This is a genomic window from Wolbachia endosymbiont (group A) of Opomyza germinationis (genome assembly GCF_964264765.1).
GTDB classification, from domain to species: domain Bacteria; phylum Pseudomonadota; class Alphaproteobacteria; order Rickettsiales; family Anaplasmataceae; genus Wolbachia; species Wolbachia pipientis.
The window spans coordinates 403,700-461,370 of sequence record NZ_OZ183482.1 but is presented as its reverse complement, the minus strand read 5'-3'; the positions used below and the strand labels follow the sequence as shown (position 1 = coordinate 461,370).

Annotated in this window: 54 protein-coding genes, 2 tRNA genes and 2 pseudogenes (1 of these 58 cut by a window edge); 40 read left to right on the top strand and 18 right to left on the bottom strand. The window is 35.9% G+C overall.

Going from position 1 to position 57,671, the window contains the following annotated elements; translation table 11 throughout:
• On the bottom strand, positions 1 to 239 hold the beginning of the coding sequence (gene ccmC / locus ACFEL3_RS02240; RefSeq protein WP_010962525.1) for a heme ABC transporter permease CcmC. It extends 472 nt beyond the left edge of the window; only the first 239 of its 711 coding nucleotides appear in the window; the start codon lies at positions 237 to 239; its stop codon lies off the left edge, out of view.
• A 135-nt stretch (positions 240 to 374) separates the two neighbouring features.
• Here ccmC and ACFEL3_RS02235 point away from each other — a divergent pair, with 135 nt between their 5' ends.
• The 7 genes from ACFEL3_RS02235 to ACFEL3_RS02205 all read left to right on the top strand — a co-directional run bounded on the left by ACFEL3_RS02235 (position 375) and on the right by ACFEL3_RS02205 (position 2,861).
• Entirely contained in the window at positions 375 to 1,205 is an 831-nt protein-coding gene (locus tag ACFEL3_RS02235; RefSeq protein ID WP_006280267.1) for a pyruvate, water dikinase regulatory protein, read from the top strand.
• A gap of 49 nt (positions 1,206 to 1,254) precedes the next feature.
• On the top strand, positions 1,255 to 1,383 hold the full coding sequence (gene ykgO, locus ACFEL3_RS02230) for a type B 50S ribosomal protein L36 (protein ID WP_006279631.1): 129 nt from the start codon (positions 1,255 to 1,257) through the stop codon (positions 1,381 to 1,383).
• Between the two features lie 49 nt (positions 1,384 to 1,432).
• Positions 1,433 to 1,747: an FtsB family cell division protein gene (locus tag ACFEL3_RS02225; protein ID WP_010962526.1), complete on the top strand. Its 315-nt coding sequence runs from the start codon at positions 1,433 to 1,435 to the stop codon at positions 1,745 to 1,747.
• A 79-nt stretch (positions 1,748 to 1,826) separates the two neighbouring features.
• The gene (locus ACFEL3_RS02220; protein WP_007548709.1) at positions 1,827 to 2,120 is read left to right on the top strand and encodes a transposase; all 294 of its coding nucleotides are present in this window, start codon (positions 1,827 to 1,829) and stop codon (positions 2,118 to 2,120) included.
• Positions 2,105 to 2,539, top strand: coding sequence for an IS3 family transposase (locus tag ACFEL3_RS02215; protein WP_144078574.1), 435 nt, complete (start codon positions 2,105 to 2,107; stop codon positions 2,537 to 2,539). Before ACFEL3_RS02220 ends, ACFEL3_RS02215 begins: the two co-directional genes overlap by 16 nt.
• Before the next feature lie 33 nt (positions 2,540 to 2,572).
• Positions 2,573 to 2,704, top strand: a complete 132-nt coding sequence (locus ACFEL3_RS02210; protein WP_167347065.1) for a transposase family protein — start codon at positions 2,573 to 2,575, stop codon at positions 2,702 to 2,704.
• Positions 2,697 to 2,861 (top strand): IS3 family transposase, encoded by a 165-nt coding sequence (locus ACFEL3_RS02205; protein ID WP_010082072.1) that lies wholly within the window; start codon positions 2,697 to 2,699, stop codon positions 2,859 to 2,861. Before ACFEL3_RS02210 ends, ACFEL3_RS02205 begins: the two co-directional genes overlap by 8 nt.
• 100 nt (positions 2,862 to 2,961) lie before the next feature.
• Here the strand turns inward: ACFEL3_RS02205 and ACFEL3_RS02200 are convergent, their stop codons facing one another.
• From ACFEL3_RS02200 to ACFEL3_RS02185, 4 genes and pseudogenes are all read right to left on the bottom strand, one after another.
• Entirely contained in the window at positions 2,962 to 4,044 is a 1,083-nt protein-coding gene (locus ACFEL3_RS02200) for an efflux RND transporter periplasmic adaptor subunit (protein WP_010962527.1), read from the bottom strand.
• 201 nt (positions 4,045 to 4,245) lie between these two features.
• A complete protein-coding gene (locus ACFEL3_RS02195; RefSeq protein WP_010082532.1) occupies positions 4,246 to 5,328 on the bottom strand; it encodes a Fic family protein in 1,083 nt (360 codons plus the stop codon).
• Between the two features lie 237 nt (positions 5,329 to 5,565).
• The gene (gene dnaG / locus ACFEL3_RS02190) at positions 5,566 to 7,314 is read right to left on the bottom strand and encodes a DNA primase (RefSeq protein ID WP_010082533.1); all 1,749 of its coding nucleotides are present in this window, start codon (positions 7,312 to 7,314) and stop codon (positions 5,566 to 5,568) included.
• A 618-nt stretch (positions 7,315 to 7,932) separates the two neighbouring features.
• Positions 7,933 to 8,019: pseudogene (locus ACFEL3_RS02185) on the bottom strand (WPE palindromic element domain-containing protein); the annotation flags it as partial.
• Between the two features lie 195 nt (positions 8,020 to 8,214).
• On the opposite strand from ACFEL3_RS02185, the gene ubiG reads away from it, so the two are divergent.
• On the top strand, positions 8,215 to 9,390 hold the full coding sequence (ubiG, locus tag ACFEL3_RS02180) for a bifunctional 2-polyprenyl-6-hydroxyphenol methylase/3-demethylubiquinol 3-O-methyltransferase UbiG (protein ID WP_010962529.1): 1,176 nt from the start codon (positions 8,215 to 8,217) through the stop codon (positions 9,388 to 9,390).
• Between the two features lie 11 nt (positions 9,391 to 9,401).
• On the opposite strand, the gene ACFEL3_RS02175 is transcribed toward ubiG, so the two are convergent.
• Positions 9,402 to 9,842 (bottom strand): TrbC/VirB2 family protein, encoded by a 441-nt coding sequence (locus ACFEL3_RS02175; RefSeq protein WP_010082521.1) that lies wholly within the window; start codon positions 9,840 to 9,842, stop codon positions 9,402 to 9,404.
• 139 nt (positions 9,843 to 9,981) lie between these two features.
• On the opposite strand from ACFEL3_RS02175, the gene metG reads away from it, so the two are divergent.
• Positions 9,982 to 11,619: a methionine--tRNA ligase gene (gene metG / locus ACFEL3_RS02170; protein WP_038228048.1), complete on the top strand. Its 1,638-nt coding sequence runs from the start codon at positions 9,982 to 9,984 to the stop codon at positions 11,617 to 11,619.
• A 73-nt stretch (positions 11,620 to 11,692) separates the two neighbouring features.
• Here the strand turns inward: metG and ACFEL3_RS02165 are convergent, their stop codons facing one another.
• Both ACFEL3_RS02165 and ACFEL3_RS02160 read right to left on the bottom strand, forming a co-directional pair.
• A complete protein-coding gene (locus tag ACFEL3_RS02165) occupies positions 11,693 to 12,877 on the bottom strand; it encodes a hypothetical protein (RefSeq protein WP_265041286.1) in 1,185 nt (394 codons plus the stop codon).
• A gap of 87 nt (positions 12,878 to 12,964) precedes the next feature.
• Complete coding sequence (locus ACFEL3_RS02160; protein ID WP_010962532.1) at positions 12,965 to 14,416, bottom strand: replicative DNA helicase; 1,452 nt, start codon at positions 14,414 to 14,416, stop codon at positions 12,965 to 12,967.
• A 114-nt stretch (positions 14,417 to 14,530) separates the two neighbouring features.
• On the opposite strand from ACFEL3_RS02160, the gene ACFEL3_RS02155 reads away from it, so the two are divergent.
• The 4 genes from ACFEL3_RS02155 (at position 14,531) to ACFEL3_RS02140 (ending at position 17,305) form a co-directional block, all read left to right on the top strand.
• A tRNA-Leu gene (locus ACFEL3_RS02155) sits at positions 14,531 to 14,613 on the top strand.
• 24 nt (positions 14,614 to 14,637) lie between these two features.
• Positions 14,638 to 15,234, top strand: a complete 597-nt coding sequence (locus tag ACFEL3_RS02150; RefSeq protein ID WP_190321214.1) for an RDD family protein — start codon at positions 14,638 to 14,640, stop codon at positions 15,232 to 15,234.
• 828 nt (positions 15,235 to 16,062) lie between these two features.
• Positions 16,063 to 16,737, top strand: a complete 675-nt coding sequence (gene radC, locus ACFEL3_RS02145) for a RadC family protein (protein ID WP_010962534.1) — start codon at positions 16,063 to 16,065, stop codon at positions 16,735 to 16,737.
• 277 nt (positions 16,738 to 17,014) lie between these two features.
• The gene (locus ACFEL3_RS02140; RefSeq protein WP_010082530.1) at positions 17,015 to 17,305 is read left to right on the top strand and encodes a GIY-YIG nuclease family protein; all 291 of its coding nucleotides are present in this window, start codon (positions 17,015 to 17,017) and stop codon (positions 17,303 to 17,305) included.
• A 324-nt stretch (positions 17,306 to 17,629) separates the two neighbouring features.
• Here the strand turns inward: ACFEL3_RS02140 and ACFEL3_RS02135 are convergent, their stop codons facing one another.
• Positions 17,630 to 20,851, bottom strand: a complete 3,222-nt coding sequence (locus ACFEL3_RS02135; protein ID WP_022626255.1) for a UvrD-helicase domain-containing protein — start codon at positions 20,849 to 20,851, stop codon at positions 17,630 to 17,632.
• Positions 20,852 to 20,932: 81 nt separating this feature from the next.
• On the opposite strand from ACFEL3_RS02135, the gene ACFEL3_RS02130 reads away from it, so the two are divergent.
• The 12 genes from ACFEL3_RS02130 (at position 20,933) to ACFEL3_RS02075 (ending at position 28,782) form a co-directional block, all read left to right on the top strand.
• The gene (locus tag ACFEL3_RS02130; RefSeq protein ID WP_265017927.1) at positions 20,933 to 21,799 is read left to right on the top strand and encodes a 4-(cytidine 5'-diphospho)-2-C-methyl-D-erythritol kinase; all 867 of its coding nucleotides are present in this window, start codon (positions 20,933 to 20,935) and stop codon (positions 21,797 to 21,799) included.
• Positions 21,800 to 21,802: 3 nt separating this feature from the next.
• Positions 21,803 to 22,168, top strand: a complete 366-nt coding sequence (locus ACFEL3_RS02125; RefSeq protein WP_265017926.1) for an Mth938-like domain-containing protein — start codon at positions 21,803 to 21,805, stop codon at positions 22,166 to 22,168.
• 1 nt (position 22,169) lies between these two features.
• Positions 22,170 to 22,970, top strand: coding sequence for a metal ABC transporter permease (locus ACFEL3_RS02120; protein WP_010962536.1), 801 nt, complete (start codon positions 22,170 to 22,172; stop codon positions 22,968 to 22,970).
• 131 nt (positions 22,971 to 23,101) lie between these two features.
• Complete coding sequence (locus tag ACFEL3_RS02115) at positions 23,102 to 23,281, top strand: hypothetical protein (RefSeq protein ID WP_010082539.1); 180 nt, start codon at positions 23,102 to 23,104, stop codon at positions 23,279 to 23,281.
• A gap of 5 nt (positions 23,282 to 23,286) precedes the next feature.
• The gene (holA, locus tag ACFEL3_RS02110) at positions 23,287 to 24,279 is read left to right on the top strand and encodes a DNA polymerase III subunit delta (protein WP_010962537.1); all 993 of its coding nucleotides are present in this window, start codon (positions 23,287 to 23,289) and stop codon (positions 24,277 to 24,279) included.
• A gap of 169 nt (positions 24,280 to 24,448) precedes the next feature.
• Positions 24,449 to 25,495: a Fic family protein gene (locus ACFEL3_RS02105; protein WP_010082541.1), complete on the top strand. Its 1,047-nt coding sequence runs from the start codon at positions 24,449 to 24,451 to the stop codon at positions 25,493 to 25,495.
• A 624-nt stretch (positions 25,496 to 26,119) separates the two neighbouring features.
• Positions 26,120 to 26,905 (top strand): 4-hydroxy-tetrahydrodipicolinate reductase, encoded by a 786-nt coding sequence (dapB, locus tag ACFEL3_RS02100; RefSeq protein ID WP_010962542.1) that lies wholly within the window; start codon positions 26,120 to 26,122, stop codon positions 26,903 to 26,905.
• Positions 26,902 to 27,660, top strand: a complete 759-nt coding sequence (pstB, locus tag ACFEL3_RS02095; protein ID WP_006280935.1) for a phosphate ABC transporter ATP-binding protein PstB — start codon at positions 26,902 to 26,904, stop codon at positions 27,658 to 27,660. Before dapB ends, pstB begins: the two co-directional genes overlap by 4 nt.
• Positions 27,661 to 27,738: 78 nt before the next feature.
• Positions 27,739 to 28,041: a transposase gene (locus tag ACFEL3_RS02090; RefSeq protein WP_151807816.1), complete on the top strand. Its 303-nt coding sequence runs from the start codon at positions 27,739 to 27,741 to the stop codon at positions 28,039 to 28,041.
• Positions 28,026 to 28,460, top strand: a complete 435-nt coding sequence (locus ACFEL3_RS02085) for an IS3 family transposase (protein ID WP_144078574.1) — start codon at positions 28,026 to 28,028, stop codon at positions 28,458 to 28,460. The genes ACFEL3_RS02090 and ACFEL3_RS02085 overlap by 16 nt, the downstream gene beginning before the upstream one ends.
• Positions 28,461 to 28,493: 33 nt before the next feature.
• On the top strand, positions 28,494 to 28,625 hold the full coding sequence (locus ACFEL3_RS02080) for a transposase family protein (protein WP_167347065.1): 132 nt from the start codon (positions 28,494 to 28,496) through the stop codon (positions 28,623 to 28,625).
• Complete coding sequence (locus ACFEL3_RS02075) at positions 28,618 to 28,782, top strand: IS3 family transposase (protein ID WP_010082072.1); 165 nt, start codon at positions 28,618 to 28,620, stop codon at positions 28,780 to 28,782. Before ACFEL3_RS02080 ends, ACFEL3_RS02075 begins: the two co-directional genes overlap by 8 nt.
• A 179-nt stretch (positions 28,783 to 28,961) precedes the next feature.
• On the opposite strand, the gene prfB is transcribed toward ACFEL3_RS02075, so the two are convergent.
• Positions 28,962 to 30,066 (bottom strand): peptide chain release factor 2 gene (gene prfB / locus ACFEL3_RS02070; RefSeq protein ID WP_141456981.1). Its coding sequence is split into 2 segments (ribosomal slippage): positions 28,962 to 29,990 and positions 29,992 to 30,066, totalling 1,104 coding nucleotides; the frame shifts between segments, so codons are not numbered across the junction.
• A 153-nt stretch (positions 30,067 to 30,219) separates the two neighbouring features.
• Here prfB and mgtE point away from each other — a divergent pair.
• A complete protein-coding gene (gene mgtE, locus ACFEL3_RS02065) occupies positions 30,220 to 31,590 on the top strand; it encodes a magnesium transporter (RefSeq protein WP_006280192.1) in 1,371 nt (456 codons plus the stop codon).
• 255 nt (positions 31,591 to 31,845) lie between these two features.
• On the opposite strand, the gene ACFEL3_RS02060 is transcribed toward mgtE, so the two are convergent.
• Entirely contained in the window at positions 31,846 to 33,306 is a 1,461-nt protein-coding gene (locus tag ACFEL3_RS02060; protein ID WP_095742676.1) for a TrkH family potassium uptake protein, read from the bottom strand.
• Between the two features lie 141 nt (positions 33,307 to 33,447).
• On the opposite strand from ACFEL3_RS02060, the gene ACFEL3_RS02055 reads away from it, so the two are divergent.
• Positions 33,448 to 34,506: a hypothetical protein gene (locus ACFEL3_RS02055; protein WP_244226868.1), complete on the top strand. Its 1,059-nt coding sequence runs from the start codon at positions 33,448 to 33,450 to the stop codon at positions 34,504 to 34,506.
• A gap of 72 nt (positions 34,507 to 34,578) precedes the next feature.
• Here the strand turns inward: ACFEL3_RS02055 and ACFEL3_RS02050 are convergent, their stop codons facing one another.
• Positions 34,579 to 35,595: a substrate-binding domain-containing protein gene (locus ACFEL3_RS02050; protein ID WP_265039627.1), complete on the bottom strand. Its 1,017-nt coding sequence runs from the start codon at positions 35,593 to 35,595 to the stop codon at positions 34,579 to 34,581.
• Positions 35,596 to 35,736: 141 nt separating this feature from the next.
• On the opposite strand from ACFEL3_RS02050, the gene dcd reads away from it, so the two are divergent.
• Complete coding sequence (gene dcd / locus ACFEL3_RS02045; protein WP_006280485.1) at positions 35,737 to 36,294, top strand: dCTP deaminase; 558 nt, start codon at positions 35,737 to 35,739, stop codon at positions 36,292 to 36,294.
• Here dcd and ACFEL3_RS02040 read toward each other — a convergent pair whose 3' ends face one another.
• On the bottom strand, positions 36,295 to 37,305 hold the full coding sequence (locus ACFEL3_RS02040) for a hypothetical protein (protein ID WP_244226867.1): 1,011 nt from the start codon (positions 37,303 to 37,305) through the stop codon (positions 36,295 to 36,297). It abuts the gene before it with no gap.
• A gap of 281 nt (positions 37,306 to 37,586) precedes the next feature.
• Here ACFEL3_RS02040 and ACFEL3_RS02035 point away from each other — a divergent pair, with 281 nt between their 5' ends.
• The 4 genes from ACFEL3_RS02035 to ACFEL3_RS02020 all read left to right on the top strand — a co-directional run bounded on the left by ACFEL3_RS02035 (position 37,587) and on the right by ACFEL3_RS02020 (position 45,946).
• Positions 37,587 to 40,922, top strand: coding sequence for a glycoside hydrolase TIM-barrel-like domain-containing protein (locus ACFEL3_RS02035; protein ID WP_264374385.1), 3,336 nt, complete (start codon positions 37,587 to 37,589; stop codon positions 40,920 to 40,922).
• Positions 40,923 to 40,979: 57 nt separating this feature from the next.
• Positions 40,980 to 41,795, top strand: a complete 816-nt coding sequence (locus tag ACFEL3_RS02030; protein WP_022626257.1) for a hypothetical protein — start codon at positions 40,980 to 40,982, stop codon at positions 41,793 to 41,795.
• Between the two features lie 394 nt (positions 41,796 to 42,189).
• Positions 42,190 to 43,353, top strand: coding sequence for a multidrug effflux MFS transporter (locus ACFEL3_RS02025; protein WP_010082551.1), 1,164 nt, complete (start codon positions 42,190 to 42,192; stop codon positions 43,351 to 43,353).
• A gap of 133 nt (positions 43,354 to 43,486) precedes the next feature.
• Positions 43,487 to 45,946 carry an ankyrin repeat domain-containing protein gene (locus ACFEL3_RS02020; protein WP_375316774.1) on the top strand — a complete coding sequence of 820 codons (2,460 nt, stop codon included), beginning with the start codon at positions 43,487 to 43,489 and terminating at the stop codon, positions 45,944 to 45,946.
• A 120-nt stretch (positions 45,947 to 46,066) separates the two neighbouring features.
• Here ACFEL3_RS02020 and tkt read toward each other — a convergent pair whose 3' ends face one another.
• Entirely contained in the window at positions 46,067 to 48,139 is a 2,073-nt protein-coding gene (gene tkt, locus ACFEL3_RS02015; protein ID WP_138264941.1) for a transketolase, read from the bottom strand.
• Positions 48,140 to 48,252: 113 nt separating this feature from the next.
• On the opposite strand from tkt, the gene rpsD reads away from it, so the two are divergent.
• From rpsD to ACFEL3_RS01975, 8 genes are all read left to right on the top strand, one after another.
• Positions 48,253 to 48,867, top strand: a complete 615-nt coding sequence (gene rpsD, locus ACFEL3_RS02010; protein ID WP_010962555.1) for a 30S ribosomal protein S4 — start codon at positions 48,253 to 48,255, stop codon at positions 48,865 to 48,867.
• Positions 48,868 to 48,876: 9 nt separating this feature from the next.
• Positions 48,877 to 48,963 (top strand) — tRNA-Leu (locus ACFEL3_RS02005).
• Positions 48,964 to 48,993: 30 nt separating this feature from the next.
• Positions 48,994 to 49,194 (top strand): Fe-S cluster assembly protein IscX, encoded by a 201-nt coding sequence (iscX, locus tag ACFEL3_RS02000; RefSeq protein ID WP_010962556.1) that lies wholly within the window; start codon positions 48,994 to 48,996, stop codon positions 49,192 to 49,194.
• A 446-nt stretch (positions 49,195 to 49,640) separates the two neighbouring features.
• Positions 49,641 to 49,982 carry a DUF721 domain-containing protein gene (locus tag ACFEL3_RS01995; protein ID WP_010082513.1) on the top strand — a complete coding sequence of 114 codons (342 nt, stop codon included), beginning with the start codon at positions 49,641 to 49,643 and terminating at the stop codon, positions 49,980 to 49,982.
• 37 nt (positions 49,983 to 50,019) lie between these two features.
• Entirely contained in the window at positions 50,020 to 50,334 is a 315-nt protein-coding gene (rpmB, locus tag ACFEL3_RS01990) for a 50S ribosomal protein L28 (protein ID WP_006279619.1), read from the top strand.
• Positions 50,327 to 51,190, top strand: a complete 864-nt coding sequence (lipA, locus tag ACFEL3_RS01985) for a lipoyl synthase (RefSeq protein WP_265017922.1) — start codon at positions 50,327 to 50,329, stop codon at positions 51,188 to 51,190. Before rpmB ends, lipA begins: the two co-directional genes overlap by 8 nt.
• A 53-nt stretch (positions 51,191 to 51,243) precedes the next feature.
• Positions 51,244 to 51,960, top strand: a complete 717-nt coding sequence (gene ubiE, locus ACFEL3_RS01980; RefSeq protein ID WP_265017921.1) for a bifunctional demethylmenaquinone methyltransferase/2-methoxy-6-polyprenyl-1,4-benzoquinol methylase UbiE — start codon at positions 51,244 to 51,246, stop codon at positions 51,958 to 51,960.
• The gene (locus ACFEL3_RS01975; RefSeq protein ID WP_265039500.1) at positions 51,957 to 53,072 is read left to right on the top strand and encodes an FtsW/RodA/SpoVE family cell cycle protein; all 1,116 of its coding nucleotides are present in this window, start codon (positions 51,957 to 51,959) and stop codon (positions 53,070 to 53,072) included. Before ubiE ends, ACFEL3_RS01975 begins: the two co-directional genes overlap by 4 nt.
• A gap of 370 nt (positions 53,073 to 53,442) precedes the next feature.
• On the opposite strand, the gene ACFEL3_RS01965 is transcribed toward ACFEL3_RS01975, so the two are convergent.
• From ACFEL3_RS01965 to ACFEL3_RS01950, 4 genes and pseudogenes are all read right to left on the bottom strand, one after another.
• The gene (locus ACFEL3_RS01965) at positions 53,443 to 54,183 is read right to left on the bottom strand and encodes an Rpn family recombination-promoting nuclease/putative transposase (RefSeq protein ID WP_070356808.1); all 741 of its coding nucleotides are present in this window, start codon (positions 54,181 to 54,183) and stop codon (positions 53,443 to 53,445) included.
• Positions 54,180 to 55,727, bottom strand: coding sequence for a group II intron reverse transcriptase/maturase (ltrA, locus tag ACFEL3_RS01960; protein WP_006280223.1), 1,548 nt, complete (start codon positions 55,725 to 55,727; stop codon positions 54,180 to 54,182). The genes ACFEL3_RS01965 and ltrA overlap by 4 nt, the downstream gene beginning before the upstream one ends.
• 37 nt (positions 55,728 to 55,764) lie before the next feature.
• Positions 55,765 to 55,908 (bottom strand): hypothetical protein, encoded by a 144-nt coding sequence (locus ACFEL3_RS01955; RefSeq protein ID WP_173862902.1) that lies wholly within the window; start codon positions 55,906 to 55,908, stop codon positions 55,765 to 55,767.
• Between the two features lie 454 nt (positions 55,909 to 56,362).
• Positions 56,363 to 56,608 (bottom strand): annotated as a pseudogene (locus tag ACFEL3_RS01950) (PD-(D/E)XK nuclease family transposase); the annotation flags it as partial.
• Between the last annotated feature and the right edge of the window lie 1,063 nt (positions 56,609 to 57,671).

Genomic DNA, 57,671 nt, shown 5'->3' with positions numbered 1-57,671 from the left:
TTCCATACCAATGAAATGAAACCAAGTGATGCAATTAATCCATATATTCCAAGAGCAAGCCATGCAGAAGGCACATGAATGTACATGATTCGTACAATTTCTCCTTGTTTATAATCTTCTGGAGAGAAGAATAACGCCAAAGACATTCCAATTAAAAAACATGCGAAACAAATAACCCCAAGCCAAGGTAGAGCTTTCTTAGAAAAATAAGAGAAATTTGTAGGCTTTAATAAAAACATTCGTTTTGAGAATAATTGTGTTAAGAATTTACCAATTAGTTTGAGTTTTATCAACAGGATAGTTTTTCTATATTTACGTAGGTCAACAAATTAGCATAATTTCAGTAGCAGATTGCTAGCTATTATTTTTAGTATATGACCCTTAAAAAGCTTAATCTACACTTAGTATCAGATTCAAGTGGTGAAACTGTTATATCAGTTGCAAAATCAGCTCTGAAACACTTTCGTTCTGTAGAAACGATCGAATATGTTTGGTCTTTTGTAAAAGGAGAAGAGCAGATTGACAAAATTCTGGAGGAAATTAATAGGAAAAGTGATGAGCATAATTTTGTTATATGCACTATTACTGATGATGAGCTAAGAAAATATCTAAAAGATAACTGTATAAAGTTGAAAATTCCCTATAGAGCAATATTATCACATATTATTAGAGAAATTTCGTCTTATCTTGAAATTGAAAAAGACGAAAAGCTTGACTTGCATACTGAGATAAATAACGAATATTTTCAGCGCATTGAGGCAATAAACTACACTATTAATCATGATGATGGACAAAATATTCAAGATATTGATAAAGCAGATATAATTTTGGTTGGAGTTTCACGTACATCAAAATCTCCCACCAGTACGTATTTAGCTTACCGAGGCTATAAAGTTGCAAATATTCCTTTTGTTAGTGGAGTACCCTTTTATGTTGACTTGGCAAAATTAAAAAATAAACTAACGATAGGGGTAACAATAGACGTAAGTAGGCTAATAGAAATACGCAAAAATAGACTTACTTCAATTAACAACGAAGATAATAATATATATGCTAACCCTGAGAAAGTAGAAAAGGAAATTAAAGAAGCAGAGGAGCTCTTTAAACAGAATAACTGGCCAATTATCGATGTCACGCAAAAGTCGATCGAAGAAGTATCAGCAACAATTATACAATATTTTAATAAAATGTTATCAATTGACTAACTCTTGATAAGTGATTATAATGTAAAGTAATTTAATTCTTACTATAGATATGAAAGTCAAAGGGTCGCTAAAATCTCATCGTAACAGAGATAAAAATTGTAAAGTTGTGAAAAGGGGTGGTAAGATTTACATTATAAATAAGGTAAAGCCAAGGTGTAAAGCGCGTCAAGGTTCTTAGCTTTTTGTTCACCTTTTCATGTTATATATTTTTTATATGTGAAAGTACGGTGCTTATATCTAAAAAGAAGCAAAAATTACTGTGTTTAAGCGCAGCCTTACTCATTTCTTCCCTTACATTATATTTCAGCATTAGCACAATTACAGGTAAACGTGGCTTATTGACGTTAATCGATTTAAAAAAAGAAATCGAGTACAATAAACTTTTGCTAAAGGATGTCTCTTCTGAAAAGGAAAAGTTGGACAACAAAGTATTTGGCTTATATGAAAAAAGCTTAGATTTAGATCTGCTTGATGAGCAAGCAAAAAATGCTTTAGGTTATGTGAACCCTAATGAACTTATGGTTGTTCTTGACGTGGAATAGCAGTAGTGACCTTACCCAGAAAAAGTGGAGAGAAAGAAAAGAGTTTTTTTGGGTAAAATAAAATTTTGGAGGATTAGAAATGGTAAGAGAATATACAGCAGAATTCAAATTGGAAGCTGTTAAACTGGCAAATGAACAAAGAAAGGTAGGTCAACCAGTTGCAAAAGTAGCAAGAGATCTAGGAATAAGGGATAGTGTATTAGGAAAATGGATGAAGAAATATAACGAAAAAAAGTCAGCGGCAAATGCATTTCCAGATGTAGCACCTTATGACAAAGAGAGGTTTGATTTACAAAGCAAGAGTAACAAGGGAAAGAGACATTTAAAAAAAAGCCCTGGCCAGTCAAAAAGAGTAAAATATTTTTTTATATAGTAACTGCTATAAAGTACAGGAATTATGTAGGATTTTCTGCTAGTGGCTACTATAAGTGGACCACAAGAAAAATAAGCAGTAGAGAATCAGCAAATAAAGAGCTACTCGAAGCTATTCAAAAAATATATCAAGTTTCTAAATGTAGATATGGAGCTCCTAAAATTCATGCTGAATTGAAGGCTTTGGGTAAAAGTTGCAATTTGAAAACGGTGCAAAGTATTATGCAGAAAAATGACATCAGGGCTATACTGAGAAGAAAGTTTAAAATTAAAAAACAACAAACAGATAATAGAGCTGTAGCTCCCAATATACTAGATCAAAACTTTATTGTTGATCAACCAAATAAAGTATGGGATTACTTACATCAAAACCAAGGAGGGATGGCTATATTTGGCAGCAATAATTCTCACGTATGGTAGTTAATGAGTAGTGCAATAAATAAACAATTGGTTATGAACTCTTTATTAATGGCCATTAATAGGCGTAAACCTGTTAAAAATCTACTGCTGCACAGTGACCAAGGTTCACAATATACTGCGCAAGGGTATCAATATCTCTTAGCTGTAAAGAATATAGATGAGTAATAAAGGCTGTTGTTACGACAATTCTGTTGCAGAAAGCTTCTTTAGCTCATTGAAAAGAGAAATACTTATTGATACTTCACAACACTCTGCTCAACAAACTAGAACTGCAATATTTGAATACATAGAAATTTTTTATAACAAACAACGTCACTATTAACTATTGCATTCCAGAACAATTTGATGCATCATTCTTTTTGTAAAAAACATTCCACACTTTCTCTCCACTTTTTCTGGGTAAGGTCAAAGGATCTTATGTCTTAAACCTTATCACCAGGCTTAACAAATAGGTGGCCCAATACTATTAACTTTATGGGTTTATCTTCGTTATTTGCTACTATCCAAACCCCATCGCTCTCATGATCAACAATTTCTATTGGTGCAAATACTACATAATTATTGTCATCAACAATCTTTATTCCAAGAGCACCCTCGTCACTTAAGCTCAGGGCTGAAGAAGGAACTTTATATGCAAATCTTTCGCCTGAAGGTAGCCTTACGTTGGCAGTTAGTCCCTGCAAGGATATCATTTTATTATTAGTTACCTTTACTTCTACCCTATAAGACCCAGTTTTAGGCTCAGCAATTTTACTAATAAAACTTACTTCACCTGCCAATTCTTTTCCGTCCAGCAAATTAATTTGAGCTGTGCTGCCTAGCTCTATTTTATTTACTTCATTTTCCGAAACGTATAACACTACAAGAATTTGATCGAAATTAACCACGTCAGCTATTTTTTGCCCAGCATTAACAAAATCCCCTTCGTTTGCATTGATTTTATCAATATAACCATCTATAGGAGATGTGACTGCAGTATTTTCTAAATCCAATTCTAGCCTTTTTAGGTCAGCTTTTGCACTTTGTAACGCAGTAAAAGCTGCTTCTACTTGTATTTGTGCCCCATAGCCTTTTTTATTCAGTTTGTGAGAGGAATCATACTCAATTTCACGCTGCTTTAATAAAGCTTTGGCTTTCTGAGCTTGCTCAATCCTGTCATAATCTTCTATCTTTAACACTACATCATCTCTTTTTACCTTTTCACCATCAGGTAAATAAATAGCAATAATCTTACCACTTATTTTTGAGACAAGGCTAGCTCTATGTAAGGGATTTACTGTACCAGAAAAATTTAAATATATAGTGCGGTTTTGCGGCGCACATTCTTGAGTTTTTACTGAAAAGCTACTAGTTGCATTATCGCTATGAACCGCCTGATCTTTTTTTAAAAATGCACTGCTGATAAAAAACAGTAGAATAAAAGCAATACTGGAAATGATGATTACTTTATTTCTCATCTTTAAACAATAGAATTTGTTGATCAATCTTGTTAGAAACAACTGCATAAATTTTCGAATCAGAAATGTAAGTATAATACATGTACCATTGTCACTCCATAAATAGTTTTATATGAGAACAAACACAAGATTTTCCTACAATAAGTAAGTTTTTTATTGCTAAAATGCAATTTTTAATCGAATAAAATTGCAAACAAAGTTGTGCATAAGACTGGATTTAAAAAAATCTCGAAAAACATACTAAAACTTTTAAATAATAACTTTATATCTAGTGGCTTTGCCTTCTCCAAGACGCTGTAAGTATTTCATCCCTAGCAGTTTCTTTGTAATTGCCTCTACTGTTCTTGGAGGAAATCCTAGAGCTTCTATAGCATCTTTTCTACTAAATTCTTTATCTGCAAGGCTAAGTGCCCATTCCCAGAAGAACAATTGTTTTCTTGATAATAAATATTCAGTATTCTCCCTCTCAAGAATATAATGCGCCTCATTTGCTTGCGTTTTGAGTACATTAAGAAAAAATATTAACCACGGGGAAATATCTTCTTTGCCACTTTTCCAGCTACTTTGTGTTTTATTAAGCGCTAAATAGTAATCAAGTTTGTTAGTTTCAATTATCTTTTCATGTGATACAATAGATACAAAATCATAACCCTGCTGCAACAGCATTAAATTAGTCATCAATCTACTAGTTCTGCCATTCCCATCTTGAAAAGGGTGTATTGCCAGATACTCAAAAACAAAGTTAGCAATAATAATAAGAGGATGCTTAAATTTATTATTTAAGGACCAGTGATACCAATCAATAAGCTCTTGTACTTCCTTTCTAACAAGGTAAGGTGGTGTGGGATCAAAAATTATACCAACAACTTTTCCATTCTGATCTTTTGCCTCAACTCTATTAGAACTTGCTTTGTATTTTCCTCTATGATACAAATCTTTTTCACTATAAAGTAGCATCTGGTTGTTAATGTGCAATATTGATGACTCACTAATTGGAATATCCGTATAATCATGAAATATTAGTGTAAGCATTTCTAAGTAGCCAGCAATTTCTTGCTCATCTCTATTTTTAAATTTTTTGACACGTAGGTTTTTATATAGATCCTCAACTTCTTTATCGGTTAGACGATTTCCTTCAATACGGTTAGAAGCGCCAGAAGATGTAACAATAACTGAATGAGTTAATCTTTCAATTGTTTGTGGTAGTAGTTTTTTCGTTATCTGCCAGCTATTTTTAACACTATCAACTGCAGTAATTAACTCGTACACTTGCTCAATTACAGGCCCTTCTAGGTTGAGACGCGTACTAAGACGAAAATTCTTCCAGTTCATATTCTTCTCACATGCATATTATGTGAGATAATGTGAGATAATGTGATAAAAGTCAATAGTAAACTTTATATGCACAGCAGAGCTAACTACAAAAATTATACATTTTCAAGTGATCCTAACCATATCAAAAACTACAGGGCAAAGCTGTTAGAGGAAGGCTTAATTAGTTAAAAATTTCAATCTTATGTAAAATATTGTCTTATTTTGTAATTTTCTTGTTGACTAACGAGACGATATCTACTTTTCAATAAACTCCATTTGCATTTCTTGTATACTGCTTTCTATTTGCTTTATTTGTTCTATCAACCTTTCCTCTAAGTCAAGATTACCGCTCAGCCTCGCTTCGGTTCTTTCTTTTCGTAATGCATTTAACTCTTTTAGTAACACTATATTATTCCACACAATTTCTGCAGATTTTCTCTCGTTCAGTTGGCTATTTAGTACACTAGTTTTTTCAAATACATACTTTATAACGTTAAACTGTTTCAATTCTTGTAACAAAGCCTCTTTATCGAGGTTGCTTTTGTTACTTATTACATCAATTATACGCTGTTGTAATCTTTTCATCTCATTAGTAAATTCAAAATGAGAAAATTGCTCAAAAAATATAGGACGGTTCAAGATTTCAGGAAATTCTACGGCTATACGCAAAATTACGGCCTGATTTTGCTCTGCTTCAATTAGCTCTGGAGACTTGTTATGAAGATACTCACCTTTTGTTGCTCTAGTTTTACTATTAAAAATCTGTTTTTTGAAGCTACTTCTTAGTTCACTAGCCTTATTGTAAAAATAATCTCTGTAATACCTTCTAATACTGCTGTTGCTAATAGTATTTACATATTCCATGAACTTGTGCTCAAGAATTGAATATTTTTCCGGAGCAAGTTTTTCATAATTTTGCAAATTGCTATCGATTATGTGATGCCATAAATATTCAGAATGCAGTTTTGTTGAATGGTCAAGAGCAGTCAACACGTCTTCTTTCTTGTATTCCAGTTCGTTACATATATCGTATGGATCTTTATTACTCGGCAAAGTCACAAACTTTAACGTGTATCCAGGCTCTAATATTAGCAGAGCAAGTTCTGCAACTCGAGTAGCAGCATGACGTCCAGCACTATCGCCATCCATACAGATGGAGATTTCTTTAGCAAATCTCCATAGATTTTTTATCTGTTCTGCAGAAATTGCGGTACCAAGCGGAGCAACTGCATTACTAATTCCCGCTTGATGTAGCGCTATAGCGTCCATATATCCTTCAACAACGAGTATGTGCTGTTTTTTACGTATTTCGCTTAAAGCAAAGTTTAATCCGTATAAATTCTCCCTCTTCTTGAAGAGCTGACTCTCTGGACTGTTTAAATATTTCGGCTGTTGCTCAGAACTTAGCGCACGTCCGCCAAAACCAATAACTCTCCCTGCAATGCTCTGTATAGGAAATATCAGCCGGTCATAAAAATAATCATGAAAATTTTTGTTTACTAATCCAATATCAATTAAAATTTTGTCTTCAATACCTGAAGAGTTTAAATACTCTTTCAAACCAGAGCTTGGTGCATAACCTATCTTAAATTTATCTATGATTTTAGGTAAAATCTTACGCTGCTTTAAATAATCTACAACACCTTGATTTTTTTGTGCAAACCAATTTGCAGCTAAATCAAGCGCTAAAAATAGTTTATTGTCCTCTTTTGTAATACTAAGATTTTTGGGCAGTTCAACACCTGTAACCGATGCTAATTTTTCCAATGCTTCTTTAAAGCTTAATCCTTCAGTTTGTGAAATAAATTCAAATGCATCACCACTAGCCAAGCAACCAAAACAGTAATATAACCCCTTAGTATTGCTCACCGAAAAAGATGGGGTTTTTTCGTTATGAAATGGACAGAGCCCAACAAAACTATCTCCTCTTTTTATTAATCTGACTTTTTTACCTACTAGGTCGGATAATAATAATTTTGATTTTATAATATCTATATGATCCATCTTGTTAAATTAGTAGTAGGATAAAAATTATATAGAATTTATACACATCTGACTCGAAATTTATTTCTATAACTAAAGCAATTTGGATTTACCGACAATGTAGCTATACAAATTCAAGAGCAATCCTGTCATCCAGGTAGCCCACAGAAACAAAAAACTTCCTTGACAAACCTCGCCAGCGCCCTTATCATGAAACTGAAGCTATTTATTTATCTTCTCTGCACAGATTAAATGACAAAAAAACTCAACGTATCTGGCGTCTCATGTTTAATTTTTTGCACTATGTGCACCTTATGTCTTTATCAAATTTCCGGGTTTTGACCTACACAAGCTGAAATACGCTTATAAAGCATTTAAAACATTAAAAAACGCCAACTTAAAAAATGGATAGTGAATAACTAGCTACCCTAGGGTTTCTTTTGCCTTTTTTTCTGTTTAGTAAATTTCTTAACGTTTATAATTTAGATTAGTTGCGGCTTAAAAGCAGCTAAATCGCGGTTATTAAGTGTTTAGAATAAAAAAACGCCATACTTGAAAGTATAATGTAAGTAATTAGCCAACCACGGGGCTTCTTTTGCCTTTTTTTTCGTTTGGTAAATTTCTTAATATTTATACAGAAGGTGTCATTCCAGTGCTTGACACTGGAATCCAGTTCTTATTATACAGCTATCTGGTGTACTTATTTAAAATTAAGTTTTCTGGATCTCAGTGCCAAAGCACTGGGATGACACCCTTCCTGGCGGAGATTATTCTCAAATCACAATGTTCGTACAGTTGTGGAATGAATTGCGGTATGACGTAGGAAAACCTTAGCTATAGCTTTAGAACTCCCAAAAGGTCAGAAGCATTGAATGACTTGACAGAAAGTTCAAACCCATATAAAATGTCCTTATTTCTTATATGTTAGGTATAGTATCAATTGCCTCAGATCATGCTGGTTATGAATTAAAATCAGAAATAAAACCTTACCTGGAAGCCCTAGGTTACAGAGTAGTAGATCAAGGCTGCACTGCTAAGCAAAAGTGTGTAGATTACCCAAACTATGCTGTTAAAGTTGTAGAAGATATAACAAGCAAAAAAGCAAATTATGGGATATTAATTTGTGGTACAGGTTTGGGCATGAGTACTGTGGCAAATCGTTTTGAAGGAATCTACGCTGCTTTATGTAACAGTGTTGAGATCGCAAAATTAGCTCGCGAGCATGGCAACGCAAATGTACTGTGTCTTGGTGCAGGATTTACTGCGAGTGGATTAGCAAAAGACATAGTCAAACAATTCCTCGAAACAGAATTTTCAAAAGAAAGCAGACATAAAAAACGCCTTGATAAACTCAGCAATATAACCTCTAAGAAAAAAAAAACAAAAACTTATAACGAAGATGAAATATCAAAATTCGCTAAAATGGCAGGCCAGTGGTGGGATGAGAACGGCAAATTCAAACCATTGCACATAATGAATCCTGTTAGAGTATCTTACATTATTGAGAAAATAAAAGAGTTAAAAAAATGCAATTTGAAAGAATTATCATTGCTTGATGTTGGATGCGGTGGTGGCATTTTGTCAGAGTCAATGGCACGCGTTGGCATTAACGTTGTGGGAATAGATGTATGTGAAGAAAACATAAAAGTAGCGCATTCACATGCAAAAAAAGTAGGGTTAAATATAGAATATATACACACCAGCATTGAAGAGCTAAGCAATGACAAGAAGTACGACGTGGTTCTGCTGATGGAAGTAGTTGAACATGTGGATAATTTAGAGCTTTTCATGAAAAAAGCGATAGAACTGCTAAAACCGGAGGGGTTAATCTTTATATCCACAATAAATAGAACTATTAAATCCTTTTGTCTTGCAATAATTGGTGCAGAGTACATATTAAATTGGCTGCCAAAAGGTACACATAACTGGAATAAATTTCTCAAGCCGTCAGAAATTGCAAATCACTTAAGAGAAAATAATGTAACGCTGCAAAACATGGCTGGCATGGAGTACAACGTAATAAAGCGTGAGTGGAATCTAACTAAAGGCGTGGATGTTAATTATATACTCTGCGGTTTGTTAGATTTAACTCTATAAAAGCACCATTTTCACTTCCAATACTTTGAAGGATCTTGGCCAGCTTTTATACAGTAGCCTTTATTAGTTAGCGCCCAACCGGAACGACAAGCATAACCTGTACCTACACGTTCATATCCAGGAGCAGCAACACACTTTCCATTCTCCAAGGTTTGACCTTTAAAAAGACAACAAACTTCTTTTTCTGTTACCTTTGTTACAATTTGAGGAGCACCAAAAAACACAGCAACAAACATACCCAGTGCGAAAAGTGCAGGCCAAGGCATTCTGCCAAATATTGCAAGTAAGCTTGAACCAATTATTACCACTGTAATCATTGGTCCACCTATTCCATGAACGTAACCTATTACATTACACATTACATCTGTTGCTCCATCAGCGTGTGCATCAAATGCATAGAAAACTATAAATAGAATTACAAGAAAATTTCTCATTGTTCTTTCAATAATCATGCCTGATTGTTTCTTATTTTAATAAAATTTCAGTAAATAGCTTTTTTCAAAAATTATGCTTAACCCAATCAATATTTATTTATTACTGCCTTTTTAATACTATAATTAACTCAGTTGATTTTTATCAAAATGCTAAACCATGGAACAATTCGAGAACTTTTACATCACCACGCCAGTATATTACGTAAACGATAAGCCGCATATTGGTCATGCATACACTTCTCTCTTGTGTGACGTGGTGGCAAGGTTCATGAAACTAGCTGGGAAAAATGTCAAATTTACCACTGGTACAGATGAACATGGACAAAAAATAGAAAAAGCAGCTAAAGCAAAGGAAATGCAGCCAAAAGAATTTACAGATGAAGTGAGCGTTTCATTTAAAGAATTGGCTAAGTTCATGAATTTTGAGTATGACGATTTTATTCGCACTACGGAGGAACGTCACAAAAAAGCAGTTATAGCTTTATGGAATAGACTTGAAGAGAGAGGGCAAATATATTTGGATTCCTATTCGGGTTGGTATTCAGTTCGTGATGAAGCATTTTATCAGGAGTCAGAGCTGATAGATGGCAAAGCACCAACAGGTGCTGAGGTCCAGTGGATAAAAGAAGAGAGTTACTTTTTTCGCTTATCAAACTGGCAAGAAAAATTACTGGAACTCTATAAAAATCAGCCAAGTTTTATCTTTCCTGAGAGCAGAAGAAATGAAGTGATATCGTTTGTAAGATCAGGGCTCATTGACCTCTCAATCTCTCGCACTAGTTTTAACTGGGGAATAAAAGTACCAGGTAATGACAAACACGTAATCTATGTCTGGATAGATGCATTAACCAATTATCTTACATCAATAGGTTTCCCTAGTACTGAAGGTGAGGAATATAAGAGGTTTTGGGCAGAACCAGAAACACAGATTCCAGTGTCAAGCACTGGAATGACACCAAACCAAGGGAAAACGCAGATTCCAGTGTCAAGCGCTGCAAACCTAGCTGACAACTCTTTCAACGTTCATGTAATCGGTAAAGACATATTGCGCTTTCATGCTGTATATTGGCCAGCGATTCTCCTTGCAGCAGACCTGCCACTGCCAAAACAAATTGCAGTTCATGGTTGGTGGTTGAACGAGGGAGAGAAAATATCCAAGTCCCTTGGTAATGTCATAGATCCAATTGGCCTCGCTCAAGAGTTTGGTGTTGATCAGCTACGCTATTTTCTCCTCAGGGAAGCAAGCTTCGGCCAAGATGGCAACTTTAGTAAGAAAAATATGATCAGCCGGATAAATTCAGAACTGGCAAACAACATAGGCAATTTAGTACAAAGAACAATTTCATTTTTACACAAGCAATGTTCTGGAATTGTACCAACAATCGATCAAAGCCTACTTAAAGGTGAAGAAAGTCTTCCAGGTTGCAAAGCTATACTCGATCAAGTGATGAATCACCTATCAAAGTATGAATTTAACCATATCATACTTCTAATCATCAACATCTCTTCTGAAGCAAATGCCTACATAGACAAAAGTGCACCCTGGACACTAAGCAAAACTGACAGAGAGCGCATGAATTTAGTAATTTACAAGTTACTGGAATATATCAGGATAATAGGCATTTTATTGCAGCCAATCGTTCCCAAGTCAGCAGAGATGATACTAAATCAACTGCAAATTCCGAAAGAACAACGAGATTTAAAATCTTTGTGCGACGCGTGCGTAAGTTCAGGCATAACATTGCCTAAACCTACGCCGGTTTTTTTGAGGGTTGATGCTAAAGAGGAGAAATAGTGTAAAAACTATTTCTCCTGGATGGGATTATCTTTAGTTAACGACGGTGCACACCGCTGTCTACATATTCAAGTTAGGTGGCAAGTGCCTTAGTTACTTTAGCACAATATGGTTTAGTAACATCAGCACCTATCACTACTACTTCAGTAATTGCCGACTTAACCTTTCCTAGGCTCCATGCAAACCAGCCTTGACCATTTTCTTCTTTAGTTGGCTGACTTTCTGGGCTAGAAATCTCAGTACCTTTTTCATCACCAGATTCTGCATCATAAAATACATCCTGATCCTCAGAAAGACTCATTAAATAACTTTTAGCAGCATCAACATTTAAATAATCAGGTTGCTTAGGAACGTTATCAATATTTAAATAATCCAAACTATTAGCTCGTTGCTTTTGCTCACTGGAAAGAACCTCAAGATTTAAATAATCCAAACGAGTTAGTTCTTGCATGCTAGGTTTAGATCCATCTTCACGCTTAAACTGCTCTTCCGGACTAGAAACCTTAGTACCATAAATCCTACTGTACAAGCTGCTTCCAACGCTGTTAAGTGCTCCTCTTACAGATGCAATTGACGCATCATAAGTATTTTTCAAGCCACCTCCAATACCACTAAGTGTTCCTTTTGTAGACTCAGTTGATGGCACATAATTATCGTAAGCATATTTGCCAGAATACAAGACACCATTAACTGCTTCTTTTGCAAACCAAACAGCGCTATTAACTGTTCCTTTTGCAAGCTGAACAGTGCCATCAGCAATTGCCACTTTTAATTTGTCTTCTTCTATCTTTTTATTTTTTTCAGCTAGTTGAGTTTTTTGCTCAGAACTTTTCTGCTTTTGAGTGCGTACTTGATCTTTTAACTTAGAATTTTCTTCCTCTTGAGCTTCTACTTTATTTTTTAACTTAGAATTTTCTTCCTCTTTAGCTTTTACTTCCGCTTCTTTTTTAGCTAGTTGAGTTTTTTGCCCAGAAATTGTTTGCTCTTGAGCTTTCATTTTATTTTTTAACTCAGAATTTGTTTTGTTCTCACTAATTGCTTGATACGAAAGTGCAATAGCTACAGCAGAAAATACAGCACCACCAATAATAAATGGAAGGCCAACACTTAATGCTGCAACTGGAGCTAAGAAACCAATATAAGGAGCTGCAGCAAACACTCCAGATGCTAATAAAGTTAAAGCAGCCAGAGTTCCAGCTATATAATAGGGTACATTGTTTTTATTCATCATCTCACGTATTATAAAATATAATACCATTATAAAAGGATTTTTAAGAAGTTGTCAAGCTATCTTTACATAAAAAAAATAATTGATAAACTTGGGAACAAGAAGATTGCTGTCAAGCTATGAACTATGCCTTTCCGTGTAATCTTTAAATGCACCTCTGTTAGAGTCAAAATATAGCTTCACACTGCCAATTGGCCCGTTCCTCTGCTTTGCAATAACAAGCTCTGCAATATTTCTAATTTTCTCCATTTTCTCTTGCCATTCCCGATGTTTATTGTTTCCTTCACTTGGTTGCTTTCTCAATTCGTAGTATTCTTCTCTATAGAGAAACATTACTATATCTGCGTCTTGCTCTATGCTCCCTGAATCACGTAAATCAGAAAGTTGTGGTTTTTTATCATCCCTCTGCTCAACAGAACGAGAGAGCTGAGATAGTGCAACAATGGGAATATTTAGCTCCTTTGCAATTGCTTTCAAACCCTGCGTCACTTCCGAGATTTCTTGCACTCTATTTTCATTACTCCTTTTTGTTGTTCCTCTGATTAGCTGCAAATAATCAATGAATACCACTTCTACATTATATAATTGATACAGCAAGCGTATTCTGGTGCGAAGGGCACTAATTGATAGCGCAGGGGTGTCATCTATGATGAAAGGCAGTTCAGATAATTCTGTACTAGTATTGATAAATTCATGCAATTCAAAATCACTAATTCTCCCGGTTAATGCCTTATAATAACTAATCCCTGAATCTATAGTGATCAGCCTTGCAGTTAATTGCTCTGCTGACATTTCAAGCGAGAAAAACGCTACATAGTGTTGCTTATCTGCTCTTTTTTGCAACATCTTACAAGCATTAAGTGCGATGTTTAGCGCCAATGCTGTTTTACCCATAGAAGGCCTTGCAGCTAAAATTAATAAATCAGATTTTTGTAGACCACCAAGAAGCTGATTTAGATCTTGAAGTCCGGTTGTAACGCCTAGCGCTTCTGGATTATTTTTCAGTGTGCTGATCTTCTCAACTACATCTTTAATTGAACTTGCAAGTTTTATATATGTTTTCTCACCTTGTTTTTTTACTGCCAAATTGAACAATTTTGTCATTGCTTGTTCAATTTGCGCCTGTGCAGGATTTTCAATATCGTAGTTGTAGCTATCACCAACTATTTCTTGCCCGAGCTTGATTAAACATCTCCTTAAGTAAGTATCACGGATTATTCTAGTCAAACTATAAATATCAAGTGCAATACTTGCCTTCGCTGCAAGCTTTGCTAAGTACTCTACCCCGCCACACTCGGTAAACGCTTGGTCGTTCTCAAAAAACATTTTGAGGCTCAGTTCATTGGCAACTATACCGTGTTTCCTGGTTTTAGATATTTGCGTAAAAATACTTTGATGCAGTGGATCATAGAAATTTTCTGCTGTAATTGTGTCTTCAACTGCATCACAGATTCTATTATCACGAATCATTGCACCAATAAGCATCTGTTCAGCTTCTAAATTATGCGGTAATTTACATATTTCCTTATCTACACTTCTTGAACTGAGGAGATTGGCTAATTCATTCATTTTAAGTTTTGAGAGTAACTGTTGATTATTGTAGAATATTTAGTCCTCATTTGAAAGATGTAAAGGCAAAAAAATTTGACTAATTCCGTGTTGCCTATAGCATTAAAACTTAATGCCCCTGTGGTGGAATGGTAGACACGGCAGACTCAAAATCTGTTGCTTGCAAAAGCATGCTGGTTCAAGTCCGGCCAGGGGCACGTTAAATATTGGAAAGTATATATATGTTACATAAATTTTTTAATCGTTTATTTTCTATTTTTTCTTCTATAAATGTTATTCAAAAGGTAAAGAAAGATGAAAATGGGATATGTTATGTAACGGGCCTCAGGCGCTATATATCAGTATTGCTTGATTTAATTATTATCGTTTTGTTCTTGCAGTTTTGCAGCCAAGCCTTTAATCAGCTCTTTACAAACTCAGAGGATAGCAAAATATTCAGCCAAGTTGCTGCAAAATCCCCAATGCAAGTGCCACTTTCTATAGAAGAAAAGGCAATGCAGAGTAGACTTGTAAAATTAATGATTCTAAATCAAATAGTCCAGTTTATTATGCTCTTTTGCTATGTAATATATATGTGGGTAAAGTTTGCTACTACACCTGGAAAACTATTATTTGGGCTTAGAGTTGTGGATGCACAAACTTTCGAAAAGATGACCCTAAAACAAGCAACAAAGAGATTTTTTTCCTTTATATTGTCAGTTGCACCATTGTTCTTGGGCTTTTTATGGTCAAATTTCAACAAACGCTGTCAAACTTGGCACGATAAGATCGCAGGCACAGTGGTTGTCACGAGTAAAAGCCTTAGAAGGCAGAGCTAAAAACTACTTGACACCCTTCGCCAGCCCCTTTATCATGATAGTGAAGGTATTCAGTTATCTTCATCTGTGCAGATTAAACAGCAAGAAAACAACGTAGTTGGCGTCTTATTTTTAATTTTTTGCACTATGTGCACCTTATGTCTTCACAACATTTCTGGGTTTTTACCTATATAAGCTGAAACGCGCTTATAAGTCGTTTAAGACAGTATAGTACGCCAATTTGCAGGATTAGAGAGTGACAACTAGCTAACGCGGGGTTTCTTTTGCCTTTTTTTCTGCTTAGTAAATTTCTTAAACATTTAAACTAAGGTGAGTTGCGTTTAAAAGCAGCTAAATTGCAGTGTTTAAGATTTAAAAAACGCCAAATACTGAAAATAGACAATGACTAGGGCTTCTTTTGCCTTTTTTTTCATTTGGTAAATTTCTTAATGTTTGTAGCTAAACGACAACCGTCATCCCTGTAAAGATCAAGTATCCCGCTACTTGTTAGCGGGACCTAGAGATACCGCGAATGAATCGCGGTATGACGGTTCACGGTGGCATGACGGTTAAGTAATTCGTCATCCCGCTACTTGTTAGCGGGATCTCTTGTTAGCGGATGAGATACCGCGAATGAATCGCGGTATGACGGTCTGCGGCGGTATGATGGTCTGCGGCGGTATGATGGTCTGCGGCGGTATGACGTAGAGCTCGCGTCAGCTACTTTCATGACACCATTTGCTGTCTTTAAAAATGAATGTTCTTACAATTGTGCGTCATGCGCTTTATTAAATATTTTACTTAAAAATCTAATTTCTTATTATACAAGAGATAAGCAATTCATTGATGATGAAAAATTACAAAAAGGGGCATAGAAAGCGCCTAAGAGAGAAAATTATTTTAGATAATGGACAATCATTACTTGATTATGAAGTTTTAGAGCACATTTTATATTCAGCATATAGTAGAATTGATGTAAAACCGGTGGCAAAGAGTTTGATAGAAAGTTTTGGCAGCTTAAATAAAGTTTTTAATGCTGACCTGGAAGCGCTGCAAAACGTTGATGATGTCAGCAATGCAGCGATATCTGCCATCTTTTGTGTAAAACAAGCCTTTGTTCGTTCTGCAAGAGAAGAAATAAAAAACCTGCCTGTAATCGATAACTGGGAAAAATTGCTTGATTATTTAAGAATAAGTATAGGAAGCCTCAATAAGGAAAATTTTCGTGTCATCTATATGAATAAAAAGTATCGTCTAATAGCGGAAGACTTGCAAAATATTGGTACAGTAGATCAAACTCCTCTTTATGTCAGAGAGATCATCAAGCGCGCACTTTTGATTGGTTCAACATCCATTGTAATATCTCACAATCATCCAAGCGGAGATACACAACCTTCAAATAGCGATATATCTCTCACTAGACAACTAGCAGAAGCTTGCCAAAGTATAGGAATAGAATTAATAGATCACATTATTATTACATTCAGTAGCTATTTTAGTTTCAAGGAAAATAGGTTGTTGTGAAAGCCTTTATAGCTACAGTAACTTAGATTTACCGACAATCGTCATTCCGCTACGTGTTAACGGCTAAGAGATACCGCGAATGAATCGCGGTATGACGTAGATTGCTGTCATCCCGCTGCTTGTTAGCGGCTGAGATACCGCCGCGGTATAGTAACTCGTCATCCCGCTACGTGTTAGCGGGATCTATCTGCGGCGGCATGACGGTAAGTTTTATTGTGGTATGATGGTGTAGTATAATGTTGGTAAACCTCAGTTACTTTAGCTATAAACGATTAAGATGAAGTTATCATATATCTATATACTTACAAATAAAGCTAATAGCACATTATATATTGGTGTAACTGCAAATTTGATCAAGAGGATTTGGGAACACAAAAACAAAATTGTTTCAGGTTTTACATCAAGATATAATGTAAATAAACTTGTATATTTTGAAGAGTTTGAAGATATAAGTTTAGCTATTGCAAGAGAAAGGCGCCTGAAAGAATGGCCAAGGCAGTGGAAAATTAATTTGATCAATCAAAAGAATCCTAGCTGGATTGACTTATATTACTTAGCTTTAAGATAGCTATGCTGAGATCCCGCTAACACGTAGCGGGATGACGAGAAAGGAGCAGCAGGATAACGGTTGAGTAATTCGTCATCCCGCTACTTGTTAGTGGCTGAGATACCGCGGCGGTATGACGGTTTGCGGTGGTATGACAGTTAAGTAATTCGTCATCCCGCTACTTGTTAGCGGGATCTATCCGCAGCGGTATGACGTAGGACTGCTGTCATTCCGCTACGTGTTAGCGGCTGAGATACCGCGAATGAATCGCGGTATGACGGTCTGCGGCGGTATGACGGTTCGCGGTGGTATGACGTAGTAGCTATTTCTTGCAATCAAGTTTCGTTAAAAGTCAGATTGAATGGTTAAATCTTCCACCCAAATAACCACGCACTCTACTTGCTTGTTTGGATATATTTCTTGTACTAAGGTTTTATAGATTAACATCTGTTTTTTTATTTCATTTAATAAGGAAACAGAAACGTTACGGTGTGATTTGTAGTCAATTATGATTGCTTTATCTTGCGTTATGCATAGCCTATCTAGTCGTACTAATACTGACTTGCCATCAATTGTTCCACTCAGTGTAATCTCTGATTTGCCTTCCAAGTCAAACAAATAGCCATATTTTTCATTAAAGGCTAATATTTTACTGTAAATTTCATCCTTATCTTCGCTGATGTTATCAAGGTATTTTCTGACCCAATTTTTTCTCCTTTCTTTTTCTATCTTGGGCATATACTGCAATATGCTGTGAATAATCAGGCCTCTTGCATAACCATCTGTCATCCAAGTAGCTGACACTGGGATCCATTCTGCTCCTTCTTTTTCACTGGATTCCAGCGTCACGCGCTGGGATGACACCGAAGAGTGGGCTAAAGCTGGTGGAAGGGAAATGACCGGAACGTCAAAATAATCACGTTTTTTATAAATGTAAGGGTAGTTTGCATTCACGCATAATACTTCAACTTTTTCTTTAAATATTGGCTGTAAATCCCTTTGTTTCTTTTCATATGGCTCTCCGTACTTAGTGATTAGATCATACCAAGAGCCCTTTTGCACTGGCTCTTTACTTAAGATGTATAACTCATCTTCAGCACGCGTGAGTGCTACGTATAATAAACGCAAATATTCATTATAATCCTCTAGTTTTTTCTCTCTTTTTACTTGATCGCAATAAGCGTTGTTGTTTTTTCCACACCAAAATGGCACTTCTGTTCCATCAAAGATAATGCTTTCACTGTTTCTTGGCACTGTGTTTGTATCAACCAAAAATACTATGGGAGCTTGCAGACCTTTTGATTTGTGAATTGTCATTATTCGCACAGCATTGCGTTCTGATTGCATATCATTCTTAATCTCCGGATTATTCTCCTTGATCCATTGAACAAACGCTTGAAGAGATGGGTTTTCAAATTGCAACACGAGGTTCATAAATTCGTCTAGAACCTCAAAGCACTCAAGACCTAGCCTTGCAGCAAATTTCTTCTTACCTGTACGCAATATATGTGTAAATAGTGCAAGAGGAGACTCTATGCGAGATAAGTTAATGAGATAGTTTAATTCACTATAGATAACCACAGAATAATCCTGAATTCTTTCCCATAGTGAATGCTCTTTACGGTCGTATGCAATGTTAAATAAATCATCCTCGGTGAAATTAAATAGCGGTGATTTTAAAGCATTTGCAAGAGCTAAATCATTTGCCTGGAGGAGTAAAAATTCGGCCAAAGCTATTAAGTCCTGCACGGCTATATAGTCCATAATTCTAAAATAATCCCGGCCTACAACTGGCACGTTTGCTTTTTTAAGTTCGCTTATTATGTAATCAACTAATACGTTTCGTTGCCGTACCAAAATCATAATGTCTCTTGGCTCTATATGGCGATCTTTAGCGACTAAAATTCGCCCTTCATTTAACCAATTGTGAATTCTGTTGGCTATTGTTTGAGCAAGTAATCGGTCTGCTATTATATAATTTTCCCTGCATGTCAGAGGAATTTGTAAAGCTTGCTGTTCTTTCTCTTTGCGCCTTGGTAACGCTGGCCAAATTTCAATATATCCTTGGTCATTTTCTCTATGTGGAACATGTTTTATTTCATTATCATTAAAAGATATTTCTGCGCGGAAGTTATTAAATATTCTATCTACAAGCATCAAAACTTCTGGAGTTGAGCGAAATGACTTTTCAAGTTGGCATGATATCCAATCTCTACCACCAGTTTTCGTATGAAAGTATTGTTGCATATAGTTGAATAGATGGGGATTTGCTCCTTGAAATCTGTATATGGATTGTTTTACGTCACCAACAACAAATAAGGTTCGCTTTTCATCATTACCGGCAAAAAATTCATCGCAGAGATTTGTTATAATTTTCCACTGGCTGATGCTATTGTCTTGTGCCTCGTCAACAAGGATGTGATCTATTTTTTGATCCAAGTTAAACAATATCCAATCTTTATAGTTTGGATTGCTAAGAAGATTTGTTGCTAAGTTGATTATATCATTGTAGTCAAGCAGTGCATTTTTTGATTTTTCACTATTATACAAATCAACATATACTTTAAATACACCAAGTAAGCTACTGGTTCTCTTGAATATTTGATAAGAGTTCATGTCTCTTATATGGGTAAATACTACATTCTGAACGCTCTCTATTATTTGCTCTGCATCTTTGAATTTCTCCAAAATACTTTTTGTTGCAATGGATGATATGCTCTTTTTTTCGTGCGATTCTGATTTTAAAAAGACCTTGGCTAGGTTTTCTACTTTAGTGTCATTCCAGCGCGTGACGCTGGTTCTTTTCTTCTGGATCCCAGCTGGGATGACAGTAGAATAAAGTATTTCACTATAACTCTGATCTCTTTTACTGCCTTCACTTAATATCTCGGCTAGTCTTTCCACGTGCTCAATTGTTTCACTCTGTAAGTCATGAATTTCATCTGGGGCGCTCAATTTATCTTTGATATATTTCGAATCATTTGCTGACGCTGATCTTTTTACACATAAAGTATAAAGCAAATCGCGTAGTTTATTTTCATCAATTTCAGTTGCAATAAGGTTGATATCATCCTGCACAGTTTCGTTATGAAGCACTTTATTGAATATGATGGAATGTAATTCTTTGCATTCGCTCAGCGTGCAATTTGGAGCAATGCCAGCTTCTATAGGAAAGCTGGAGATTAATTTGTAACAGAAAGCGTGTATGGTTTGTATAGTTAGACCAAGATTTTCCAGTTCAGAGAAAAGCCTTCTTGCTCTTGTTAAATAATCTTTATTTTTTCTGGATCCCAGTGTCACGCACTGGGATGACATTGGAAAGAAATCTAGTTGTTCTAGATCTGCTGCCAACACACTATCTGAACATATTGCCCACTTACTGAGTATGCTGTGAATGCGATTCTCCATTTCGTTTGCTGCAGCATTGGTGAATGTTAAGCAAAGAATATTTCTTTTGTTTTCTAATAAAAGTCTCAATACTCTGTCTATTAAGATTTTTGTTTTGCCTGTACCAGCGGACGCATTTACCCACACAGAGAAATTAGGATTTATGGCATTTGATCTCATCAGAAGTGCGAGAACCTTATAAAAGTTGACTAGAATAGCATTATACATATAATGTAAAAATAGTGTTAGTGAAGATATATAATGAAAAGTTTTTGTGTAAAGGCGCCTGCAAAAATCAATCTTTTTTTGCATGTTGTAGACAAAAAAGAAACAGGGTATCACTTGATTGAAGGTTTATTTGTCTTTGCTAATCTCTCTAATTTTTTGGAAATAAAAGTAGGTGAGAAGGATTCTAGATACGATAACTCTACAGTTGAATTTATAAACTCCGAGTCTAAAATAAATAACCAATATAACACTGTAATGAAAGCGGTTAATCTGCTGCTTAGGCATGCTCCTGTACGCACTAAAGTCACTGTAAAGGTTGTAAAAAACATACCAATTACTGCAGGACTTGGTAGCGGATCCTCAGATGCTGGAGCTGTGGTACGTACGCTAGGGAAGCTGTGGGAGATTGATAGGACGATTTTAAATGAAATAGCCTTAAACGTTGGTGCTGATGTTCCCGCAAGCGTAGATAGCAAGCCAGTTTTTGTTAGAGGTATTGGCGAAGAATTATGCCACATTAAAAAATTCTCTTTACCTACAAATGTGGTGCTTGTGAAACCGAAAAAAAGGTTTTTGAGTACACCAGAGGTATTTTCCAAACATGAAGGAAAATTTTCTGAGCCAATTAAATGGAGCGATGACGCTGAAAAGGATTTGTTGAAGTTTCTTAAAGAGACGAGAAACGATCTTCAAGAAATAGCAATAAGCTTTGTACCTGAAATTAAGGATGTGATATCAACACTTAAGTCACAAGAAGGCTCTATACTTTCTCGCATGTCAGGCAGTGGTGTATCATGCTTTGGAATATTCGATAGTGAGGAAAATGCAAAAGCTGCTGCAGTTAATATCGGAAAAAAGCAACCAGAATGGTGGGTATGCAACACTCAATTAATAGTTTGACTTATGGATATAACTCCCTTAATTTCCGAGAATAAAAATCTTATAAATGGTTACAGGGAAGGAAAATTTTTGGTAAACAATCAAGAATATTGCGGCTCAATTATAATTTTTTCTGAAAAGGTGATAAAATTGAAAGAAAGTGATATAAACAGCAAGGAGTATTTTGAATCTTTTTTAACAGAGGAAATAGAAATTTTGTTAATAGGTACTGGTAAAACACGCAATATACTAAGTTCTTCAGTGAAGTCCTATCTTATGGAACAAAAAGGTTTAAATTTTGAATTTATGACAACAGGTTCTGCATGCAGAACCCATAATATTCTGATATCCGAAGATAGATTTGTTGTCAGTTATCTAATAGCCATATAGCATGCTTACCCAGGACTTTTTCATCAACAGTCTAGTTGCAGTAGTTGTAATTAGCCTAGTAACAGGCGCTTTAGGATCGTTTATGATATGGCAAAGGTTATCTTATCTTGGTGATAGTTTGTCCCATTCTTCGTTGCTTGGTGTTGCACTTGCTTTAATCTTTAAGATTAGCCCATCGCTTAGCATAATGCTCATTGCAATTACATTTGCTATACTACTTTCTCTTAATTTTAACAGATTATATTCTGCTGATACGATATTGAACATTGTTACCAATGTAGTTTTATCATCGAGTTTAATACTTATGTCTTTTCTTCCATCTGGCAATAATAGTATTATTAGCTCACTGTTTGGTGATATATTAACGCTCGATCAAAGTGATATAGTATTGATTTTTTTAACCTCTGCAGTAGTTACTTTGATATTAATATTTAGATGGCGTTATTGGTTAATGATTTCAATTAATCAAGATTTAGCAGTAGTTGAAAAAATTAATGTTACCTTTGTTAGACTAGAATTTTTAATCACTCTTGCTATATTTATAGCAATTGCTGCCCAACTAATAGGAATATTACTCATTGCTGCATTTTTGCTAATACCAGCAGCATCTGCAAGGCTCATTTCGAAAACTCCAATGCAGATGATTATTGTTGCAACAGTTTTTTCTGTGATCTCTGGGATATCAGGTCTCATGTTATCTGCAAGTTTTGATTTGTTAACTGGACCTGCAATTATACTTGTTGCAGCGGTATATTTAATTATCGCTTATTTTATAAGGCTAGTATTAAGCAGGTTGGCTTAATTTTGATCTCGAATGTTAATAATTTTGTAATATACTCATTATAAAACATCACTATCTTAGCACAAAATAGTTTTTGCTATACTATTATTTATATGCTAATGATAAGTTGTTAATTTTATGGAGTAAGCAATATGAGCGAAGAAGGATTTTTTTCCAAATATATATCTCAACCTGTGAAAAAATTTTATAATTATATTACAGGAAAAACAGAAGAGTCAGATGATGTAGCAGGTGATGTGCATAATATTGCACAAGGAGACTCAGAGTCTTTGGATACTCATGTACAGTCAAATGAGAATGATATCATATAGATAGCATGAGGGTCACACCATCCAAAGTTAAAAAATTCCTAGAGAAACCTGATGCTTTACGTGGTGTGTTAATTCATGGAAGTGATAACAGTAGGGTTGATTTTTATGTACAAGAAATAATTGCTAATTTGGGTGAGTATTCAGTTCAGGTGATGGATTTTGCAATAGTGAATAAGTCACCCAGTTTACTGTTTTCTGAATTGGCAAACGTTTCGATGTTTACCAGCAAAAAATTAATTAAGCTGATAAATGTGAGTGGAGGTATATCCAAGGAGTTAAAAAATGTATTGGATTATAACGCAAGTGGTCATTATGTAATGATGGTAGCAAATGATCTTCCATATAATTCTGCGACTAAAAGTTATATGGAGAGTTCAAAAATTTTTGGTGTGATTGCTTGCTATAAGGACAGCAACAGCAATCTTTATGACATTATATCAAGTTACTTAAAACAAAATGATATAAAATGCACAAATGAGATAATCTACCATTTGCAATCTTACTTTAATCATAGCAAGCTGCCTATATGTTCAGAACTTGAGAAGTTAGTTTTATACTTAGGGGAGAGAAAAGACCTAAAACTTACTGATATAGAATTATGCTTTTCAACTTCCGGCAACGACTATGCTACACTTGATGATCTATGCTCTGCCATAGCAAGTAAAGATATGTCGCGTTTCATTAGAATTTCTGATGCATTGATATCGCAAGAAAATTTTTCACCGATAGCACTAATTCGCATTATATCAAATTATTTCCTACGCCTTGAAAACGTTTTGCTGTCAGTGCAAGGTGGAATGAGTGAGCAGGCTGCGATTGATCAGCTAAGCCCTCCATTGTTTTTTAAACAATTGCAGAGTTTTAAATCTCATTTGAAAAGTTTGCAACTTTCAGAACTTAAGAAGATCTTGGAAAAATTGATAAGCTTAGAAGTTACCTGTAAAAAAACTGATTTAGATCATAAAATGATTTTTCAACATGCACTGACAGGTAGCTGACTACTCGGATCCAGCCTTTCTTATAATTTCATCAAAATGTTGTATTTTAACATAAAATAGCTGCTTTTATGCCTACCAAAATTCATTCTTTAGTGTGTGTCTCATAAGTATTCTTTGCTAATAGGATATTTTCGAATATAATTGAATATAACTAGATAAAAATACAGATATGTTTGACATTTCAAAAATTGTAATAACACCTGAAATGTTAAAATTAGTTGCTGAAATTGATGAATTTAAAGGAGCATGGCAATTGTTTGGTAATTTAGCTCCAGAACGTTTACAAATGCTCAAGAAAATTGCAACAATTGAAAGTATTGGTTCTTCTACTCGTATTGAAGGGGCAAGATTATCAGACCGTGAAGTTGAGCAATTACTATCCAAACTTGATACACGCTCATTTCGTTCTCTAGATGAACGAGAAATAGCCGGATATGCGTATGTGTGTGAAGAAGTATTTCAAAACTTTAACAAGATGCCATTTACAGAAAACACTATAAAACAGTTTCACATCTGGCTTTTACAATTTTCATATAAAGATCAAAGGCACATGGGAGAATATAAAAAATTCCCCAATCATGTTGAAGCGTTTGATGAATCTGGAAAAAGCTTGGGCATAGTTTTTGAAACAGCCTCTCCATTTGAGACAGCAACACAAATGCAAGAACTTATTTATTGGACTAGCCAGCAATTAGAGGTGAAATCGTTACACCCTCTATTAATTATTGGCATTTTTATAGTTACTTTTTTAGCTATTCATCCCTTCCAGGATGGAAATGGCAGATTATCACGCATTCTCACAACTTTCTTGTTACTAAAGTTAGGGTATATCTATGTACCTTACAGTTCCCTTGAAAGTATAATTGAAAGTAATAAGGAGAGTTACTACTTAGCTTTGCGTCGTACTCAACAATCCTTGAAGACGAGCAGCTATGATTTTAATCCATGGCTTATATTCTTTTTAAGGTCACTACAAAAGCAAAAATTTCATCTTGAACAAAAGGTGTCACATGAAAAAGTGTTAAATCTCTATTTACCACCACTTTCTGCTAAAGTATTAGCACTACTCAGCAAACATGGACGTCTTACAATTAAGGATTTGGAAAATATTACTAAAGCAAACTGCAATACCTTAAAGAAGCACGTATCTAATCTCGTAAAGAGTAATCACATCACTCAGCATGGAAAAGGCAAAGCAACCTGGTATGTAATATAGAGCTCAATAGGATATGTATTCATTTTGAATTGTTAAATTATTCAGCTATAGAATATAGATCACAGCTGTACAAACATTGTAGTTTGAGCCCACTAGATCCCAGTGCCCTATTCTTGTCATCCCAGTGCCCAGACACTGGGATCTCATTTTACTTTATAATGATGTCATGAAAGTAGCTGACACTGGGATCCAGAAAACTTAATTTCAACCAAATAATAAAGGCTAGATCCCAGTGTCACGCACTGGGATGACAAAAAAAGGAGCACTGGAATGACAGTAGTCCTACGTCATACCGCGATTCATTCGCGGTATCTTTTAGCATAGATCCCGCTAACAAGTAGCGGGATGACGGTTGTCAGGGTGTCATCCCAGTGCCCAGACACTGAGATCCAGAAAAGTTTGCTTGTAAGCAAGCAAACTAGCATAGAAAAACGTTTTCGATGAGATTGCAGAAAGGCTAGATTCCAGACTGGAATGACATCGTTCACTATGTACCATATTGCAATAGTTGTGGTCAAGGCACTGGGATCTGAAATTGCAGTGTTCGTACAGCTATAGAATATAGATCAGAAGTGACAGAGCTTAAAAAAAGGCCTAACATTCTTAATAAACGTAAAAAGCTTTATGAAAATCAGAGTTGGAGTAATAGGCTGCTTAGGCAGAATGGGCAAAAAAATACTCAATGAATTAATTACAAATACCAAAGTGGAAATAGCAGGTGCTGTTGCCCGTTCAGGTAGTAAGTACATAGATTCAGATATTGGACCAATTATAGCCAATCTAGGAATTAAAGTTACAAGTTCTATTAGTGGCATATTTGAGTCATCTGACGTTGTAATAGATTTTACAACTAAAGAATGTATGTTAGACTGCCTTAAAGCAGCTGTAAAATTTAAAACACCGCTGGTTAGTGGCACAACTGGAATAGAAGGTGTCGATTTGAAAGAATATGCTGCTGAAGTTCCAATATTATGGTCAGCAAATATGAGTGTTGGGGTTAATGTGTTGCTGAAATTGGTAAAAAAAGCTGCTGAGCTTTTAGGTAATGAATATGACGTTGAGATTTGGGAAATGCATCATAACTTAAAAAAGGATTCACCATCTGGAACAGCTATAGAACTTGGCAAAACAATTGCTAACGCTTCAAAAGTGGATTTTCAGTCCAATCAATATTTACATAGTGGTTCAAACATAAGGAAAAAGGGGGGAATAGGTTTTGCAGTATCTCGTGGAGGTGGAGTAATAGGAGATCACAGCGTGATGTTTGTTAATTCTGATGAACGGATAGAACTAAACCACAAAGCAATTGATCGCACAACATTTGCTAGAGGAGCTGTTCAAGCAGCAGTATGGCTATACGAAAATAAAAGAGAAATTCCGGGGCTCTATTCAATGCAGGATGTGATATGAGCAATACACGTGCCTCTGTTAAAGATTTAAATCTCTGGTACGGCTCTAAGCAAGTTTTATTCGATATAAATTTGAATATTTATAAAAGAAAAGTTACTACTTTTATCGGACCATCCGGGTGCGGTAAATCAACATTTTTGCGTTGTTTTAATCGTATGAATGACTATGTACCAGGTTGCAAAACTGTTGGTGAATTAGATATCGATGGGCTGGGTGATATATATTCACGCGATATGGATGTTGTACTACTTAGAGCAAAAGTTGGTATGGTATTTCAAAAGCCAAATCCTTTTCCAAAATCAATATATGATAATGTTGCTTGTGGGCCAAAATTGCATGGTATGGCGAAGGATAAGCAAAAATTGAATGAGATGGTGGAAAATAGTTTAACCAAGGTTGGTTTATGGGAAGAATTGAAGGACAGATTGCAAGATAGCGCACTCAATTTATCCGGTGGCCAACAACAGAGGCTATGCATCGCTCGCGCAATTGCAGTGAAGCCAACTATTTTATTAATGGATGAACCGTGCTCTGCTCTTGATCCAATGGCAACCAATGCAATCGAAAATCTTATACAAGAGCTAAAATTAAGATTTACTATAATTATGGTGACTCATTCAATGAAGCAAGCTAAAAAGTTATCTGATAGTGTAATTTTCTTTCATAATGGCAGAATTGTTGAGTCTGGAAGCACTCAAGAAATATTCGAAAATGCTCAATCTCCCTTAACAAAGGAGTATATCCTGGATCATTAAATTTCTGACCTTACCCAGAAAAAGTGGAGAGAAAGAAAAGAGTTTTTTTGGGTAAAATAAAATTTTGGAGGATTAGAAATGGTAAGAGAATATACGGCAGAATTCAAATTGGAAGCTGTTAAGCTGGCAAATGAACAAAGAAAGGTAGGTCAACCAGTTGCAAAAGTAGCAAGAGATCTAGGAATAAGGGATAGTGTATTAGGAAAATGGATGAAGAAATATAACGAAAAAAAGTCAGCGGCAAATGCATTTCCAGGTAGAGGTAACATGGCTCCTTACGACAAAGAGAGGTTTGATTTACAAAGCAAGAGTAACAAGGGAAAGAGACATTTAAAAAAAAGCCCTGGCCAGTCAAAAAGAGTAAAATATTTTTTTATATAGTAACTGCTATAAAGTACAGGAATTATGTAGGATTTTCTGCTAGTGGCTACTATAAGTGGACCACAAGAAAAATAAGCAGTAGAGAATCAGCAAATAAAGAGCTACTCGAAGCTATTCAAAAAATATATCAAGTTTCTAAATGTAGATATGGAGCTCCTAAAATTCATGCTGAATTGAAGGCTTTGGGTAAAAGTTGCAATTTGAAAACGGTGCAAAGTATTATGCAGAAAAATGACATCAGGGCTATACTGAGAAGAAAGTTTAAAATTAAAAAACAACAAACAGATAATAGAGCTGTAGCTCCCAATATACTAGATCAAAACTTTATTGTTGATCAACCAAATAAAGTATGGGATTACTTACATCAAAACCAAGGAGGGATGGCTATATTTGGCAGCAATAATTCTCACGTATGGTAGTTAATGAGTAGTGCAATAAATAAACAATTGGTTATGAACTCTTTATTAATGGCCATTAATAGGCGTAAACCTGTTAAAAATCTACTGCTGCACAGTGACCAAGGTTCACAATATACTGCGCAAGGGTATCAATATCTCTTAGCTGTAAAGAATATAGATGAGTAATAAAGGCTGTTGTTACGACAATTCTGTTGCAGAAAGCTTCTTTAGCTCATTGAAAAGAGAAATACTTATTGATACTTCACAACACTCTGCTCAACAAACTAGAACTGCAATATTTGAATACATAGAAATTTTTTATAACAAACAACGTCACTATTAACTATTGCATTCCAGAACAATTTGATGCATCATTCTTTTTGTAAAAAACATTCCACACTTTCTCTCCACTTTTTCTGGGTAAGGTCACTTTTCCACTGATCATATTTAATCGCCATAACTTTACTCCTACTTTAACAATATTTTAATTATCATATATTATGGCAAGAAAGTCAACCCTACCTAATTTTGCTTAGTAAGCACACTAACTATGAAACAATCTATATTACCATCAAAAACAGAATTTATATTGCCCACTTCATGTCCGGTTCTTAAATCCTTCACCATTTGATATGGATGCATAACGTACGATCTGATCTGATTGCCCCAGCCTATATCGCATTTTTTACCATATTCTTCAGCCATTTTCTGTTCTTTTTTTTCCAGTTCAATTTGGTATAAACGTCCTTTAAGTAATTTTAACGCCTCATCTTTATTTCTGTGTTGAGAACGACCATTTTGGCATTGAACTACAACACCAGTTGGAATATGCGTAATGCGTACCGCACTTTCAGTCTTGTTCACATGCTGACCGCCTGCTCCGGAAGCACGATAGGTGTCGATCTTTAGATCCTTTTCATCCACAGCAATATCAATTGAATCTTCTATCACTGGAGTTACTCCTACACTTGCAAAACTGGTATGACGTTTACCATTTGCATCAAATGGCGATATTCTAACCAGCCTGTGAATTCCACTTTCACTTTTTGCCCACCCATAAGCTTTTTCTCCAACGATTTTTATCATTGCAGACTTTATACCAACTGACTCTCCTTCTAATTTTTCTACAACTTCAACTTTAAAGTTGTGATAAATTTCTGCCCACCTTATATACATGCGCATCAGCATTTCAGCCCAATCATTGCTCTCGGTTCCGCCAGCTCCTGAGTGGATTTCTAAAAAGCAGTTATTATTATCTGCTTCACCAGTAAATAAGGACTCTGTTTCTTTATACTTGATTAATTTCTCTAGCTTAGCTAATTCATTTTCAACTTCAGAGAAAAATTCTTCATCATTTTCATCAATAGCAGACTTCATTAAGCTGATGGCATCGTTGTAATCGCTTTCCAGCTTTAAAAACGACTCTACGTCATTCTTAATTTTAGAACGTTCTTTTAAAACTTCTTGTGCTTTTTGGTTATCTTGCCATAGGTCATCATTCGACGCTTGGGAGTCAAGCTCTTCAAGACGCAACTTTAATTTTTCTATGTCAAAGACACCTCCTGATAAGAGAAATACTTTTATTTAAGCTTTGAAAGTGTTCAAGAATTTCTGGATAAGTTTTCATTATACTTTAGATTTTAATATATTTACTATCAATAACAATAACAGTAAACAAAATAGAAATTTAACCATATGATAGCTAATTTAAATAATTTCATTATACTTTAATGTTTAAGGAAATCAAGCGCGTATATTTATTAAAAAACAAGGTAAAGTAATGAATATTGAAATAAGTTCCCATTATGGTTTAGACAAAAAGGCTATTGATGACTTAATAGAGTCACTTGATAACGAGGAGCTAGAGAATGTTCGTAATATTGTAAAAACGATAGACAGTGTTCAGTTAGCTTATTTTTTATCTACTTCGATCAGTGATCACAGGGAGAAATTAGTTAATATCCTCGATCAACATTTGTTAAGTGATGCCCTAGTGCATGTAGTGCCAGATTTACAAATAGAGATCATAGAAACATTGGGAATAGAAAATACAGCAAAGTTACTAATGCTCCTTGATGTAGAAGATATAGTAACCATAGTGAAAGATTTAGATAGAAAGTCTGTAGAAAATATACTTTACTATTTGCCCAGCAAAACTCAGAAATCGGTAGAGGAGTTGCTATCATATCCAGAAGAAAGTGCAGGAAGGTTAATACATAAAGATATGGTTATAGCTCCATATTATTGGACAATAAATCAACTGACAGAATTTGTGTGCAACTATAAAAAAATACCAGAAAAATTTCACCAGATATTCATTATCAACTCAAAATTAGAGCCTATAGGCAGTGTTAATTTAAATAAGGTAATATCTCACTCAGGAGACACAATAATAAAAGAGATAATGGATCATGACATAAAAATCATTAAAACTGGAATAGACCAAGAGGAAGTAGCAAGAATATTTAAAGATTACTCTCTATTATCGGCTCCGGTAGTAAATAAGAATGGTAAAATTATTGGTGTGATCTTAATTGAAGATGTGATAAAAGTTGTTCAACAAGAAACAGAAGAGGATGTACTCAAAATAAGCGGTGTATCTTCTAAAGCCGATATAAATGCCCCTATACATAAAACTATAATTAAAAGGCTACCTTGGTTACTGTTTAACCTCTTAGCTGCAACAATGTGTTCCATAGTAGTTGGCTTTTTCGATGATGTAATAAAAAGTTTTATAGTGCTGCCAATAATCATGCCGATAATTGCATCAATGAGCGGAAATGCAGGATCCCAAACAGTAACGCTAACCATCCGGGCAATCGCAACAAAATATCTAACTGAGCAAAATGCAAAAAGAATACTGATGAAAGAATTTTTAATAGGTCTTATAAACGGGGTGATCTTATCTACTATTTCATTAGTAGTGTTAGCAATAAGGTTTCACAACTTCAAAGTGGAGATGATTTTTGTGGTCTCCATGATTATGATGTCAATTATTGCAACGTTCATCGGAACTTTCATTCCTATAATGCTTCATCGCTTAAAGTCTGACCCTGCCGTTTCTTCTTCAATCCTAACATCGGCAACAACTGATATTCTCTCAGCTTTTATATTTCTTGGTTTAGCTACGATCTTTTTATTAAATAGCTAATACTATCTATAGCTATACCGCCGCGAACCGTCATGCCGCGATTCATTCGCGGTATCTCTTAGCATAGATCCCGCTAACAAGTAGCGGGATGACGAGAAAGGGGCTACTTGGATGACATTCTTCTTGGTGTGCCCAAATCACAATGTTCGTACATCTGTGGATTTATTCGCGGTATAGATATCGCTAACGAGTAGCGGAATGACGGTTTTTCAAATTGTCGTAAGTCAGTTTAGCTATAATATCAAGTTTCACCAACTATTTCTCTCTATTAAATAAGAATAAATTACCTATACAAAAATAGATTGGCAATATTTCAAGTCTGCCAAGCAGCATTAAAAACGATAGAAATAATTTTACTTCATTACTGAAAGAAGAATAGTTACCTGAAGGACCTATTAAGTTGCTGAACCCTGGACCAGAGTTTGTAAGCGTTGCAGAGACTGAACTGACGCTAGTTATAAAGTCTGCATTGCTTAAGTAAGACATCACTATTGATGAAATGGTAAACGTTAACATGAAAATTGCAAAAAATATAAAGACAGAGTGAATTTCATCATTCTCCAGGGTTTTTCCATTGAATTTTACTCCATTGTCTGCATCAGGGTTTAATAAAAGGTAAAAGTAATTTCTTATAGACCTTAAAAGAACAATCAAGCGGAAGATTTTGACACCACCACTTGAAGAACCACTACATCCACCAACAAAGGTGAGAAAAAAAGCTAAGACTGAAATGAAACTCCAATCTATATGATTACAGATTGCATAACCAGTTGACGTAATCAAGGAAGTGATGGTAAATGTGCTGCATCTAAATGATAATGACACTCCTAAATCAACATTTTTATACAACCAAAAACAAGCAAATAAAGATGAGATAGTAGCTATCTTAACAAAGTAAGAGACCTGTTCATCATAGCAAATGTCTAACCGTCTTATAATTTTTAAATAGCTAAGAAAAGGCAGAGAACCCAAAATCATAAAAATGATCGTTATGACTTCTAACATAGGGTTATTATAGTGCCCTATAGAATCATTATAGTTAGCAAATCCACCAGTTGATACAGAGGACATTCCGTGGCATATTGCATCAAACAGTGGCATACCAGCTAGATAATAGGAAAATATACATAACAAAATTAAGCCATAATATATTGCCGTAACATGAATCACTACGCTTCGCGTATTCGGCAACTTCCTTTTGGTAGCATCTGAATACTCAGAATAAAGTAAATTATTTAGGCTGAGAACCTTAAACATAGGAAAAACTGCAATTCCTAAAGTGATTACACCAAAACCCCCCATGCCATGTAGCATTGCTCTCCATAGCAGTATTCCTGGAGATTGTTTTTCAATATCATTAAATATAGTTGCTCCTGTGGTTGTGATGCCAGATATCGTTTCAAACAATGCATCAACATAGCTCAGATTATCAAAATAGAAAGGAATAGCTGCAAACAGAGACAAGGCAATCCAGGTGCAACTAGTAATCGCAAAAATTGCTGGCATTCCATGCAATCTACTTAATTTACCGAGTAAAATAAAAATTGCGCCAGATGTGCAGGTAATTATGAATCCAGCGAGGAAATTTTTCCATTTGTAGCTGAGACATTTATTAGTAATAGCAGGAATAAGCATTGCTAAGCTAAACAGCAATAGGAATATTCCCACAATAAATACAATTGAACGCAAATTTTGTAAACGTTGATGATTTTTCATAGAATTACTTCCTCGCTATACAAAGCCATAAAAGCTACTCTAACGTCAAGCATTTTGTTGGCCTTTATTAACAGTTATTAACAATATACTTGATTTACTTGTAAATATGTGTGATAATTAAATTTTTATTAGAGGTAAGATATGGTTGAATTAACTGATATACAAAAAAAAATTCGAGCTTCATTAATTATAGCAATTAGCAATAACTACCCTCAAAAGGTCCAGGGCATATTCGACAATAATGAATGTGATAATATACAAGCAGTTTTGAACCACGAGGGGATTGGGGCTGGTTACAAAGATAATTTTTTAGATTTTGCTATTATTGGTCTTGACGCTGGAGTTAAAGTTCAAGGAGAAATTGGAGAAAACGTAGAGATCATTAAACAAATTTGGAAAGTTGCTAATCAGAAAACTCGTGATTTTGTGTGTTGTCGTGCAATAGAGAGTTTTCGAGGATTTGGCCTTTATAACATACCTGCTCTTAAAACAGTTATTCAAGAAATAGAAGAGCACAAGAGGGTAATGGATCTTGATATGGCACTAAGGCGTGCAATAAGAAGTCTTAATGTTGATCAAGTTAAAACAGCACTAGAGAATTGCGGTGAAGATGTAGAAAGTGTTTTGACGCGAAATGTATATTGGAGTGATGCTACTGATATTGATTGCTTGTTAATTTATCCTCTGATGGTTGACTATGAAAGAAATCTTGGCAAAGAAGAATTTGAAAAGATAAAAGAGATCACTAAACTTCTTTGGGATAAAGCTTCCCCTGATGTTCGTAACTTCTGGCTTGAAGACCACATGGTTAATAGAGAAGGTCAAAATACAGAAGATAACTATATAATAGGTTCTCTTGAAAAGCAACAAAAAGAGTATGCTAATATAGCTGGTGAGGGATGGCTTGAAGACTTTATTCAAGAAGTTAAGGGTTATAAAAAGGACAGAGAAATAAAGCTTAATGAATACAAAGGGAAGATCGCTCTAGGCGTTGTTGGACTATGCGTAGTTGGTGCTATTGCAGCCTATGTGCTGGCATATCCTGTAGTTGCATTAGTTTTAGAAGTTTCAGCAGTTTCAGCATTGGCTGTACTAGCTTATATTGGAGGAGTTTGTGAGAAATCAGAAAGTCCAAATACGAAAAGTTTGAACCCGGTTGTTTCTGGGTGTTGCAACAACGCAGAACTGCCTAATCAGTAATCCATTGTCATCCCAGCGCGCCGCGCTGGGTCTGACTACGCTAGAACAAAGAATATAAAAGAAACGTTGCCGTCACGTTATATCATAAACCTTTGCTGAAGCTTTCTTTATATCTTCACTTGAAAGTGGAATTAGACCAAGCCTAGATAGGTACCCATCTTCAATGCCGATCGAATCTATAATTTCTTTTACGAATTCTCTTAATCCATCAACAGTATCCAAGTGTTCCCTCTTTATGTAAAGGTATAGAGGTCTTGCTAATATATATTTTCCCGATGATATATTTTCGTAAGTTGACTCAATTCCTGCAATTGTGCTCCCTTGTATTTTATCTTGATTCCTCATTAAAAAGCTGAAACTAAATATCCCTAAGGCGTTCTTGTTACTTTTCAATTTTTGTATTATTATATTTTCATTAATTCCAACTTCTATATACCTTCCGTCATCCCTTATATTACCACATGCTTTCTTTCTTTCTTCCTGATCTTTATAATTCTCTTTGAAAATTCTCGAGTTCATGCATGAATATTGATCAAGCATAATAGAATTAACCAAAGTTTCGTATGTACCTGTATTTTGATGTGGACCATAAATTTCAATTTCTGTTTTTGGTAAGGCTTGATTGACATTAGACCAAAACTTCTTATTATTTTTTACTAATTTATCATTTTCTTGAGAATATGCAGATAAAGTTTCAAATAAGTCCTTCTTTGTGAAATCAAATCTATGGCTTTGATTTGAATTTGCAATGACAACTCCATCATAGCCAATGATGATTTCTATCACTTCATTAATTTTATTCCTTTTACATAGTTCTCTTTCTACTTCCTTCATAGGGCGAGATGAAGTGGTGATGTCTGGAGTGTCTTCCCCTATTCCTGAGCAAAACATTTTGAATCCTGATCCACTTCCTATCGATTCCACAACTGGAGTCTTAAAGGAGAATACACGGTTGAACTCTTCGGCTATAAACGAGATAAAAGGAAAAACAGTTGAAGATCCAACAATTCTGATGTATTTCCTGGCATCAGCATTTGATAGCGGCGTGAATAATACGAATACAAAAATCAGGAGAAAGTTTCTAAGCATTATTTTTAGTTAAGAACATAAATCTAATTATTGTAATAAAAAATCAAACTGAAAAGCTTTAATTGCATGACAAAAGCTACAGTTTACATTTAAATTTTATTTTATATTATTGTAAGTATTACACAACTTTAAGGGGCAATTATGGCAGTTATGCCAGATAAATGGATAAGAGAAAAAGCTGAAAATTTTGGAATGATAGAACCTTTTGTGAACCACAAAAGCAGCAAAGGTGTTATATCTTTCGGACTATCATCTTATGGTTACGATGCAAGAGTGGATAATAAATTTAAAATTTTTACTAACGTTAATTCAGCCATCGTGGACCCTAAAAATTTTTCTGAGAATAGTTTCATAGATAAGGAAACAGACGTATGTATAATTCCACCAAATAGCTTTGTGCTTGCAAGTACAGTGGAATATTTTCGTATACCAAGGAATGTACTGGTCATTTGTGTTGGTAAATCAACTTACGCAAGATGTGGAATTATAGTAAACGTTACTCCCTTAGAACCTGGATGGGAAGGTCATGTCACACTCGAATTCTCAAACACCACTCCACTTCCTGCGAAAATTTACGCTAATGAAGGCGCATGCCAATTCGTATTTTTAAGCGGCGAAAGTGAATGCGAGAAATCATATGATGATATGAAAGGAAAATATATGAATCAGCATGGTATTACTTTGCCGCTGGTGAAATAATTACTGCTTTCGTTGTGAGCTACCAAACTGCTCTATAGACAATATTCCACTATCACCAGATAGCAAAGTTCGCGCTGATTCACTTTGCTTAAGATGTTTAATTGCTTGCTTTTTGTCAGTTCCAGTGCGCATACTGCAGCCAAGTTGGAAATCTATTCCATTTTCAACAATGTTACATGAAAACCCCATAGCAGTAGCGAAACCTTCTTGTTTATTAGTAGCATTTCCGGTAACAACACCACAAGCAGTGAAGTTACGATCATTTCCAACTGTTCGCATCATCATTCCACCATCTCGTATACCATCATTATTTATATCCTTTGCTATAACAGTCTGGTCTACAAATCGCGTATTACCCACTTCTCGAGATATTACTTCTACAGTCGGTTGATTATGTAGTTGACCATTACTTACTAATGCTTGATTATATGCTGAATGGTGTTGTTCTGAATTACTTTGACTATTACTCCTTAGTTCATTTTGCTCGTGCTCTTCATTATTTTGATGTTGGTCAGTTCCTGATATGCTAGCTTCTTTTTCAACACGCTCATTGTATTCTTTATCATTACTTATCTCAACTTTATTTACTGGTTGACCTTGACTGTTTTCTATGTCTTTTTGACTAAACATGTCTTTATTAATGTAATAAAAAATAAGACCAGGTATCAGTGAAATTATTAGATTTAATACAATGCACGGAATTAAAACCACGGTAGCAGCTATATAGATTAGAGAGCTAACTATAAACTTTATTACTTTAGATAATTTAGAATCATCTTTTTGAACATTAACAGCATTCAAAAAAAGCATAGTTAAGCTAAGAGATAATGCTGTTATAGCAGTAGGCACGATGATTGGAACAAGTAAAAAAGCATTGATTAATTTTTTTCCAGAACTAGTTGGTTTAGTGCTATTATTCAGTGATGTAAGATAGTTTTGACCAACATTAGTAATCCATTTTGTACCAGACAAGACTCTTTTACTATTTTCTTCCGACATTTCAAATTTCATTGGCACCCCCAGATTATAATGCTAAATTGTACTAAAAATTAATATAAAATCAACATAAATTTTTCACTTCCGCACTTTTTCATTGTTGCTTACAATAACTATAGCTACACGATTTACTTGTGTGCTTTTCTTAATTAAAAACTTCAACTATCCATTGTAAGCTGCTGAATTTCTTATCATAGTATCTGTCATCCCAGTACCACTTTCTTGTCATCCAAGTAGCGTGACACTTGGATCTTCTCTCAACAATTTCAAAAAAATCTATCAAAAGGAGGATTACCATGTCTACAATAATTTTATCATCAATTTTTGGTCAAGCAGGCAGCATTTTTGGTCCAATTGGCCGGATTATCGGCTCAGAACTCGGTGCTCTTCTTGGTGCACAGCTAGATGGGGCAATGTTCGGCCTTGATGCCGAGCAAAAAGTAACGCATGGTGCGAGACTAAAAAATCTGCAAGTTCAAACCTCAACCTACGGCAGAACGATTCCAATTATCTATGGCACTGCTCGTGTTGCAGGGAACATTATTTGGTCACAGCCAATAAAAGAAGAGGCGATAACCACCAAAAGCAAAATTGGAAGAGGTATGAACGTTACATATAATTACTACGCAACGCTTGCAATTGCGATCTGCAAGGGGAAAGTAGAAAAATTAAACAGAATCTGGGCAGATACAACATCACTTAGCTTTGATGAAATAGATTATACTTTTTACAGCGGCAGAGAAGACCAAAATCCTGATCCATTTATGTCATCAATTGAAGGAGAGGGGAATGTGCCGGCTTATAGGGGAATATCTTACATAGTCATCAAGAATTTTCCTTTAGCAGACTATAACAATCGCGTCCCGATATTTACATTTGAAGTGCGAACTGCATTAAAGCCCGTTGGGTTTTCAATAGCGGAAAATATTCGGAATATCAATATCATACCAGGTTCAGGTGAGTTTGTATATGATACAAAAATACAGAAGAAAATCGCGCAAGAGAAAATAAGCAGCAACCAATATATCCCATATGGGCTGGCGCAAAGGGTAAATCACAACAACCACACTAAAAAGAGCGATGCAATGCTTTCTTTGGATCAATTAAAAGAAGATTTGCCAAATGTTGAGTTGGTGTCGGTGGTAGTCAATTGGTTTGTGAATGATCTGAACATTAAAGATTGTAAAATATATCCTGCAGTTGAATTTCAAGATGATTCCGCAATATTACCTGATGATTGGCAAGTAGGGGGTGTAACCAGAGATAATGCTCAGCTAATTTCAAAAGATGCGAGTGGAAACCCAAGGTATGGTGGCACAGTTAGTGATGCAGCGTTGATAAGATATATAGAAGAGCTACACAGCAGAGGCTACAAGGTGATGCTCTATCCAATGCCCTTACTTGACACAAAGAACAAAGAGTGGCGAGGAAAATTGAGCGGGACCCCTGGGGATATAAGTGATTTTTTTGAGAATCAATATAACAAATTTATAGAGCATTATGCAAGCATTGCCAAACAAACTAAAGTGGAAGGGTTTATCATCGGATCTGAATTTGCGCAACTTACCAAAATCAGGGATGAACAAGGGAATTACCCTGCCGTTATAGAGCTAGTTAAGCTTGCAAAGCGAATAAAACTTCAGCTTGGAAAAGAAGTAACGGTAACTTACGCTGCTGATTGGAGTGAATACCATTCATATGATGGTTGGTATAATATGGATGAGCTTTGGTCTTCAGAGTACATCGACGTTATTGGCATAGATGCTTATTTTCCACTGACTGATGGTCCAGAGCCTCCTTTTGGTTATTCCGCGGAAGATGTAATGGGTGGTTGGAGCAGTGGAGTGGGGTATGATTATTTCTATGATTACTCAAAGAGTGAACCTGAAAAAGTAAAGTATAACGACAGCAGGTATGCGTGGAAAAATATAGAGAAATGGTGGAGTGAAACTCACATAAACCCCAGTGGTAGTAAAACGAAATGGCAACCAAAAATGAAAAAAATATGGTTTACTGAGTATGGATTTCCCAGTATGAACGGCTGCACTAATGAGCCAAATGTGTTTGTTGATAAAGGCAGCATAGAGAGCAAATATCCACGATATTCAAACGGAGAGGTGAGCTTTCTTTCGCAAAAAATTGCAATTGAAGGAACGCTAAAGAAGTGGCAAAGCTCGGAAATGGTAGAAAAAATGTTTCTCTGGGCATGGGATGCAAGGCCATTTCCTTATTTCCCCAATTTGTGTGATATGTGGACTGACTGCCATAATTGGCAGACAGGACATTGGATTCAGGGAAAGCTTTCACAGCTTAATATTTCCGATGTTTTATCGGATCTATTACAAAAAGCAGGTTTAAAAAGCGATCAGTTCGATACGAGTGATGTTAAAGGATTATTGTCTGGATATGTAATAAATGACCAGCAATCGGTACGTTCAATTATTAAAATGCTGCAAAGTTGCTATTTTTTTGATGTGGTTGAACAGGACTCTAAACTGAAATTTGTCCAAAAGGGCAGGGGAGTTACGACTGAAATACCAATTGGTGAAACGGTTTTCAGTAACAATTCAAAACTTGCTAATATCAGTCAATTAGATTTAAACAATAAAGTTAACGTCGTTTATTTTAATCGCAATTTTGGCTATCCAATTGATGTTAAATATGCTGAGTTGCCAAAGCAAGGCGCTGCTATAACAGTTGAAATACCGCTCATTATGGAGGAGGGAGAGGCGCAAAATATCGCTGAGGTTTTACTTTATTCTTCGTGGCAAGAGAGAAATATATACAATTTCAAGCTACCGATAAAATATGCGTGGCTTGTGCCAAGTGATGTAATAACGATTTTAGACAGTGAGAAAAAACATACGGTGAGAATTATAAAAACGAAATTTGAAAGCATGTCCATTCAAGTAATTGGCGTTGGTTATGATCACTCTATATATAAGCTTTCTTTTCCTTCAACAAGGTCACTTATGCTGAAGGAATACCCTCCTTCTCATATCAGCAAAACCATCGTAGAAATGATAGATTTACCGGATATTAAAGGTAATAGTGCAAGCTTTACTTTAATTAGTGAGGAAAAGAATTGGAAAGGAGCAACACTCTTTATTTCGTACAACGATAAGGATTATAAGCCTATCGCAAACACAAACAAGCAGTCTACTTACGGATATGTAATGGAATCTACCGACGAGGGGCTTATAGTAGTGTTACGTTTTGGTGTATTGAGTTCTTCATATAACCATTATTTAAGTGATGGTGTCATTCCAGCGCTTGACCATATTTCTCCTGGATCCCAGTGTCTGGGCACTGGGATGACAGAAGAGGGTTTTACAAGCACTAATGTTAGTACTATAAATGTAAGCAATTTAGCACTGGTTGGAAAAGAGATAGTAAAATTTCAGAGTGCCGAACTTATAGATAAAAATAAATATAAGCTTAGCAACCTAATTAGAGGGCAAGAGGGCACCAAAGAGTATCAGCACACCGCAGGTGAAAAATTTACTCTGCTTGATGATTCAGTAATATCTTTCGAAGTGCAAAGGGGAAAAAAGTTTTACCTAAAAGCAGTGACTTACGGTGACTCGCTGGAAAATACGGAAGTGAAAGTGATAAATTCATTTAGTAATTGAAATTTAATAAAGTAAGTGCTAGAATTAATATACAGGTATTAATGGTAGAGATATAACATGTCAAAGGAAATGGTCAATGCGTTGAAAGCTGAAGTGAAGAAGCTCAAATATGCTGATTTCAAAGCTAACACTTGGGACGAAGTAATTTCTGGTGAGGGAACATATAAGGATCTTAATAGAACACACGGCCTTGCTATTAACGGACAAAAAATAACTAACGAATTTATTAACAATCTGTATTCAAAACATAAAAATCTAATTCTACGGGATGAAAACGGAAAAGGGAATTATCGTCCATTTCTCAGACAAATTTTTACAGAAATGTTTAAACACGTTGGTGCAACAATTCCCAATAACTCTATTATTGAGGAGTTAATAAATAACTATTATCAGGGCGGATATACTCATTTTCTTCCTAATGATATGAGTCAAGCTCTTGGATCTTTTCATTTGTCAACGCAAAGCAACTGTATGACAAGAGAGTATATTATGGATTGTCGTGAACCCAATTGTATAAAGCTTAGTTTTAGCATGAAATATACAAAAATGCTTAACTATGATGATTGTACATATATCGAAACACCAGGTTTTTGCAGTTCAGCGGAGTTTAAACTGAAATGTGAAGATAAAAATGTAACATATGAAGATGGTAAAGTACTTCTTACCATTCCTAAAGAGCTAAAAAACTACAAAGTAAGTGGTAAGAATTTGTTTGATGTTATTGTTGAATATTTTCAGAAGCTTTGCGAAAAATTGGGCTTTAAATTTGAGACAAAAGTGGAACATAGCCTTGGTGAACCACTAAAGGTAGTAAGTGAGGCAAATGCATCTTCTGTTGAAGACTTAAAGCTTAAAGTGAATAATCAAAGGTAAGATATTGAAATTCGTGCTTTTCATGATTTTAGCTTAAGATTTCAGTGTCAAAGCACATAACTGTACGAACATTGTGATTTGAATCCACTAGGAGGGTGTCATCTAAGTAGCCTCCTTCTCCTGTCATCCCAGTGCCATGACTACTTGGATCCAGAAACTTAATTGCAAGTAAGTAAACTGCTTTGATGAAATTGTATAATGGAAACTAGATCCAAGTAGTCATGGCACTGCCCTACTGGATAGAGCCTTCACAGGCTTTTTCTTGAATAGCTACTCTTAATTTCAGTAGTTAATTTAATATACTAATGAAAAAAATACATTATAATTAAGTATATTTAATCCAGTAAATCATTAAGTGAAAACAGCTCTTTCGCAAAATATCATCTCTCTTATTATGATATTGTCTGTAGCAATTGTCGATATGGCAACTGACCTATACTCAGTTGCACTACCAAGCATTGCCAATTATTTTAAAGTAGAAGGCAGTGTAGTGCAGCTTACAATTAGCTTAAATCTAGTTGGATTTGCGGTATCTGGCTTAATTTATGGTCCATTATCGGACCATTATGGTAGGCGTCCAATGATGCTGATTGGTATGACAATTTTTACTTTGGCAAGTGTCATGTGTTATATAGCCGACAGTATTATGCTCTTGATACTAATTCGCTTCATACAAGGGGCAGGAGCTGGTGTTGCAGGTGTTGTTGGGTATGCAGCAATAAGGGATATGTACTCGGGTAGTGAATACTCGAGAGTAATTTCAAAATTAAATATGGTTGTGGCACTCTCACCTGGAATAGCTCCAGTGGTGGGCAGTTATATAATTTCACATGGGTATCATTGGAAATTTTTGTTTTTTATTATGTCACTCGCGGCAATTGCTATACTTATTTTTATCTACTTTAAGTTACAAGAAACACTCACTGTAAATAAAAATGAAACCAGTATAACTAACATAACTACTAATATCTTCAAGCAATATATATCAATATTTAGAAATTATCGTTTCCTTGGGTTTTCAGCCATTCATGGATTAACTTTCATGTGGCTTTGGGCATACATTGCTAACTACCCGTTCATATTTGAATCGATGGGCATTGAAGTACAGTATTTTGGCTACCTCATATCGATCATAGTCATATTCTACATAATTGGAACTTTAATTAATAGAAGGTATGTACCAAAAGTAGGGGTTAGCAAAATGCTAATAATAGGTTTGGTGTTACCGATAATATCCGATAGTTTATTGGTATATTTTTATTTCGCGGACAAGTTGAATATATTCATTCTTCAAACTGCTTGGATTCCAGCCAATATCGGACTTGCATTAATAATAAGCAATAACGTAACTTCTGCTTTAGAAACGATCAAAGGTATAGGGCTTGGTAGTGCAGTCCTCTCATTCTGCAATATGATGTTTGGGGCTATTGGAATATATATAGTAGGAAAATTTTTTCGCTATGGTATTTTACCAAATTTACTATTAACAATAGCATGCTCTACAATTGCGATTCTTATGTACAGCCAGCTCAAATGTACTGAAAAACACAGGGAATAACCATTATTTGCGTGATCCAGAGCTCATGGGTTATTAATGACTTTATCATGATAATATAATTTTACAGGGGGTGAGAGCTCATAGATTATTAACGACTTTATCATAACAATATAGTTTTACAAAGAGGTGTAGGATGAGTAGTTCACAAAGTAGAGATAATTTTTTTAAGGCTGTTGAAAGAGGTGATATTGATGCAGTAAACCGTCTAATAAGTGAAGGAGCAGATGTTAAGGTAGAAAATGATAAAGGAGAGACTCCTTTACATATTGCTGCTGTATGGGGCCATAAAGAGGTAGTAGAAGCTCTATTGGACAAAGGGGCAAATGTTAATGCAGAAGATGAAGAGGGAAACACTCCCTTAGTTTTAACTACTGACGAAGAAATAAAAACTCTATTACAAAGCACAGCTAAATTACTTGAGGTTGCTAAAAGCGGTAATATTCAGGAAGTAAACAGTCTAATAAGTGAAGGAGCAAAGGTTAATGTAAAAGATCAAGATAACAAGACTCCTCTACATTGGGCTGCTGAAAAGGGCCATAAAGAGGTAGTAGACGCCCTACTGAAAGTAAATGGAATCAATGTTAATGCAACAGATTGGTCGCAAAAGACTCCTTTACATTGGGCTGCTGTAGAGAGCCATAAAGAGGTAGTAGAAGCCCTACTGAAAGTAAATGGGATCAATGTTAATGCAACAGATTGGTTGCAAGAAACTCCTTTACATTTAGCTGCTGTAAAGAACCATAAAGAGGTAGTAGAAGCCCTATTGGGAAAAGATGGAATCAATGTTAATTTACCAAATAACAAGAAAGATACTCCTTTACATTCTGTTCTTAAAAAGGACAACATAGATATAAATGTATTGAACGCTCTACTGGGAGCAGAAGGAATCAACGTTAATGCACAAGATGAATATGGCAAAACTCCTTTACATTTGGTCCTTAAAAAGGGCAATATAGACATAAATGTATTGAACGCTCTACTGGGAGCAAAAGAAATCGATGTTAATGCACAAGATGGAGATAGGGCTCCTTTACATTTGGCTGCTGAAAAGGGCCATAAAGATGTAGTAGACGCCCTACTGCAAGTAAAAGGGATCAATGTTAATGCAACAGATTGGTCGAAAAGGACTCCTTTACATATTGCTGCTGTATGGGGCCATAAAGAGGTAGTAGAAGCCCTACTGCAAGTAAAAGGAATCGATGTTAATGCAACAAATCAGCAGAAAGAGACTCCTCTACATTGGGCTGCTGAAAAGGGCCATAAAGAGGTAGTAGAAGCCCTACTGCAAGTAAAAGGAATCGATGTTAATGCAACAAATCAGCAGAAAGAGACTCCTCTACATTGGGCTGCTGAAAAGGGCCATAAAGAGGTAGTAGAAGCTCTATTGGACAAAGGGGCAAATGTTGATGCAGAAGATGAAAATGGAGACACTCCTTTAGATTTAGCCACTACTCAAGACATACGAACTCTATTACAAAACACAGATGAATTACTTAAGGCTGCTGGAAGAGGTGATATCGATACAGTAAACGATCTAATAAATCAAGGAGCAAGTGTTAATGCAACAGATCAAGATGGAAAGACTCCTCTACATTGTGCTGCTAAAAATAGCCATGAAGAGGTAGTAGAAGCCCTATTGGGAAAAGATGGAATCGATGTTAATTTAGCAGATAAGAATAAAGATACTCCTTTACATTCTGTTCTTAAAAAGGGCAACATAGATATAAATGTATTGAACGCTCTACTTAGAAAAGAGGGAATTGATGTTAATTTAGCAGATAAGAATAAAGATACTCCTTTACATTCTGTTCTTAAAAAGGACAACATAGATATAAATGTATTGAACGCTCTACTGGGAGCAAAAGAAATCAATGTTAATGCACAAGATAAAGATGACAGGACTCCTTTGCATTTGGCTGCTAAAAAGGACAACATAGATATAAATGTATTGAACGCTCTACTGGGAGCAGAAGGAATCGATGTTAATATAAAAGATAAACTTGCAGAACAGACTCCTTTACATTGGGCCGTTGTAAAGGGCCATAAAGAGGCAGTAGAAGCCCTATTGGGAAAAGATGGAATCGATGTTAATATAGAAGATAAACATGGAAACACTCCTTTCAAATTAGCCACTGATGAAGGAATAAAAACTCTATTGCAACCCGCAGAAAAATCTGATGATGGTTCAGCGGGTGGATCATCGACAGATAGTGAAGGGGGTCAAGAGGAAGAAAAACGAGTAGGTGATGATACTGAACTACAATCAGATAATAGCAAAGAAGGGGAAAAAACCAGCACCACCAGTGCAGAACAAGGAACTGATGTACAAGACAACGATGTAGGTCCTGTTGCTTCCACAGAACCTGCACAAACAGAAGAACAGCCGAGCTCTTTTTTTGGTAGTTTGTTTAGTATACTTATGAAGCCTTTTTCATTAATTGCATCATTTTTTGGTGGTTTTTTTTCATGGTTGTTTGGGTCTGACGAAGAAAAGTCTGACACACAACCTTATGATGATTCTTCTTCACCTGGGGTCGATCAATCAGTTGAACAAAATAATGGTGATCATAATAGAATGAAGCACTTTTGGTGAATTTGTAAAGAAAACTAGATGCCAGTGTCAAGTGCTGGAATGACATCATCTTGGATGGAAATAACGTCACGTACTGGGATGACAAAGAAGAGTGGGCTTTCATATGGTTATGCAAGAAGTCTACTGAATGTAAACCAGTTTCTCACACACACATTTTACCACATGATCTGCGCTGATATTAAAATGCTCATAGAGTGTTTTATAAGGTGCTGATTCTCCGAAGCTTTTCATGCCAATAAATATACCGTTTGAACCTATATATTTATGCCAACCCATTTCACTTCCGGCTTCAATTGCAACTTTAATGCTGTCATTATTTAATATTGCCGCTTTATATTCATCGCTTTGCTCGTCAAAAAGCCTCCAGCATGGCATAGAAACAATCCTTGTACCTATACCCTTTTCCTGCAATTTCTCCCTTGCTTCAACTGCAATTTCAACCTCGGACCCCGTAGCAAATATCGTCACTTTTAATTCTTTTGAACATTCACACAAAATATATGCACCAAACTTCGATAAATTAGCAGATTGATCGATATCAGAGTAGAACTTGCGCATGTAACTTACGTTTTGCCTTGAGAGCGCAAACAGTGCTGGAGATTCTTTCTTTTCGAGTGCAATGCTAACACACTCCAGAGTTTCAACTGCATCGGCTGGCCTAAAAACATATAGATTTGGTATAGCACGCAAAGAGGCTAAATGCTCTATTGGCTGATGAGTCGGGCCATCTTCTCCCACTCCAATTGAGTCGTGAGTCATGACATACATAACCTGCTGCTTCATCAGAGCTGAAAGACGTATAGCAGGACGACAATAGTCGGAAAATACCAAAAAAGTGCCGCCATAAGGAAGAATCGCGCCGTGAAGTGCCATACCATTCATACATGCTGCCATAGCGTGCTCTCTCACTCCATAGTGGACATAAGAGCCACTATAATTATTGCTATTTATTACCTGCATGTGCTCATATTTAGTGCAATTTGACCCGGTAAGATCAGCAGAACCGCCGATTAATTCCGGCATAGACTCAGTTAAAAGTTCCATTACTCTGCCGAAAGAAGATCGAGTAGCTTCGTTTGGCATTAGCTCACATATTTGTTTCTTCAGGTCAGCTAAAACACCAGCGATATTATCTGGTAGATGTTTATCTAACCGTCTTTGAAGTTCTGCATGATACCCTGTCATCCCAGCATTCTCTTCTGTCATCCCAGTACTCTCTCTTGTCATCCCAGTGCTTGACACTGGGATCCATTCTTTTTCTTCTTTCCTGGATTCCAGCGTCACGCGCTGGAATGACATCGTGTAGTTTTGTTTTGCTCTCTCAACAGTTTTCTTCCAGGCATTTTTCACATCTTCTGGTACATGGAATGGTTCATAATTCCAGTTTAATTTCTCTCTCATCTGTTTTATGTCTTCCTCCGAAAAAGCACCACTGTGAGCAGAGGATGTGCCAGCACGGCTTGAAAATTTTCCGATAATAGTTTTGCAGCAGATCATTGTAGGTTTATCAGACTTTTTTGCTTGCTCTATTGCAAGGGATATGGCATCAAAATCATGGCCATCAATTTTGTCAACATTCCATCCATACGCTAAGAAGCGTTTCTCTACATCGTCAGAACAGGAAAGGCAAGTAGCGCCATCTATAGAAATATCATTATCATCAAAAAGAGCTATAAGCTTATTCAATTTAAGATGCCCAGCAAGTGATGCTGCTTCATGGCTTATTCCTTCCATAAGACAGCCATCCCCTAGCATCACATAAGTGTAGTGATTGATTCTAAACTGCTTTTCAAGTATCGATTCAGCAAGTGCCATGCCAACAGCAGCGGCAAACCCCTGACCGAGCGGGCCTGTTGTTGCCTCTACCCCGGAAGTCAAGCCGAACTCTGGATGACCTGGGGTCTTGGATCCCATTTGTCTGAAGTTTTTTAGCTCATCTACGCTAATATAACCTGTCAAATATAATATTGAGTATAGTAACATTGACCCATGACCGTTTGATAAAACAAAGCGATCTCTATTGAACCATTTAGAATCATCAGGATTATGATTCAGATATTTAGCAAACAAAACAGTTGCAACATCTGCCATGCCAAGTGGCATACCTGGGTGTCCAGAGTTTGCTTTTTGTACTGCATCAATTGATAAAAAACGGATGGCGTTTGCCATAGATTTTAAATGTGAATGATTCATGTGTTAATAGAAAAACTTAAAAATGAAGTATAAAAGATTATATCAGCAAAAACAAGTTGACACTGAGTGCTAAAATCCTTAATAATCTAAAGTTAAATCGTGAGAGTTTTTATATGACAACTGTTATCACTAGAAAGTATAGGATTAGCCGTAGACTTGGTGTAAATTTATGGGGTAGAGCTAAAGACCCAGTAAACAAAAGGAAATACCCTCCAGGTCAACATGGTATTCTTGGATTCAAGAAGTTATCCGACTTTGGTAAGCAGTTTGCTGCGCATAAGAAATTTAAGTTTTACTATGCGATTTCAAGTAAGCAGCTCAGACGTACATTTTTAGATGCTTATAACAGAAAGGGTTATACGGCTGATAATTTTATCGGTATCTTAGAATCGAGATTAAGTTCTGTTTTATACCACTCTGGTCTTGTTCCAACAATTTACTCAGCAAAGCAGCTCATATCTCACAAGCACGTTACAGTTAATGATAAGGTGGTTAACATATCGAGTTATCGAGTGAAGCCAGGTGATATAATAAAAATAAGAGAAAGGGCAGCAAAAATCCCTGTAGTAGTAGAGGCTGAACAAAAACAAGAGCGCAAGGCTCCGGATTATTTAGAAGCAGATAGTAAAGAGCATTCAGTGAAGTATTTGAGGTCACCTCAATATTCTGAGGTTCCTTATTCAGCAGACATGGAAGTCAATTTAGTAGTAGAGTTTTACTCTAGATAGATAAAAAAAGCCCGTGTGGCGGAATCGGTAGACGCAGCGGACTTAAAATCCGTGGGTTTTGCGACCTTGGGAGTTCAAGTCTCCCCATGGGCACCAATTTAACTTAGCAGATAAATACAAAAAAGTATGAAATGGCTTGATATAGAAGATATTGTAGAAGCTCTGGAAGAAAAATTTCCAGATGAGAATATAATTAGTATTAGATTCACTGAGCTTAAAAAAAAGGTATTGAGTTTAGAGGAATTTGATGATGATGAAAAACGCTGTAACGAAAAAATACTCGAAGCTATTCAAGCAGCTTGGATTGAGGAAAGATTAACTGCATAGCAATAAACCATACGCAAACGTGATTTCTATTGCAATTTGCATATTGATTATGCTATTTTTTGGATCTAGCCTGGCAAGTTAATAATAATTTAACCAATTACAATTAAAACAGCTATAAGGTTAATTATGAGGCAAAACAAAAATTTTTGAATGGAACGATCTTGACAAGTGCTACGTTGAGATAAGTTTTGCATAAAAATACTGCTTTTACGGTGTGAGGCCAGAGGGTAGAGCCTTTGTAAAGCAGTTAGAAGGTTGTCATCTAAGTAGCGTGACCAGAGCTAGATTCCGCGAACACGCCGCGGAATGACGACTATGCAATATGCGTTGCGGAGTGACGATTATGGTCATACCGTCACGGTATCTCACAAACATGTAGCAGTAATGACAAAATCTCAAGTTATATGTATACTTTTATATTATCTACTTACTAAAAAAACAGAAAAATGCTCAAACGTAGCGGTCCAAAAAAATTAAAGTCTATAATTGAAAACTATGCATTAAAATGCATGAAAAATAAGATTAGTAAAAATGAAATACGTCTTATTTTAAACTGGCGAAATATAGTAGGGAAAGAAATAGCAGAGTGTACAAAACCGAAAAAGATCTCATATGCACAGAATATAAATTCGGGTGTGTTGCATCTGGTAGTAACAAATGGCAGCAAAGCATTGGAAATTCAGCATATGATTTCTCTTATAATAGAAAAAATTACGATATTTTTTGGTTATAAAGCAGTATATGGTATAAAAATTAAGCAAGAGAGTATTGACTATTTGACTATATAAGGTAATCTAAGTACATAGAATAATTTGGTATATTGAAGTGAGTAGAGTTTGTGAATTAACAAATAGAAAAAAATCTTTTGGTAATAAGGTATCACATTCGAATCGTAAAACAAAGCGTACCTTTCTTTTAAATTTACATAAGGTTACGTTGACAAGTGATATATTGAATAAAAAGTTTAGATTTCGTGTGGCAACAAGAACTTTGAGAACTATAGATTACAAAGGTGATTTAGATGCTTTTTTGCTCAACACAAGAACGATTAAACTAAGTGAGAAAGCGCAGAAGATAAAAAGAAGGTTGAAAAAAGTTTTAGTAAAGCAAGAGGTAGAGTTAGCAGTTTCAGATGCATAGCAAACCTCAATGGCTCAGAGCAAAAGCTCCGACCGGTGAAGTATTCAATGAGACCTTAAACATCGTTAAACTGCATAACTTGCATACAGTGTGCGAAGAGGCTGCATGTCCAAACATTGGTGAATGTTGGAATAAACGTCATGCTACTGTGATGATTCTCGGTTCTGTTTGCACTCGTGCTTGTGCATTTTGCAACGTTGCAACTGGCATTCCTGATAAACTAGATCCTCATGAACCAGAAAATTTAGCAAAAGCAATAAAAAAGTTAAACTTAAAACATGTTGTCATTACTTCCGTTGATCGTGATGATTTGCCAGATGGTGGCGCAAATCAGTTTATACAGTGCATAGAAGAAATTAGAAAGATAACTTCAGAAACAACAATAGAGATTTTAACTCCTGATTTTTTAAATAAGAAAGGAGCATTTGAAGCAATCGCTGTTGCATCACCTGATGTCTATAACCACAATATTGAAACAGTGCCGAGATTGTATGCAAAAATAAGACCACGAGCTCGCTATTTTCATTCACTATATTTGTTGAAGATGGTAAAGCAGATTAATCCTAAAGTTTTCACAAAGTCAGGGCTTATGGTTGGTCTTGGAGAAACAAAAGAGGAAATACTTCAGGTTATGGACGATTTGCGCAGTGCTGAGGTTGATTTTATTACAATTGGTCAATATCTACAACCAACTCCAAAACATGCAAAACTTGATAGGTATGTTACCCCAGAAGAGTTTGAGCATTATAAATATATTGCTTACTCCAAAGGTTTCTTAGTGGTTGCATCAAGCCCACTAACTCGGTCATCATACCACGCTGAAAAAGATTTTAACAGGCTCAAGGCCTGTCGTTGACATTTGTGTTAATTCAAATTAATTTTTACTAATTATAAAGGAGTTTTTACGTAATGTCTACTATAAAAATCGAGAAGAAATCACAATTAGTTAAAGAGGTATTCGATTCCGTGGCAAGTCGCTACGACACCATGAATGATATAATGAGCCTCGGAATGCACAGATTATGGAAAGATAAGATGGTAAATAGTGTGCATTTTACAAAAAACTCTAAGGTTTTAGATGTTGCTGGAGGAACTGGAGATATAGCAATAAGAATAGTAAGAAAAGAGCCAAGTGCTAAGGTTACAGTATGCGATATAAATCAAAACATGCTAAACAGAGGACGTGATAAAGCTATAAATTCAAACCAAATTAATTTTGATTGGGTATGTGCAAGTGCAGAAAGTTTACCATTTGAAGACTCCGAATTTGATTATTGCACAATAGCTTTTGGCATTCGAAATGTTTCTGACCGCAAGAAGGCTTTAAATGAGGCGCACAGGGTATTAAAACCACATGGGAAATTTATCTGCTTAGAATTTGCCCCTATGCACTATCAAAATGAGATATTTACCAAACTTTATGACTTATATTCATTTAAAGTAATTCCTAAAATTGGCAGCATAGTTGCTAAAGACAAGAGTTCTTATGAATATTTAGTGAGGAGCATTAGAGAGTTTCCAACTCAGGCTGATTTTAAAATGGAAATTGAAGAGGTAGGCTTTAAGAATGTTGAGTTTCATAATATGAGCTATGGAATAGTGGCATTACACATTGGAACAAAATGAATATTAAACTCTGGTATAGAACGCTGGATTATTATCTCATCCTTCCAGTGTTTTTTTTGCTCACTATAAGCTTCATTCTTGTTTATTCAGCAAGCCCTGTAATTGCGCAGCGTCTTTCTCTACCACAGGATTATTTTATACGGCGCCATACAATTTATATAGTCCTGTCACTAATTACCTTGGTGACATTTTCTTTTCTCAACACAAGAACTATACTTAACCTCTCATTCGCAGGTTTCGCTTTATTTACTATTCTAGTAGCAACTGCGATAATACTTGGTATAGAGGTAAAAGGTGCGAAACGATGGTTACATATTGTCAAAATTTCTGTTCAACCATCTGAGTTCGTAAGGCCATTTTTTTCTGTTGTTATAGCTAGTATCTTGGCCAGCGAAATGAAGTTTAAAATACACATATCAATCATAATATTTCTGTTAGTTTTTGTGTTGTTACTTTTGCAACCTGATTTCAGTATGTCTATGCTTTTAACATATTCTTTTATCGGTCAAATGTTTATTGCATGTATACCATTTTTATACTTTCTATGCATAATAGGAATGGCCACAACTGGAACTACAATAGCTTACTTATGCTTCCCACATATAAAGCAAAGGATTTACAATTTTGTCTTTTTTACGCAGCGCGATAACTTTCAAGTCACAAAATCATTAGAAGCATTCAAAAGAGGTCAATTAACTGGAGTTGGACCTGGTGAAGGTAGCGTAAAAGCCTCTCTTCCTGATTGTCATACAGATTTTGTGTTTTCTGTTTTAGCAGAAGAATTTGGTTTGATTACGTGCTTAGCCACATTGATGTTATTTGGCATCATTTCCGCCCGCTTGCTTTACATTGCATATAGGGAAAATGAATTATTTAATCTGTTGGTGATTCTCGGTATCTCAATGCAATTCATCACACAATTCATAATAAACATAGGGGTAACATTGAGTGTTTTTCCTACCACCGGCATAACCCTGCCGTTACTTAGCTATGGTGGTTCTTCTCTTTTATCTTCGAGCATCGCACTTGGCATAATGCTGTCTTTCAGTAGAAACCAAGCTATCGCATTAAAGTTTCGTGAGCGTGTTATGCTTGGAAGGTATATGGACTAAACTTGTACCGCTCACAACTATTATTGGTATCCCTCCAAAATGGGTATCTGTTCAGATGAGTGGCAAAATAAGGTAGACGAGAAAAGCAACTATAGGAACAAATGGGTGTCATGCAAGTAGCTGACACTGGTATCCAGTCCTTTTGCACAGTTCCATCAAAAACGTTGTAAAGCGCTTTCGTGTTTACCAACTTAGTGCCCAATCTGGATCCCAGACTGGGATGACAAAAAAAGGAGCACTGGAATTTTTGTTTCAGCATTAGCCATGCATCTGAACAGATACCAGAAAATATTCCACTGACATGCTGAACAACAAATACATCACTATGTCGTTTATCGCAAAAACTTATATTTTTCGTAACCATTCACACTTAATTCTGCAATTCTTTGATCTCACTCATAGAAAGACCAGTAGTTTGAGCTATAATATTAAAAGAAACACCTGCTTTAAGTAGATTCTTTGCGACTTCAATTTCCCTCTCTTTTCTACCTTCCTCTTTAGCAAGATCAAGTCTGTATTCAAGAATGGCTTCTTCTTTGCGCAGATCCATTATTCTTTCTTCATAAGTTATTAGATCTTTTTCATTCCAGTGAAACTTATCTAATTCATCATATGCTAGCTTTATTATTGGTGATTTTTCCGCAATTTTTCTGAGATCTTCGTCCGTTGTTTCATCTGCATATTTGAAAAAAAATAGCCAACGGTCTACTACACTTTCTAGTTGTTCTTCTCTACTCTTAGGAAATTTTGGCAGCTCTATGAAGATAAATTGAAAATCTTTTAAGTCATGCTCATTGGTTTTTTCATCTCTTATGGTATGGCTAGATATATAGTCAAGCTTATCAGGGAATAAGGTACAATTTGAAATCGCGATAAAGAAAATCTTCTTTAAATCAACGTATTTACCAGATTTATCAGCTTGTCTTGAGTAAGCCTTAGCAGCATAAAGTTGTGCGCGTTTTTCAAAGCCTTTATCACGAGCGAGCTGGTTAGGTAAGGAAGTAGTATTGCTACTACTCCCTCCCTTAGAAACGCAGCATGCAGGTTTCCCCACACTACGCTTGAGCCCCTTATCTAAGTCCTTCTTTTCTCGAACCGGCTTGTCCTTCATGATTCCTCAGAAAACATCATTCTTAATGGTGACACCAACAGTAGAGAACCTTCTCTTGAGAAAGAGCTTGCTAACATTTTTGTTTGTTTCACTCTTTCATCAAAATACTTTTTCCATTTTAAGTCAAGTGGATTTGCATCCGCCCTGATTTTAACATGTCGTCTGATAGGTATATCAATCAACCTAAGCAGTCTTAAATACCTTATCTCTTTCGGTTTGTTCTTGCATATGGGTGCAGCAAAGACCCATTGGCGTTGTTTCATTACCTTGAAGTAACGATTCTTTATCCAACGTAATCCTTTACGAGGATGTCTTTTCTTTGCCCATTTCCATAGAGCACACATAATTTCATGGTCTATTTTGTTAAAAGCTCTTTTCGCACACACATGGCTGTAGTAATTTCCCCATCCCCTTAATAGGGAATTGAGCAACTTGATTAGTACGGCCTGAGTGTTCGCTATGTTTGCCTTTATCAATGTACGTGCTTTATTAAGAAGTTTCTTAATACTTTCTTTTGAAGGTTTTATAATTAACTTCTTATTATACCTGCGTACATTACAACCAAGAAAGTCAAACCCTGTTGTAATAGATGTAATTTTTGTTTTCTCTTCGGAAAGGATAAGACCTCTCTCCTGAAGAAAGGACGATACTAGAGGTTTTACTTCATTTTCCAGTACTTCACGTGTGATTCCTGAAATGATAAAGTCATCTGCGTACCTGATTACATTTACTCCACTTCTGATTTTGCTTCTTCTTTTACTGCCAAGTTTACCAAATTGACTTTCCAATGATTTTTCAAGTCCATTTAGGGCTAGATTTGCTAGTATTGGAGAGATGATACTACCTTGTGGGGTACCTGCAGTTGTGGAATACAGAGTTTTTGATTCTAGGAAGCCAGCTTTTAACCAGCTATGAAGAATTTTCTTCTCCATAGGAATATGCTTCATGAGCCATTCATGGTTAATGTTATCAAAACACCCTTTAATATCACCTTCGAGTATCCATTGTAGTTGGTTACGGCTTGCCAGTAACAAGTGACAAGCCACAGTAGCGTCTGCGCAGGATCTTTTTGGTCTAAAACCATAAGAGTGACGATCACTGATCGTTTCAGCTATCGGTTCCAAAGCAAACAAGTATAATGCTTGCATGGCTCTATCTTTTATCGTAGGGATTCCAAGAGGTCTTCTTTTGCCATTAGACTTACTGATGTATATCCGTTTTAGCGGAGAAGGTTTGTATCCTCTTTGTTTTAATAGCTTTATTCCTTGAAATTTTGTGTTGCAAGTTGACCATATTTGACGATCTACACCTGCTGTGTTTTTTCCTTGGTTTTCAGTTACTCTCTTAACCGCCAAAGCTTTGCCGCTAAAAGAGCGTGTGAGAAGGTGTTGTAAAGTTTTCACCTTACCCCATCTGCCTTGTTGGACAGCCTTAACAATACGCCTCTGTAGCCTCATAACAACTTTTTGGCATTTCTTCCAGGGTAACTGGTTCCATGCTTCGGAGTTATTGGTAGGTGCACTTACAGTTGTACTTGTAATCATCTGCTTTCCTACCTTAAGTGGTTAACAAAGTTTCTTGTCATGAGGGACCAAATGGAAGTCTGCTCGTTTTCACGCGAATTAATGTTACAAATTCTATCCATTTCGTTACAAAATGGCATTCGCTTTCTCCATTATCCTTTACCTGCACATCCATCAGCATTCCTTGCGGGTTGCCTGCCATATAGGCGAAAATACAGGCTTATCCTGTTCCTTTTGTCATACAATAGTGGGTTAGGTGGCTTCTCTATACCGGTGGAATTATTATTTGCGTACATCCAGAAATGAAAAATGTAACTCATCCACATTACCTTTTGGTCGGAGCTTATCAGCATCTTTAGCTCTTTAATCGTTACGATACTTATGAAGCTTCACTTACGTTCACCATACCACTAAGCCTAGCCCTCCAACCACATGATGCTTGTAGTTTATGCTTTCTCTCACGATTGAGCATCTTCTTTATCAAGAGGAGGTTCATTGTCCGCGTCGCTCGGCACCAACTGGTTACCCAATTCGCACTGATGCGTAGACTCAGATGGCAAAACATCTGGTTCAATAAGCTTTAGAATCCTTTCAGTTTCTTTCTGAATGAATTCCTCTCCTTTTAAACAATATGACCGAAGGCTTTCAGGTCGCACCATCTCAATTATATACCTGTTCCCACTAGAATCTCTGCAAAGAACATCAACAATGCTTTGTTTATCAGAAGCAATTTCAGGGTCCATAATGGTGCTTAAGAATTCTACTTCTTGTATAGTGTTGACTTCAGTACATCCTAAAATATCGTTTAAAAAATGGATAAGAATATTCTTATTTTTTTCAGTGCCAAAGATTTTCTTAAATGTTAAATCTAACTTTGGATCGAGAAATTTAGAAAGAGCCATAGTAAAAATACTGAGAAAAGATTAATAATTATACACTATTATTAACAACTATTCAACCATATTTTTAAGTATAGCTATACCGCCGCGGCGCTAACACGTAGCGGGATGACGAGGTTATCGTCACGCTGCCACGAACCGTCATACCGCCGCGGCGCTAACAAGAGATCCCGCTAACACGTAGCGGGATGACGAGCTTATCGTCACGCCGCCACGAACCGTCATACCGCCGCGGTATCTCTTAACATAGATCCCTTACTTAACCGTCATACCTTAACATAGATCCCGCTAACAAGTAGCGGGATGACGAGGTCATGCCACCGCGCGAACCGTCATACCGTCACGGTATCTCTAGATCCCGCTAACACGTAGGGGAATGACGAGGTCATGCCGCCGCAAACCGTCATACCGCCGCGGTATCTCTTAGCCGCTAACACGTAGCGGGATGACGGTTGTCGTTTAGCTACAAACGTTAAGAAATTTACCAAATGAAAAAAAAGGCAAAAGAAGCCCTGGGGTTATTATCCGCTTTAAAATATTGGCGTTTTTTATGTTTTAAACGCTTGACAAGCAAGATTAAGCTGCTTTTAATTGCAACTAACTTACGCTGCAAATGTTTAAGAAGTTTACTAAGCAGAAAAAAAGACAAAGAATCCCCGAGTTAGCTAGTCTTTTACTATCTCTGTCGAGTATTGGCATTTTTTGATGTCTTGTAACGCTTTATAAGCGCGTTCAGCTTATTTAGATAAAAATCTAGATGTAGATGAAGTTTTGTAAAGACATACAGTATCTATGTACTGCAAAAAATTAAACATAAGACGCCGATACATTAAGTAATCCTTACCTTTTAATCTGCAGATTGGCGAAAGCAAATACAATAGCTTCAATTTTATGATAAGGGGGCTGGCGGAGTTTGTCAAGTAAGTTTTTTGTTTCTGCGAGCTACTACCCTTTCTTGGTGGACTAAAATCACAACAGCTGCAGAACCTAAATTGCTTCATACTACACCTTTCCCCTTTCCCCTGAAACTAAAATCTATATACTTAACTTTAGAAACTTTAAAATA

Excerpts from the sequence above, each read along its gene's own strand:
- ACFEL3_RS02080 (WP_167347065.1), top strand. The coding sequence starts at position 28,494 with ATGAACTCTTTATTAATGGCCATTAATAGGCGTAAACCTGTTAAAAAT.
- dnaG (WP_010082533.1), bottom strand. The coding sequence starts at position 7,314 with ATGGATCATATAGATATTATAAAATCAAAATTATTATTATCCGACCTA.
- ACFEL3_RS02090 (WP_151807816.1), top strand. The coding sequence starts at position 27,739 with ATGGTAAGAGAATATACGGCAGAATTCAAATTGGAAGCTGTTAAGCTG.
- ACFEL3_RS02165 (WP_265041286.1), bottom strand. The coding sequence starts at position 12,877 with ATGGTATTATATTTTATAATACGTGAGATGATGAATAAAAACAATGTA.
- ubiE (WP_265017921.1), top strand. The coding sequence starts at position 51,244 with ATGTCTACTATAAAAATCGAGAAGAAATCACAATTAGTTAAAGAGGTA.
- ACFEL3_RS02210 (WP_167347065.1), top strand. The coding sequence starts at position 2,573 with ATGAACTCTTTATTAATGGCCATTAATAGGCGTAAACCTGTTAAAAAT.
- iscX (WP_010962556.1), top strand. The coding sequence starts at position 48,994 with ATGAAATGGCTTGATATAGAAGATATTGTAGAAGCTCTGGAAGAAAAA.
- ACFEL3_RS02105 (WP_010082541.1), top strand. The coding sequence starts at position 24,449 with ATGTTTGACATTTCAAAAATTGTAATAACACCTGAAATGTTAAAATTA.
- dcd (WP_006280485.1), top strand. The coding sequence starts at position 35,737 with ATGGCAGTTATGCCAGATAAATGGATAAGAGAAAAAGCTGAAAATTTT.
- ACFEL3_RS02025 (WP_010082551.1), top strand. The coding sequence starts at position 42,190 with ATGATATTGTCTGTAGCAATTGTCGATATGGCAACTGACCTATACTCA.
- holA (WP_010962537.1), top strand. The coding sequence starts at position 23,287 with ATGAGGGTCACACCATCCAAAGTTAAAAAATTCCTAGAGAAACCTGAT.
- ykgO (WP_006279631.1), top strand. The coding sequence starts at position 1,255 with ATGAAAGTCAAAGGGTCGCTAAAATCTCATCGTAACAGAGATAAAAAT.
- ACFEL3_RS01975 (WP_265039500.1), top strand. The coding sequence starts at position 51,957 with ATGAATATTAAACTCTGGTATAGAACGCTGGATTATTATCTCATCCTT.
- ACFEL3_RS02235 (WP_006280267.1), top strand. The coding sequence starts at position 375 with ATGACCCTTAAAAAGCTTAATCTACACTTAGTATCAGATTCAAGTGGT.
- ACFEL3_RS02220 (WP_007548709.1), top strand. The coding sequence starts at position 1,827 with ATGGTAAGAGAATATACAGCAGAATTCAAATTGGAAGCTGTTAAACTG.
- ACFEL3_RS02035 (WP_264374385.1), top strand. The coding sequence starts at position 37,587 with ATGTCTACAATAATTTTATCATCAATTTTTGGTCAAGCAGGCAGCATT.
- ubiG (WP_010962529.1), top strand. The coding sequence starts at position 8,215 with ATGTTAGGTATAGTATCAATTGCCTCAGATCATGCTGGTTATGAATTA.
- pstB (WP_006280935.1), top strand. The coding sequence starts at position 26,902 with ATGAGCAATACACGTGCCTCTGTTAAAGATTTAAATCTCTGGTACGGC.
- metG (WP_038228048.1), top strand. The coding sequence starts at position 9,982 with ATGGAACAATTCGAGAACTTTTACATCACCACGCCAGTATATTACGTA.
- ACFEL3_RS02125 (WP_265017926.1), top strand. The coding sequence starts at position 21,803 with ATGGATATAACTCCCTTAATTTCCGAGAATAAAAATCTTATAAATGGT.
- mgtE (WP_006280192.1), top strand. The coding sequence starts at position 30,220 with ATGAATATTGAAATAAGTTCCCATTATGGTTTAGACAAAAAGGCTATT.
- ACFEL3_RS02030 (WP_022626257.1), top strand. The coding sequence starts at position 40,980 with ATGTCAAAGGAAATGGTCAATGCGTTGAAAGCTGAAGTGAAGAAGCTC.
- ACFEL3_RS02040 (WP_244226867.1), bottom strand. The coding sequence starts at position 37,305 with ATGAAATTTGAAATGTCGGAAGAAAATAGTAAAAGAGTCTTGTCTGGT.
- dapB (WP_010962542.1), top strand. The coding sequence starts at position 26,120 with ATGAAAATCAGAGTTGGAGTAATAGGCTGCTTAGGCAGAATGGGCAAA.
- ACFEL3_RS02200 (WP_010962527.1), bottom strand. The coding sequence starts at position 4,044 with ATGCAGTTGTTTCTAACAAGATTGATCAACAAATTCTATTGTTTAAAG.
- ACFEL3_RS02195 (WP_010082532.1), bottom strand. The coding sequence starts at position 5,328 with ATGAACTGGAAGAATTTTCGTCTTAGTACGCGTCTCAACCTAGAAGGG.
- ACFEL3_RS02160 (WP_010962532.1), bottom strand. The coding sequence starts at position 14,416 with ATGAATGAATTAGCCAATCTCCTCAGTTCAAGAAGTGTAGATAAGGAA.
- ACFEL3_RS02060 (WP_095742676.1), bottom strand. The coding sequence starts at position 33,306 with ATGAAAAATCATCAACGTTTACAAAATTTGCGTTCAATTGTATTTATT.
- ACFEL3_RS02075 (WP_010082072.1), top strand. The coding sequence starts at position 28,618 with ATGAGTAATAAAGGCTGTTGTTACGACAATTCTGTTGCAGAAAGCTTC.
- ACFEL3_RS01965 (WP_070356808.1), bottom strand. The coding sequence starts at position 54,183 with ATGAAGGACAAGCCGGTTCGAGAAAAGAAGGACTTAGATAAGGGGCTC.
- lipA (WP_265017922.1), top strand. The coding sequence starts at position 50,327 with ATGCATAGCAAACCTCAATGGCTCAGAGCAAAAGCTCCGACCGGTGAA.
- ACFEL3_RS02150 (WP_190321214.1), top strand. The coding sequence starts at position 14,638 with ATGTTACATAAATTTTTTAATCGTTTATTTTCTATTTTTTCTTCTATA.
- ltrA (WP_006280223.1), bottom strand. The coding sequence starts at position 55,727 with ATGATTACAAGTACAACTGTAAGTGCACCTACCAATAACTCCGAAGCA.
- ACFEL3_RS02205 (WP_010082072.1), top strand. The coding sequence starts at position 2,697 with ATGAGTAATAAAGGCTGTTGTTACGACAATTCTGTTGCAGAAAGCTTC.
- ACFEL3_RS02120 (WP_010962536.1), top strand. The coding sequence starts at position 22,170 with ATGCTTACCCAGGACTTTTTCATCAACAGTCTAGTTGCAGTAGTTGTA.
- ACFEL3_RS02175 (WP_010082521.1), bottom strand. The coding sequence starts at position 9,842 with ATGATTATTGAAAGAACAATGAGAAATTTTCTTGTAATTCTATTTATA.
- ACFEL3_RS01955 (WP_173862902.1), bottom strand. The coding sequence starts at position 55,908 with ATGGCAGGCAACCCGCAAGGAATGCTGATGGATGTGCAGGTAAAGGAT.
- tkt (WP_138264941.1), bottom strand. The coding sequence starts at position 48,139 with ATGAATCATTCACATTTAAAATCTATGGCAAACGCCATCCGTTTTTTA.
- ACFEL3_RS02135 (WP_022626255.1), bottom strand. The coding sequence starts at position 20,851 with ATGAGATCAAATGCCATAAATCCTAATTTCTCTGTGTGGGTAAATGCG.
- ACFEL3_RS02055 (WP_244226868.1), top strand. The coding sequence starts at position 33,448 with ATGGTTGAATTAACTGATATACAAAAAAAAATTCGAGCTTCATTAATT.
- ACFEL3_RS02050 (WP_265039627.1), bottom strand. The coding sequence starts at position 35,595 with ATGCTTAGAAACTTTCTCCTGATTTTTGTATTCGTATTATTCACGCCG.
- ACFEL3_RS02140 (WP_010082530.1), top strand. The coding sequence starts at position 17,015 with ATGAAGTTATCATATATCTATATACTTACAAATAAAGCTAATAGCACA.
- ACFEL3_RS01995 (WP_010082513.1), top strand. The coding sequence starts at position 49,641 with ATGCTCAAACGTAGCGGTCCAAAAAAATTAAAGTCTATAATTGAAAAC.
- rpsD (WP_010962555.1), top strand. The coding sequence starts at position 48,253 with ATGACAACTGTTATCACTAGAAAGTATAGGATTAGCCGTAGACTTGGT.
- ACFEL3_RS02130 (WP_265017927.1), top strand. The coding sequence starts at position 20,933 with ATGAAAAGTTTTTGTGTAAAGGCGCCTGCAAAAATCAATCTTTTTTTG.
- ACFEL3_RS02020 (WP_375316774.1), top strand. The coding sequence starts at position 43,487 with ATGAGTAGTTCACAAAGTAGAGATAATTTTTTTAAGGCTGTTGAAAGA.
- radC (WP_010962534.1), top strand. The coding sequence starts at position 16,063 with ATGAAAAATTACAAAAAGGGGCATAGAAAGCGCCTAAGAGAGAAAATT.
- ACFEL3_RS02115 (WP_010082539.1), top strand. The coding sequence starts at position 23,102 with ATGAGCGAAGAAGGATTTTTTTCCAAATATATATCTCAACCTGTGAAA.